Source organism: Embleya australiensis (assembly GCF_051903075.1).
Taxonomy (GTDB): Bacteria; Actinomycetota; Actinomycetes; order Streptomycetales; family Streptomycetaceae; genus Embleya.
Genome location: NZ_CP182425.1, coordinates 1 through 57671, shown reverse-complemented (window position 1 = coordinate 57671; position 57671 = coordinate 1). Strand labels below are relative to the sequence as shown.

At 69.1% G+C, this 57671-nt stretch carries 47 protein-coding genes, 1 pseudogene and 4 CRISPR repeat arrays (1 of these 52 running past the window's edge); of the genes and pseudogenes, 28 read left to right on the top strand and 20 right to left on the bottom strand.

The annotated features are described in order from the left end of the window. The 8 genes and pseudogenes from ACMXN5_RS50410 to ACMXN5_RS50375 form a co-directional block, all read right to left on the bottom strand. Nucleotides 1–54: the 5' end (the start) of an SAM-dependent methyltransferase gene (locus ACMXN5_RS50410; protein ID WP_439681850.1), read on the bottom strand. Its footprint begins 750 nt before the window's first position; 54 of the gene's 804 nt are visible here — the first part of the coding sequence; its start codon is at nucleotides 52–54; the stop codon falls past the left edge of the window. Further along, nucleotides 51–986, bottom strand: a complete 936-nt coding sequence (locus tag ACMXN5_RS50405) for an endonuclease/exonuclease/phosphatase family protein (protein ID WP_439681849.1) — start codon at nucleotides 984–986, stop codon at nucleotides 51–53. The genes ACMXN5_RS50410 and ACMXN5_RS50405 overlap by 4 nt, the downstream gene beginning before the upstream one ends. Before the next feature lie 910 nt (nucleotides 987–1896). Further along, nucleotides 1897–2862, bottom strand: a complete 966-nt coding sequence (locus tag ACMXN5_RS50400) for a hypothetical protein (protein WP_439681848.1) — start codon at nucleotides 2860–2862, stop codon at nucleotides 1897–1899. A gap of 146 nt (nucleotides 2863–3008) precedes the next feature. Beyond that, nucleotides 3009–3860: an SAM-dependent methyltransferase gene (locus ACMXN5_RS50395; protein WP_439681847.1), complete on the bottom strand. Its 852-nt coding sequence runs from the start codon at nucleotides 3858–3860 to the stop codon at nucleotides 3009–3011. 2 nt (nucleotides 3861–3862) lie between these two features. After that, nucleotides 3863–4195 (bottom strand): hypothetical protein, encoded by a 333-nt coding sequence (locus ACMXN5_RS50390; protein ID WP_439681846.1) that lies wholly within the window; start codon nucleotides 4193–4195, stop codon nucleotides 3863–3865. 56 nt (nucleotides 4196–4251) lie between these two features. Then, a complete protein-coding gene (locus ACMXN5_RS50385; RefSeq protein WP_439681845.1) occupies nucleotides 4252–4719 on the bottom strand; it encodes a hypothetical protein in 468 nt (155 codons plus the stop codon). Between the two features lie 543 nt (nucleotides 4720–5262). Continuing rightward, nucleotides 5263–5619 (bottom strand): hypothetical protein, encoded by a 357-nt coding sequence (locus ACMXN5_RS50380; RefSeq protein WP_439681887.1) that lies wholly within the window; start codon nucleotides 5617–5619, stop codon nucleotides 5263–5265. 100 nt (nucleotides 5620–5719) lie between these two features. Further along, a pseudogene (locus ACMXN5_RS50375) lies at nucleotides 5720–6010 on the bottom strand (ATP-binding protein); the annotation flags it as partial. 263 nt (nucleotides 6011–6273) lie between these two features. Between ACMXN5_RS50375 and ACMXN5_RS50370 the strand changes: the two are divergent. The 4 genes from ACMXN5_RS50370 (at nucleotide 6274) to ACMXN5_RS50355 (ending at nucleotide 9840) form a co-directional block, all read left to right on the top strand. Further along, entirely contained in the window at nucleotides 6274–7143 is an 870-nt protein-coding gene (locus ACMXN5_RS50370) for a helix-turn-helix domain-containing protein (protein ID WP_439681844.1), read from the top strand. 55 nt (nucleotides 7144–7198) lie between these two features. After that, nucleotides 7199–8068, top strand: coding sequence for a helix-turn-helix domain-containing protein (locus tag ACMXN5_RS50365; protein ID WP_439681843.1), 870 nt, complete (start codon nucleotides 7199–7201; stop codon nucleotides 8066–8068). Continuing rightward, complete coding sequence (locus tag ACMXN5_RS50360) at nucleotides 8065–8268, top strand: DUF397 domain-containing protein (RefSeq protein WP_439681842.1); 204 nt, start codon at nucleotides 8065–8067, stop codon at nucleotides 8266–8268. The genes ACMXN5_RS50365 and ACMXN5_RS50360 overlap by 4 nt, the downstream gene beginning before the upstream one ends. A gap of 960 nt (nucleotides 8269–9228) precedes the next feature. Beyond that, on the top strand, nucleotides 9229–9840 hold the full coding sequence (locus tag ACMXN5_RS50355) for an ATP/GTP-binding protein (RefSeq protein ID WP_439681841.1): 612 nt from the start codon (nucleotides 9229–9231) through the stop codon (nucleotides 9838–9840). A gap of 15 nt (nucleotides 9841–9855) precedes the next feature. Here the strand turns inward: ACMXN5_RS50355 and ACMXN5_RS50350 are convergent, their stop codons facing one another. Together ACMXN5_RS50350 and ACMXN5_RS50345 are read right to left on the bottom strand one after the other, a co-directional pair. Then, nucleotides 9856–10878, bottom strand: a complete 1023-nt coding sequence (locus ACMXN5_RS50350) for a lantibiotic dehydratase (protein ID WP_439681840.1) — start codon at nucleotides 10876–10878, stop codon at nucleotides 9856–9858. Between the two features lie 81 nt (nucleotides 10879–10959). Further along, entirely contained in the window at nucleotides 10960–11112 is a 153-nt protein-coding gene (locus tag ACMXN5_RS50345) for an FxLD family lanthipeptide (RefSeq protein WP_439681839.1), read from the bottom strand. Between the two features lie 643 nt (nucleotides 11113–11755). Between ACMXN5_RS50345 and ACMXN5_RS50340 the strand changes: the two genes are divergently transcribed. The 4 genes from ACMXN5_RS50340 to ACMXN5_RS50325 all read left to right on the top strand — a co-directional run bounded on the left by ACMXN5_RS50340 (nucleotide 11756) and on the right by ACMXN5_RS50325 (nucleotide 15946). Further along, a complete protein-coding gene (locus ACMXN5_RS50340; RefSeq protein ID WP_439681838.1) occupies nucleotides 11756–12820 on the top strand; it encodes a hypothetical protein in 1065 nt (354 codons plus the stop codon). Between the two features lie 32 nt (nucleotides 12821–12852). After that, complete coding sequence (locus ACMXN5_RS50335; protein WP_439681837.1) at nucleotides 12853–13521, top strand: YdcF family protein; 669 nt, start codon at nucleotides 12853–12855, stop codon at nucleotides 13519–13521. Between the two features lie 4 nt (nucleotides 13522–13525). After that, entirely contained in the window at nucleotides 13526–14218 is a 693-nt protein-coding gene (locus ACMXN5_RS50330; protein WP_439681836.1) for a WbqC family protein, read from the top strand. 567 nt (nucleotides 14219–14785) lie between these two features. Continuing rightward, nucleotides 14786–15946, top strand: a complete 1161-nt coding sequence (locus ACMXN5_RS50325) for a transcriptional regulator (RefSeq protein ID WP_439681835.1) — start codon at nucleotides 14786–14788, stop codon at nucleotides 15944–15946. Nucleotides 15947–16059: 113 nt separating this feature from the next. Then, a CRISPR array of direct repeats spans nucleotides 16060–17614; the repeat unit is 29 nt; unit sequence CGGCTCACCCCCACCTGCGTGGGGACTTC. 1372 nt (nucleotides 17615–18986) lie between these two features. Here the strand turns inward: ACMXN5_RS50325 and ACMXN5_RS50320 are convergent. After that, nucleotides 18987–19121 carry a hypothetical protein gene (locus ACMXN5_RS50320; protein WP_439681834.1) on the bottom strand — a complete coding sequence of 45 codons (135 nt, stop codon included), beginning with the start codon at nucleotides 19119–19121 and terminating at the stop codon, nucleotides 18987–18989. A 409-nt stretch (nucleotides 19122–19530) separates the two neighbouring features. Here ACMXN5_RS50320 and ACMXN5_RS50315 point away from each other — a divergent pair, with 409 nt between their 5' ends. Both ACMXN5_RS50315 and ACMXN5_RS50310 read left to right on the top strand, forming a co-directional pair. Continuing rightward, nucleotides 19531–20145: a pentapeptide repeat-containing protein gene (locus tag ACMXN5_RS50315; protein WP_439681833.1), complete on the top strand. Its 615-nt coding sequence runs from the start codon at nucleotides 19531–19533 to the stop codon at nucleotides 20143–20145. 450 nt (nucleotides 20146–20595) lie between these two features. Then, nucleotides 20596–21156, top strand: a complete 561-nt coding sequence (locus ACMXN5_RS50310) for a hypothetical protein (RefSeq protein WP_439681832.1) — start codon at nucleotides 20596–20598, stop codon at nucleotides 21154–21156. Nucleotides 21157–21180: 24 nt separating this feature from the next. Here the strand turns inward: ACMXN5_RS50310 and ACMXN5_RS50305 are convergent, their stop codons facing one another. Both ACMXN5_RS50305 and ACMXN5_RS50300 read right to left on the bottom strand, forming a co-directional pair. Further along, nucleotides 21181–21663, bottom strand: coding sequence for an NUDIX domain-containing protein (locus tag ACMXN5_RS50305; protein WP_439681831.1), 483 nt, complete (start codon nucleotides 21661–21663; stop codon nucleotides 21181–21183). A 44-nt stretch (nucleotides 21664–21707) separates the two neighbouring features. Further along, nucleotides 21708–23042, bottom strand: a complete 1335-nt coding sequence (locus ACMXN5_RS50300; protein WP_439681830.1) for a hypothetical protein — start codon at nucleotides 23040–23042, stop codon at nucleotides 21708–21710. Between the two features lie 233 nt (nucleotides 23043–23275). Here ACMXN5_RS50300 and ACMXN5_RS50295 point away from each other — a divergent pair, with 233 nt between their 5' ends. Then, the gene (locus ACMXN5_RS50295; protein ID WP_439681829.1) at nucleotides 23276–23710 is read left to right on the top strand and encodes a hypothetical protein; all 435 of its coding nucleotides are present in this window, start codon (nucleotides 23276–23278) and stop codon (nucleotides 23708–23710) included. Between the two features lie 184 nt (nucleotides 23711–23894). After that, on the top strand, nucleotides 23895–24578 hold the full coding sequence (locus tag ACMXN5_RS50290; RefSeq protein ID WP_439681828.1) for a class I SAM-dependent methyltransferase: 684 nt from the start codon (nucleotides 23895–23897) through the stop codon (nucleotides 24576–24578). A gap of 294 nt (nucleotides 24579–24872) precedes the next feature. After that, nucleotides 24873–26061: a CRISPR direct-repeat array (repeat unit 29 nt; unit sequence CGGCTCACCCCCACCTGCGTGGGGACTTC). A gap of 943 nt (nucleotides 26062–27004) precedes the next feature. Here ACMXN5_RS50290 and ACMXN5_RS50285 read toward each other — a convergent pair. Continuing rightward, nucleotides 27005–27343 carry a hypothetical protein gene (locus tag ACMXN5_RS50285; RefSeq protein WP_439681827.1) on the bottom strand — a complete coding sequence of 113 codons (339 nt, stop codon included), beginning with the start codon at nucleotides 27341–27343 and terminating at the stop codon, nucleotides 27005–27007. A gap of 826 nt (nucleotides 27344–28169) precedes the next feature. Continuing rightward, complete coding sequence (locus tag ACMXN5_RS50280) at nucleotides 28170–28436, bottom strand: hypothetical protein (RefSeq protein WP_439681826.1); 267 nt, start codon at nucleotides 28434–28436, stop codon at nucleotides 28170–28172. Nucleotides 28437–28938: 502 nt separating this feature from the next. On the opposite strand from ACMXN5_RS50280, the gene ACMXN5_RS50275 reads away from it, so the two are divergent. From ACMXN5_RS50275 to ACMXN5_RS50255, 5 genes are all read left to right on the top strand, one after another. After that, nucleotides 28939–30228: an IS256 family transposase gene (locus ACMXN5_RS50275; protein WP_439681825.1), complete on the top strand. Its 1290-nt coding sequence runs from the start codon at nucleotides 28939–28941 to the stop codon at nucleotides 30226–30228. A 773-nt stretch (nucleotides 30229–31001) separates the two neighbouring features. Beyond that, the gene (locus ACMXN5_RS50270) at nucleotides 31002–31835 is read left to right on the top strand and encodes a hypothetical protein (RefSeq protein ID WP_439681824.1); all 834 of its coding nucleotides are present in this window, start codon (nucleotides 31002–31004) and stop codon (nucleotides 31833–31835) included. Continuing rightward, on the top strand, nucleotides 31792–33291 hold the full coding sequence (locus ACMXN5_RS50265) for a B12-binding domain-containing radical SAM protein (protein ID WP_439681823.1): 1500 nt from the start codon (nucleotides 31792–31794) through the stop codon (nucleotides 33289–33291). The genes ACMXN5_RS50270 and ACMXN5_RS50265 overlap by 44 nt, the downstream gene beginning before the upstream one ends. Then, nucleotides 33288–33938, top strand: coding sequence for a dTMP kinase (tmk, locus tag ACMXN5_RS50260; RefSeq protein ID WP_439681822.1), 651 nt, complete (start codon nucleotides 33288–33290; stop codon nucleotides 33936–33938). Before ACMXN5_RS50265 ends, tmk begins: the two co-directional genes overlap by 4 nt. Further along, a complete protein-coding gene (locus ACMXN5_RS50255; RefSeq protein WP_439681821.1) occupies nucleotides 33935–34402 on the top strand; it encodes an NUDIX hydrolase in 468 nt (155 codons plus the stop codon). Before tmk ends, ACMXN5_RS50255 begins: the two co-directional genes overlap by 4 nt. A gap of 193 nt (nucleotides 34403–34595) precedes the next feature. Beyond that, nucleotides 34596–36579: direct repeats of the CRISPR family, unit length 29 nt; unit sequence CGGCTCACCCCCACCTGCGTGGGGACTTC. Nucleotides 36580–37286: 707 nt separating this feature from the next. Here ACMXN5_RS50255 and ACMXN5_RS50250 read toward each other — a convergent pair. Next, nucleotides 37287–38411, bottom strand: coding sequence for a tetratricopeptide repeat protein (locus ACMXN5_RS50250; protein WP_439681820.1), 1125 nt, complete (start codon nucleotides 38409–38411; stop codon nucleotides 37287–37289). A 738-nt stretch (nucleotides 38412–39149) separates the two neighbouring features. On the opposite strand from ACMXN5_RS50250, the gene ACMXN5_RS50245 reads away from it, so the two are divergent. From ACMXN5_RS50245 to ACMXN5_RS50230, 4 genes are read left to right on the top strand one after another with little or no spacing between them, the layout of a single operon-like run. After that, a complete protein-coding gene (locus ACMXN5_RS50245) occupies nucleotides 39150–40151 on the top strand; it encodes a hypothetical protein (protein ID WP_439681819.1) in 1002 nt (333 codons plus the stop codon). Nucleotides 40152–40169: 18 nt separating this feature from the next. After that, on the top strand, nucleotides 40170–41369 hold the full coding sequence (locus tag ACMXN5_RS50240; RefSeq protein WP_439681818.1) for a hypothetical protein: 1200 nt from the start codon (nucleotides 40170–40172) through the stop codon (nucleotides 41367–41369). After that, nucleotides 41366–41872 (top strand): hypothetical protein, encoded by a 507-nt coding sequence (locus tag ACMXN5_RS50235; RefSeq protein ID WP_439681817.1) that lies wholly within the window; start codon nucleotides 41366–41368, stop codon nucleotides 41870–41872. Before ACMXN5_RS50240 ends, ACMXN5_RS50235 begins: the two co-directional genes overlap by 4 nt. A 26-nt stretch (nucleotides 41873–41898) precedes the next feature. Continuing rightward, nucleotides 41899–42468, top strand: a complete 570-nt coding sequence (locus tag ACMXN5_RS50230; protein ID WP_439681816.1) for a hypothetical protein — start codon at nucleotides 41899–41901, stop codon at nucleotides 42466–42468. Between the two features lie 183 nt (nucleotides 42469–42651). Continuing rightward, nucleotides 42652–43899: a CRISPR direct-repeat array (repeat unit 29 nt; unit sequence CGGCTCACCCCCACCCGCGTGGGGACTTC). A gap of 276 nt (nucleotides 43900–44175) precedes the next feature. Here the strand turns inward: ACMXN5_RS50230 and ACMXN5_RS50225 are convergent. The 4 genes from ACMXN5_RS50225 to ACMXN5_RS50210 all read right to left on the bottom strand — a co-directional run bounded on the left by ACMXN5_RS50225 (nucleotide 44176) and on the right by ACMXN5_RS50210 (nucleotide 48527). Next, nucleotides 44176–45198 (bottom strand): hypothetical protein, encoded by a 1023-nt coding sequence (locus ACMXN5_RS50225; RefSeq protein WP_439681815.1) that lies wholly within the window; start codon nucleotides 45196–45198, stop codon nucleotides 44176–44178. Between the two features lie 385 nt (nucleotides 45199–45583). After that, nucleotides 45584–45988: a DUF6009 family protein gene (locus ACMXN5_RS50220; RefSeq protein ID WP_380030917.1), complete on the bottom strand. Its 405-nt coding sequence runs from the start codon at nucleotides 45986–45988 to the stop codon at nucleotides 45584–45586. Beyond that, entirely contained in the window at nucleotides 45985–47424 is a 1440-nt protein-coding gene (locus ACMXN5_RS50215) for a DNA primase family protein (RefSeq protein WP_439681885.1), read from the bottom strand. The genes ACMXN5_RS50220 and ACMXN5_RS50215 overlap by 4 nt, the downstream gene beginning before the upstream one ends. 71 nt (nucleotides 47425–47495) lie before the next feature. Then, nucleotides 47496–48527: a bifunctional DNA primase/polymerase gene (locus tag ACMXN5_RS50210; protein WP_439681884.1), complete on the bottom strand. Its 1032-nt coding sequence runs from the start codon at nucleotides 48525–48527 to the stop codon at nucleotides 47496–47498. Between the two features lie 1112 nt (nucleotides 48528–49639). Between ACMXN5_RS50210 and ACMXN5_RS50205 the strand changes: the two genes are divergently transcribed. The 7 genes from ACMXN5_RS50205 (at nucleotide 49640) to ACMXN5_RS50175 (ending at nucleotide 57671) form a co-directional block, all read left to right on the top strand. Continuing rightward, the gene (locus ACMXN5_RS50205; RefSeq protein ID WP_439681814.1) at nucleotides 49640–50113 is read left to right on the top strand and encodes a hypothetical protein; all 474 of its coding nucleotides are present in this window, start codon (nucleotides 49640–49642) and stop codon (nucleotides 50111–50113) included. A gap of 3 nt (nucleotides 50114–50116) precedes the next feature. Beyond that, a complete protein-coding gene (locus ACMXN5_RS50200) occupies nucleotides 50117–51361 on the top strand; it encodes a DUF6973 domain-containing protein (protein ID WP_439681813.1) in 1245 nt (414 codons plus the stop codon). After that, a complete protein-coding gene (locus ACMXN5_RS50195; protein ID WP_439681812.1) occupies nucleotides 51358–51834 on the top strand; it encodes a hypothetical protein in 477 nt (158 codons plus the stop codon). The genes ACMXN5_RS50200 and ACMXN5_RS50195 overlap by 4 nt, the downstream gene beginning before the upstream one ends. A 414-nt stretch (nucleotides 51835–52248) precedes the next feature. Further along, complete coding sequence (locus ACMXN5_RS50190) at nucleotides 52249–52542, top strand: hypothetical protein (protein WP_439681811.1); 294 nt, start codon at nucleotides 52249–52251, stop codon at nucleotides 52540–52542. Nucleotides 52543–54441: 1899 nt separating this feature from the next. Continuing rightward, entirely contained in the window at nucleotides 54442–55686 is a 1245-nt protein-coding gene (locus ACMXN5_RS50185) for an ArsR family transcriptional regulator (RefSeq protein WP_439681810.1), read from the top strand. 273 nt (nucleotides 55687–55959) lie between these two features. Continuing rightward, nucleotides 55960–56715, top strand: a complete 756-nt coding sequence (locus ACMXN5_RS50180) for a ParA family protein (RefSeq protein ID WP_380030929.1) — start codon at nucleotides 55960–55962, stop codon at nucleotides 56713–56715. Continuing rightward, the gene (locus ACMXN5_RS50175; protein WP_439681809.1) at nucleotides 56712–57671 is read left to right on the top strand and encodes a ParB/RepB/Spo0J family partition protein; all 960 of its coding nucleotides are present in this window, start codon (nucleotides 56712–56714) and stop codon (nucleotides 57669–57671) included. Before ACMXN5_RS50180 ends, ACMXN5_RS50175 begins: the two co-directional genes overlap by 4 nt.

The following is a 57671-nucleotide window of genomic DNA, read 5'->3' as shown; positions in this document are numbered from 1 at the left end:
GCGGGCGTCGGAGGCGGTGTCGATGCCGGGCGGGACCGGCTCGTCGGGGCTCACAGGGCCGCGCTCCGAATCGGGGCCGAGGCGTGCTCCCGGTCGGGGTGCGGCGCCGCGGCGCGTCGCAGGATGTCCGCGAGGGTGCCGCGGTGGAGGCGGGCGCGGACGGCGTGGTGGTCGGACAGGCCGCCCATGTCGATGACGTCGACGTCGGCGAGGGCGGGCAGGAGGATCCGCGACATCCAGAATCCGTCGACGGCCATGGCAGGGCCTTGCGATGGTTTGTCGATGACGGTGGGGGCGAGCGCGGCCATGCGTCCGTGGGTGCGTGCGATGTGGCGGGCGGCGTCCTCGGCGCCGACGGCGCGCATTTCGCGGTCGGTGTGGGTGTCGGGGACGCGGACGCCGTCGGGGCCGCGGCGGGAGCGGTGGATCCGGTGCACCGCGTCGGCGATGGCCTCGAGGTTCGGGAGCGCCGGGCCTCCCGGAATCGGGACGCGGTAGCTGTTGCGGTCGCCGCCGAGGATCGCGGGCAGCTTCACCGTGGCGCCGGATCCGGTGATGTGGTCCTTGTCGAGGAAGCGGGTCAGGTGCTCCCCCTCGATCGCTCGTGCGGTGCAGGAGGAGTGGGTGAGGTGGTGCGAGACGCAGACGATCGGCAGCGTCTCCCCGCCGGTGTCGTGCAGGCGAAGGGAGCGTGCGGTGGGCTCCAGTTGCCATCCGGAGTCGGCCCACCCGCGCGGCGATTCGAACACCCGCGGGTCCGCGTACAGGGCCGTGGCGCTGCCCCGGCCGACCCAACCGCGCATGGCGAGCACGGTCTCGGCGCGCTTGGCAAGTTCGCCGTCGTTGTCAAGGGCGTCCCACATCTCCTGCCTGAAGAGCGCGGCGGGCCGGAGCGAGGCGAGGAACGCGTGGGCCTCCCGCCACTTCCGGCGATCGCCTCCCCCGTTGTCCTCGAAATTCCAGGTGATGAAGTCGATGGTGGTCACGTCGTCGTGGGCCCTTTCGTGTCGATGAGGAAATGCATCCGCGTCCGGCCATTGCGGTGGGAGGAGCGAGGGTGCGGAAGCGGGTCGATCGGTTGTGGGCGCGTGAGCGCGCGGACGCGTGCCGCGTAAGGACGCGGGCGTCGCACCGCGGACCCACACGGGCGCCCGGTGTTCCCTTGTCCTGCTCGGCTCGGCAGTGGCGCTGCCGGTCACCGGCTACTGCCCGGTTACCGGTGCTCTTCCGCCGGCGTAAGGCTTGCGGGTGGTTCTCGGAGGCCGTCTGTGGGTCGGGGCGGTCGTGAAGTGCGGTTCGGGGCCGGGGATTTCGGCCGTCGCGCCTGGCACTCGGGGTGTACCGCGAGGACATCGCTCACGCACATGCCGCACCCGACCGCACGCCATCGCCGGGCCTCCGAGCGGTCCCCCGGCAGGAGAGACGGCCCATCAGCGTGGCTGCGAAACACCGCCTGCGGAATCCGTGCCGACGGCAGGGAAATCCACGCGTGCGTGAGATCGCCTCGCCGGGCGTCGGGCGCCGGTTTGATCGGGGCGGAGCAGCCGGGCGAGGCATGGGGGCGGGCTGCGCGACGGTACGCACAAAGGCGTGGCTCCCGTCTGTCGAACCCGACCGACGCCGAGCCCGGTGGCGGCCGTGGCGAGACGAGTCGGGTCGGGCCGGTCGGTCGGCCAAGACCCGCACGACCCCGCGCGACCATCACTCGACGGGGGCATCCGGCGCATGGCCAGGGCCGCTTCACCGAGCCGGGTGAGCGGTTCGCGCCGGGTGGACGGCTGTTCGTATAGCCGTGTGGCCTCGGTCGTGAGGTGTCGAAGGCCGTGGGACCCTGCGGCCACCTCAGGTGGGCGTAGCCGTCACGGAGGTGGAGCGCGCGGCTGTCCGGCGCGGCGTTCACCGTGGTGCCCCGCTCGGGGCGGTCGCCGACGCGTCGATGGTCGAGGTGTTGCGGCGGTGCGTGGCTCTGGCGGCGGCCCGGTGCAGGTCCGCGAGCCGGGTGTGCAGTTCCGCCGCGGTGGGTCGATCCAGCAGCGCACGGGCCAGGGCCGGGGCGAGGGTGTCGTCGAGTGCCGTCCAGGCGAGGTCGCGCGGGACGCGGGAGTGCGGTGCCCCGTCGGCGATGGCCTGGCGGCGTTGTGCCGGGGTGGGCGGTCGGCCGCCGTACGCCCGACGTACGGCGACCACCGGTTCCCCCGTCCAGCACATGCGGATCGTGGCGGCGAGGGCGTACACGTCGGCGGCCCGGGTGGCGACGGGTCGGCGCCGGCCGACGAGAGCGCCGGCAATCTCGGGGGCGGCGCAGTCGACGCGGCCCGCCGTATAGGGGTAGGCAGCGAGGAGGTCGCCGGGGATGGCGCCGTGGGGGCCGTGCGCGCACGCGTAGCTGACGAAGCGCGGCCCGACGGGGGTGTGGACGCATTGGGCGGGGTGGAGGTCTCCGTGGATCCACCCGTTCTTGTGGAGGTCGGCGACGACTCGGGCGAGTTCGACCGCCCGGCCCAGCGCCTGCAGGCGTACGATCCCGCGCTCGAGGCCCCGGGCCCGCAGGGACGCCCAGTGCTGTTCGGTCGTGGCGCCCTGGTACCACGGCGTCGCCAACCACGAGCCCGTGGCGTGGACGCCGTACCGGGGGTCTTCGACGGCCGGGTCCACGGCGTGCAGGGCCACCAGGGCTGCGGCCTCGCGGTCGACGACCCGGGTGCCCGTGCCGACCTTGACGGCCAGGGCCGTGTGCCCGCCCGACACCCGCCACACCCGCACACGCGAGGAATCGCTCACGGGTGTCGCGGTGGGCGCGGGGCCGACCAGGGGCCGGAGCGCGTCCGTGACGGCGCTCGGCAATATGGGAGTGGTGGTCATCCGAACTCCGATGAGGGGAAGGTGAAAACGGGACGGGGCAACGCATCCGCGAGATGGTCGAAGGCAAGGCCCCACGGCACGGGCCCGACGACAACGACGAGAGCGGCCCGAGGCGGCGGACACGCTGATGCGCCGCCCCCGGCCTCTCACGTACCGGTGCGCCGGGAGGGGATGAATCCCCCGAGTTCGCCGACGGCCGCGTAGCAATCCACGACCCGCTCGACGGGCGGGATGTCGAGCACCGGAATGTCGAGCACAGGAAGCCATCGCGAGGCCGGGACAAGACCCGGGTCGAGCAGAGTGCCGGGCACCAGCGAGAGGACTTCACCGCGGTCGCGAAGGCGCAGCGGGATGCCGTGGCTTCGGTACACGCGCGCCAGCGCCGCCGCGCGCGAATTTCGTCCGGTGTCGCCCACGAGGTGGGTCATGACAACGCGGCTACCCGGGGCCAACCCTGCGGTGAGGTGGTGAAGGACGCCACGCGGGCCGTATCGGAACGGCAGGTGCTGGAGCAGGTCCCCGACGACGACGGCGACCGGCCGCCCGAGGTCGAACATCGCGCGGATACACGGATGCCGCCACACGCTCTCCGGCCGCAGAGGAGACGCCCGCACGCACGCGACCCGTCCGCTGTCCGTACTCGACAGCGCGCTCTGCACGGCGTGCACGATCGGATCGTCCTCGACGTACACGACCCGACAGCCCCGATCGACCGCGTGCGCGACATCGTGGACGGCGCGGCCCTCGATCGGGATGCCCTGCGCGAAATCGACGAACTGGCGTATCCCCACGCGGGCGAGGCGATCAACCGCGCACCGCATGAACGCGCTCGCGTCCCGGGCGATCGTCGGCAGCTCCGGATGAACGGCCAGGGCGGCGTCGGCCAGAGCGCGGTCGGCGGAGAAGTGCGTGCGCCCGCCCGCAAGGTAGTCGTTCACCCGCGCCACGTGGGGCCGGTCCAAGCCGAGGTCGATGGCAAGAGAAAGCGAATGCCGCATGACTACCGTTTCGGAATCTGGACGGGAACACGGACCGGAGCGCGGTTCGGCGGCGCCCCGGGACGGGACTTGCTCTCGAACCAGCCGCGATCCGCCCGGGCCACGGGAGGGTGGGGCTGCGGAACGGGTGCCGCCCGCACGCCCGGGTCGAACGGTCGCCACGGTCCGGGACGTTCGCTGCCCTGCAGCCACAACTGATGCAGCACCCCGGCCAGACCGGGCCGCCGCGCCGCGGGCACCACGTGCAGATGCCGAGGAAACCCGAGATAGACCGCGCACAGGACCCGGACCGCCTGCCCGGCGGTGACGGTGCGCGAGCACCCGCCGAGACTCACGACGAACCGCAGTAATCGGGACCGATGACGCCCCACACACGGAACCGGCTCCCCCATCACCCGGACACCGCCGACGGCGTCCACACCGGCGCGCTGACCCGGCCCGCGGCGGGATCGGCTCCCACCAACGCCAGACGAGGCGGATCATGGGCGACCGGCGCCCCGCTGTCCCACGCCCGGCGCAAACCACGCAGCCAATCGATCGCCCGCTGCGCCGAAGGGAGTTCGCGGTCAGGCAGCAGCCACACCCCGGCACCGTTCGGCACGCTGTCGGGGCCAAGGCGGATCACAGCGAGCACGAGCGCGGTCGTGGTGGTCCGGTGAACGATGGCGACGGCCGCCTCGGCGACCGCGCGGCGACGCGACGCCGGTGTCCGGGGCAGGGTCCAGGCGTCGGTCTGGCAGTCGAGTGCCGTATCGAGGTCCGCCCACAGGGTCTGCCACAGCGTCAACGGCAGGATCCAGACCCGCCCCACCGGCGCGTCCGGCGACGCGGGCCACCACACCCGGGGCGCGTCGTCCACGGGAACAATCCCGCATCCGCCCACCACAATCGCGGCCTCGGAGGCCGGCACGCACGGCCACGCGACACGGCAGCGCCCACACCGGCCGTCGACGCACCGGTGATCGCGGGTGACGGCGTGCGCCCCGCGAGCGTGCTCGACAAACGGGTTCTCGGACCGACCCGAAACCGGTCCCCAACGCGCGAACACGTCCCCCTCACGGGAGCAACGCCTGGTCATCGAAAATCCTCCGAACGCAGTGGACGGATAGGGAGCGCGGTGGCGGGCGACTCCTCGTTGAGCCGCCCACCACCCACGCCGTCGGAGACCCGCAGATCCTCACGGGCACTCCGGACCCCGGCTCCCCGCGACCGAGGCGGGTACCGAACGCGGGGATCGGGGCGAAAGGGAAAGTCGAGGCCGGACGCGAACCGTCAGGAGACCCGCGCCCGACCGGCCGCCCCGGGGAGTGGAAGGGCGGCCCGACCCGACACGAACGAGGCGAAGCCCCGACCGTCCGTGTCGGGCAGAAGAAGGGGCATCTACATCGACGCCGCAGGGCACTCATTGACGCGTGAAACGCACGGTGCCCGTGGTGGCGTCGGCGTCACTTCGGGCGAACTGGGCATGGTCCTCACCCAGTTCCGCGCTGATCGCGGCATCAAGCGCCTTCGGACCGAACCCGGGAAGCACGGACGCCGCTTCGAAAAGAGCAAGCGCGGCGTCGTGTACCCGCGCACGTTCGCAGTAGGCGAGGGCCCGAACGACGGCGGCCGTGTCGAGTTCCAGCCGATCCCGGAGCCGCCACCGCCCATCGCACAGCCAAACCCACCGCACCACGACCACGGAGGTCGCCGCGACGCGGGGGTACGCGGTGAAGACACGTCGGGGACTCGCATCGGCGTCGAAGAACAGGTTCACGAGTGGCGACCTCGAAAGCCGTCGAAGGTGGTGTGGCGAAAGTGCGCGCGTTCTTGGCGTTCTCGCTACTGGTTGACTCGAGTTGAAAGGAGACCCGCACCCACTTCCCGCGTTCCTCGGAACCGCCCCACGTCACGCCTGCACTGATCAGCGTGGCGATATGCAGTCCGCGGCCCTCTTCGGCATCGGCCGACATCTCGAGGCCGTTGTCGGACAGGGGCAGAACGGTGAACTCGTCGTCCGAGACCTCCACCACCAACCGCCGGGCCTCCACCCACCAGCGCAGATCGATCGATCCGCCGGTGTGGAGGTAGGCATTCGTGGCGATTTCACTCACGGCCAGCACGACGTCGTCGGGCGATATGTGGATGGCGGCGCAGACCGCCTCCATGTGCCGGCGGGCCACGAGGGCGATCGTCTTGTGTCGGGGTAGTGCGATTCGTTGAGCAGGCAACATGCGCGGATCTCCCTGCTGTTCGCATGGGCATCGCGAACCCACCGACTGTTGTGATCATGAAACAGCGGTGAGTGACTGTGGCCGACAGTTAAGCAGACGTCTGGGCAAACGTCTTGGCTAATTGCCAAGAAATTTGCCCGAAGGGATGATGGCGGCCCGCGAGTTGCCCTCGCGGACACTGAGTGCGAGGAGGACCGATGCCGGACAGAGAACCCATGTCTCGCCCACGTCGCAGGATCGCGACGACGCTCACCGAACTCCGCGAGCAGTCCGGTCTCACCCTGGACGAGGTGGCCATCGAACTCGGTTGGCACCTGACCAAAGTCAGCCGGATCTCACTCGGACGACGACTGCCATCGCCCACCGACATCCGCCAACTCGCCGATTTCTACGGCGTGGACGACACGGCACGGAAGCAGCTCGACGCCTGGAGGGAGGAAGACCGAAAGCTCAGGCGCGTTCCGCCGTGGTGGCGCGCCTACGAAAAGATCATGACCCCGGCCTACCGCGAGCTGATCATCAACGAGCACGAGGCGTCACGGGCGTGGGAGTTCCAGCTCAACACCATCCCGGGCCTCTACCAAACACCCGACTACGCTCGCGCGATCATCTCAATGGGCCTCAACGCATACGGGCACGACCAGATCGAGAGACTGGTCAAGCTCCGCAGCATGCGCCAACGACTCCTCTTCCAGGAAGACCCACTGATCTCGACCGGGATCGTCACCGAAGGCGCCCTCAGGGCCTTGGTCGGGGGCGCGGACGTGATGCGCAAGCAGCTCGTTCATGTAGGCGAGCTGGCCCTACGCGAGAACATCGACTTTCGAGTCATCCCCTTCTCCGCAGGTGCCGCCGTCGCACAGAACAGCGGCGTCACGCTCTACCAGTTCCCCGACCGCCCCCAGCCCGAGATCGCGTTCGTCGAGGTCATCGGCAACACCGTGGTCGAGGAAGCGGACCCGGAGATCTCGCAGTTCACTCGCTTGATTGCACAACTCGAGACCGCAGCGGCCTCACCCACAGAATCCATCGCGCTGATCGAGCGAGTACTGAACGAGATGCCGTGAACCCCACACCGGACATGCGGCGGGACACAGGGGAGACTGGGCGCGAGGAGGACCGATGCCCGACAGGGAACCCATGTCACGCCCACGTCGCAGGATCGCCGCGATGCTCACCGAACTCCGTGAGCAGTCCGGCCTCACCCTGGACGAGATCGCCGCCGAGCTCGGTTGGCACCTGACCAAGGTCAACCGGATCTCGCTTGGCCGACGACGGCCGACACCTGCCGATATCCGCCAACTCGCCGACTTCTACGGCATGGACGACGCCCGCAGGGAACAGCTCGATGCCTGGCGAGAGGAGGACCGGAAACTCAAGCGGATGCCTCCTCCGTGGAAGATGTACGAGGAGGTCATGTCCGCCGCGTATCGCGAATTGATCATCAACGAGCACGAGGCGTCACGGGCGTGGGAGTTCCAGCTCAACACCATCCCGGGCCTCTACCAAACACCCGACTACGCTCGCGCGATCATCTCAATGGGCCTCAACGCATACGGGCACGACCAGATCGAGAAGCTGGTCAAACTCCGCAGCATGCGCCAACGACTCCTCTTCCAGGAAGACCCACTGATCTCGACCGGGATCGTCACCGAAGGCGCCCTCCGAGCCCTGGTCGGCGGCCGGGACGTAATGCGGGAACAACTCCTACACGTGCGCGAACTGGCCATGCAGGACAACATCGACTTCAGGGTCATCCCCTTTTCCGCAGGCGCTGCCGTCGCACAGAACAGCGGCGTCACGCTCTACCAGTTCCCCGACCGCCCCCAGCCCGAGATCGCGTTCGTCGAAGTCATCGGAAACACAGTCGTCGAGGAAGCAGACCCCGAGATCTCGCAGTTCACACGGCTCATCGCACAATTGGAGGCTGCGGCAGCCTCGCCGGTGGAATCGATCGCACTGATCGAGCGAGTACTGAAAGAGAAGGCATGAACCCAACCCCAGACACGCTCGGAACGCCGATACAGCCCTGGCGGAAGGCCACGGCCTCCGGCCAACAGGGATCATGCGTAGAGGTTGCACCGTTCACCGCCGTGATCGGCGTCCGCGACAGCAAGGACATCCGCGCCGGTCAACTCACAGTCACACCCAGGGCTTGGCGCGCGCTCCTCGACACGGTGAATGCTCGATAGCTGCACCAGGATGAACGCTTCCGGCCCCACCAAACAGGGGCTGGAAGCGCCCCTGTATTCGCCTTTGTCCGGCGTCGGAGGGCGGCGAATCCGCCGACCGATGTCTCATCCGCATCCGTCATCCTGTGAGCCGGTCGCCTGCCTCGCCCCAAGTCGCGAGGTTCCCGAAGCGGTCGCGCCCCGGGTACGGTGTGTGATCTCGACCGAGCGAGGGGGACGCGTGGGACGAAGTTCGGCCGTCGGAGCGATAGCCGTGGCATTGCTGGCCGTTGCCGGATGCAACAGCAACGGCGGTGACAGTACGAAGGCCTCGCGCACCAACCCACCACCAGCACCATCCGGTCAGGTTCCGACCACACCGGATGCGGAGGGCAGCGCCCGGGCGGCCGCGCTTGAGGTCTATGGACGATTTACTCAATTCCAGGATGGCGTAGAAGCAGGCGGAAGCCTGGACGGCATGGGGGCCGTCGCAAACGGGCGAGCTGCCGAACTGGTCACCCAGGTCCGAGACCAGTCGGCCCGGACCGGTCTCGTGGTCGAGGGTCCTCCAGGCACACCATCCCCTCAAGTGGAAACGGTCTCGCTCACGACGAATCCACCGCAGGTCGTACTCACGGACTGTGTGGACCTTTCCCACCAGCGTGTCGTATATCGCGACACTCGCGCGCCTTTTACCGTTCCTTCCCAATCTCCAAGGTATGTCAAGCGGTTCGTCATCACCCGGTCCTCAACAGGCTCCTGGCTGGTGACCGACATGATTTCGGAGCGGGATCGCCCATGCTGACGCAATATGTCATAGCCGGAGTGGCAGTCGTAGTCGCGACCGCAGCCGTGCCTACGACCGACCCGACACCACCACCCAAACCGCCGGTTTCGCAAGACGGCCCACGATTCATCATCGAAGTCGAGACTCCGGGTACCCCCGGCCACCAAAACCCGCCCGGCCGGAGCAATGTTCCCGTGGGGACGAATTCGGCTCCGACGCCGGTGGATCCGAGGGACCCCGACGACACCCAATGCCCAGGCGCCGCCCTGGTCCTGGACGCGACCTCATGCATGGGCACCATCGACCCCGGCGCCGGCAACGCGGGCACCGCACCCACACCACCCACCCCCGCCGAACTCGGCGCCCGCGCCTCCGCGCAAATCCTCCTCGACGCACCCACCGTCCACCTCACCCCCGGCCCCGGCAAAACCGGCCTCGTCGGACTCCCCACCTGGCTCTGGGTCGACGCCACCCCGACATCATGGGGCCCAACCTCGGCAACCGCCGCCGTACCGGGCCTGTCAGTCACCGCCACCGCCACGGTGGATCACATCACCTGGACCATGGGCGACGGCGCCACCGTCACCTGCACCACCCCGGGAACCCCCTACACCCCCAACCGCGGCGCCCAGCCCAGCCCCGACTGCGGACACACCTACACCCGCCCCGGCATCCACACCGTCACCGCCACCACCCACTGGACCATCACCTGGACCGGCGGCGGACAAACCGGCACCCTCGCAGCCACCCGCACCACCACCATCAACGACATCCGCACAGGCGAAATGCAAGCACTCGCCTCCTGAAGCTCGCGCACAGCCTCACCCAACCGAGACCGCAAGATGGCGGTGGCCGCGCATCTGCTCACGATCGGCGACGTGCTCACCGACTCCCCTAACGAGGGGCGCGATGGGTGATTGAGCCCATGTCGCCTCACCCGCCCCCATCGCTCCCCGCCATCGCTCCATTCGCGAAGAAACGGGAGCCGTACGGCTCACCCCCACCTGCGTGGGGACTTCATCCGTGCAGACTCCGTCCGACTCGATCAGAGGAACCGCCTCGGCCACGTCGTCCGCGTGTACCCGCCGGAGTTCGTCGAGGAGCCGTGCCAGGGGGTCGGTGACGGTGGTCGGGGCGCGCAGGGAACTAATCAGCAGGCCGCGCCGCACGAGATCGGTCAGCATGGCGTCGATCCGGGTGGAGTCGGCACGGGTGAAGGCCTCGGACAGGTTTTCGGCGAGCGCGCCGAACCGGATCGGCACACTCGCGGTTTCCCAGGCCGTGAAGACCGCCCGAGTCGCGCGCACGCTCACCCGGAACGGGCCGTTCGCCAACTCCAACCGGCCGCCCCGCTCGCACGCCAGGTCGCTGAACACCACGTCCAGACGCGCCAAGAGCCGGGGGCATGCCTTCAACCGGTCGATGACGTCGGTCAGCCATTCACTGTCGACCCGGGCCAGCGCCCGATGCCCCGTGCCCCACTCGACCTGGGTGTGCGACCCCAGGGTCACCGGGGCTACTCCCGCGAAAAGACCGAAAGGCGTGGGCCGTCCGGCGCTCCGCAACACGTAGCGCACGACGGCGGACGTTGCCCGACGAACGCGCCGAGAATCGGTGTCGGCGCCGCTGCCGGTCAGCTGCTCCACGCGGCGCGCCAAAGCCGGACTGGCAGCAGTAACGGCTGCGGCGAATCCCGGCCGCGCCCACGTGTGCCGCAGCCACACGACACAGTCGGACACTTCATCGAGGTTGGGCCACCACAGTGGCAACTCGCTCAGGGGTGTCACGGCCACGCGCAACAGGGTGGCGCCGGTGCTGCGGTAGAGCTGCGTTCCGTCCGACACGCGATCCTCCGACCGACATGGGGTGGGTGGGGATCCCGGGCGGCCGTGAGTTGCTTCGGCCACCCGGGACGGGGACGTCGACTACGAGCTGACGCACGACGACTTGCAGGTCGCCGCGCAGGTGTCGTTGGTGTCGCACGGCACGGGAACGCCCTCGGCGACGTCCGTGGTCACGCGGACATCCAGATCGAAGTCGTCGTCGAGTGCCGGATCGGTGTCGGAAACCATGGGCATGGCGGTAACTCCTCGTGTAGGCCGATGCCGACCACGAGCGGGTGCGCCGTCCGGGGTCGAGTGATGGTGTGGGTGGTCGAACACCACCCCTGGGGTGGATCCGTCCGGGTCGGAGGGTCTTCGAGGGCGGCGACCGCTCGTCGGCGTCCGAACGAGCAGGACCTGGGCACCCAGCTCGGTGATGCGTGCGCGTCGCTCGCGGGAGACGCTCTTGCCGCCGAGATGAGCCCGGGACGGGAAGAGCACGCCGTATCCGCCGCTCGCCCGAAGGGCGTCGAGCAGTCCGGTGAACGCCACGGATGCCGCGGGCTGAGAGGGATGTTCCACGAAGACGCCGGCCAGAAGAAGCTCATGGTGGCGGCAGTACTCATGCAGCGACTCGACCAACGACCGACGACGCGCTGCCGAGACCGAGACCAGCCGGAGATAGCCGTACACGAGCGGACCGGGCCCGGACTGCTCCTCGGTGACACCTCGCATCCCCTCGCCCTCCCTCGTCGGCAAAACCGAAACCGGCTCCCGGGAACGACCATCGCCGCGAGCGTGGTCACCCTGGGATGAGCGGGTGTGGCACTTCCGTGGCACTTTCGCCGCACCGGGTACGCCCCGGGTGATTCGATGGGGGCTCCGGAAGGGGCTGCTGGTGCCGACCGTTCGAACGTGGACCGGCCACGAGGCGAGGGCGCTTCGTCGCGCAAAGCGCATGGGTGTGCGCGGGTTCGCCGATCACCTGGGCATGGCCGCGCGGACCGTATCCCAATGGGAGAGATTGGGCGTCCGGCGTGAACCCCGGCCGGACACACAGGCCATTCTGGACACCGTCCTCGCCCGTGCCACTCCTGACGAACAGGCACGATTCGAAGCCCTGCTCGCGAAGACCGTCGACGAGGCCCCTCCCCGGCCGTTTCCCGTCCCGCGCGAATGGGACCACGAGACGTGGACCGAGGACATCGAACGCGCGCTCGTCCTCGTCAACCGACAAAGCCTTGCGCAGGCCACCAGCCTCCTCGACCGCCGGTTGACGCGATCCGTGCCGGCGGACCTGGACGACCAGGGACGCTATCTCTACGCCCGCTCCCTCGTCCTTCTCGGCGACGTACGACGCGACCAGGGTGCACTCCACGGCCCCTCGTCCGCCGATCACCACTACCGGCGTGCCCGCGAGATGTTCACCGCTTTGGACATTCCCCGGCGTGTCGCGCAGATCGACCTGTCGCTCGCCGTCGTCGCCGAGATGACCGGACGCCTGGAGGAGTCCGCCCGCATGTACGAACTCCTCGCGAGCGATCGTCGGTTGGGCGAGCGCGACCAGGCTCGCGCCCGATTGTGGATCGGCACGGCGCTGAGCAAGGCCGGGCGGCACGGACGCGCCATCGAGGAGATGGCCGAGGCCACGCGCTGCTTCGAGGACCTGGACGAGCCCGACGACTGGTCGGTGGCGCAGCAGAAGCTCGCCCTCGCCCATCGCGGCGCCGGGACCATCGGGCGGGCTCTGCACCACATCGACATCGCCCTGGCCCACCGCGTCACCGACGCACCGATGCAACAGGTTCGGCTCGACACCGCGCACGCGCACATCCTGGTCACCGACCGTGCCACGATCGACGCCGGGCTGACCTTGCTCGACCGCACCGCGCAACTGGCCGCACAACACGGGCTGTCCCATCAACTCCACAGCATCGACGCCATCCGCCGCACCTGCGAATGAACCCCGCGCCACCCCACCCCGAGGAGCACACCTTGGCAGCCGAACGCCCCGACGTCACCGACACCGACCGCGCCGACGCGGAACTCGTCTGGGACTACCACCAGATGCACCACACACTGCGTCCGTGCACGGCCGCCGTCGGCCTCGGCAGCCACGACCTCGGCGTCGCCCGCTTCACCGCCGAGCTCTACCACCATGGCCTGTTCCCGATCGTGGTCTTCAGCGGCGGCAACAGCCCCACCACCGCCGCCCGCTTCCCCCGCGGCGAGGCCGTCCACTACCGCGAACACGCCCTCGAACTCGGCGTCCCCGACGAAGCGATCCTCATCGAACCCCGCGCCGCCAACACCGGCCAGAACATCGCCTTCACCCGCGACGTCCTCACCGCACACGGCACCACCGTCGAATCCCTGCTGTTCGTCTCCAAGCCCTACATGCAACGCCGCGCCTATGCCACCTGCCGCAAGGTCTGGCCCGAGGTCGACGTCGTCTGCGCCTCCGAACCCCTCGAATTCGACGCCTACCTCAAATCCATCGGCGACGAACACCTGGTGATCGACATGCTCGTCGGCGACCTCCAACGCATCATCGCCTACCCCGGGTTGGGCTTCGCCGTCGAGCAGGACGTCCCGGACGACGTCCGCACCGCGTACGAACGGCTCCTCGACGCCGGTTTCACCAGCCGACTCATGGCGGGATGAGCACATGCCACCTCGCAAGGTCTGCGCGATCCATCAACCGAATCTTTTCCCGCGATTATCGACCCTCGCCAAGATCCACGCCGCGGACCGCTGGATCGTCTACGACGACGTCCAACACACCGCCCGCGACTATCAACACCGCTGCCTCCTTCCCGATCCGGTGGACCCCGCCCGACGGCGGTGGCTCACCCTGCCGATCCACCGACCACAAGGCAGAGCAACCCTGATCCGGGAGCTACGCCTCGTCGACCCGCCTGCGGCCCGGAAACGAGCGGAAGGCATGCTCCGACACCATTACGGCCGCAACCCGTACTGGGCGGACGTCGAACCCGCGATCGACGAGATCCTGCAACTCCTCGCGCAAACCCACCACTTGGCCGAGGTTGCGGAGGCTTCCACCCGAACCCTGCTCAGGCTCCTCGACTGGCAAGGGACCGCGCTCCGCAGTAGCGAGACGACCGCCCGAGGCGGACGATCCGAACGCCTCGCCCGTCTCACCATCGAGGCGGGTTGCGACACGTACCTCCACGGCATCGCCGGCGGCCGGTACATGGACTTCACAGTCTTCGAGACCAAGCACGTGCTGACCCGCCCGGCCAAGGCCCCGCCATGTGTGGGCTCCTGGCGCGAAAGCGCGCTGAGCACGCTCACCACGATCGGCGTGACCGAAACCTCGAAGAGGCTGAGGGCGGTGTGACGTTGTCGCTCCTTCGCCCGTCGGGCAGGTCCTGCGGCCGGATGGGCGGCGTGCCGAGGGCGGGATGGACGAGGTAGCGTCACACGGTGGCCGGCGTTTCCTTTGCCGGGAAATTCCGGAGTACGGCGGCGATGTCGCCGGGCTTGTCCGGGTCCTGCTCATGCATTTCGAACCCCTCGCCAAGGCGCACGTGGGGCAATCAGCCGCCGCATCCCCTGGGCAGCAATCTGGGCGAGAGCGTCTTGGAGTCGACGGACGGCTTCGGCGAGGACGTGACCACCACCATGCATGGATAGAGGCTGCGCGCCGAGCCGATCGCGCAGCTTCGCTGGCAACGTCGCGTGCACTGTGTGGGGATGGCGCGACTTGGAGACGCAGATGATCACATGGTGCTGGGTCTCGGAAGTCGGAGCACATGGATGAGGCCGAGCACGCGCTGTCGCGGAGGTGCTCACTCGCCGGCTGGGCCGGTTGGTCACGCCGTCGGACGCGGGTCTGGTTGAGCCGGGTGTGGTGCCCGGACCTCGGGATACGGTGGATGCTCTGGTCGAGATCGGGAGCCTGGACATGGACCCCACCCGTCGTGCCGTCGTGGTCGCCGCCGTCTTCTCCACCGCGCTGACCGTGCCCGGGTGGGCCGAGGCATCGGCCCGCGCGGACACGATCCGCACCGCCGACAATCCACGCTACGGCGCCCCGGACGTGCGGACTGTGCGCGCGATGGCCGAGGCGTTCTCCGACATGGACGACGAACACGGCGGCGGCGCCGCACGCCCACCGGCCGCTGCCTACCTGGTCAACACGGTCGTGCCGTATCTGCGGGCGGGCGCGCCGGACGCGGTGCGCCGGGACATGCTCTCGGCCGCCGCCGAACTGACCCACCTGCTCGGGTGGATGGCGATGGACGAACGCGCCGACGGCCTCGCCCAGAGCTACTACGTCAACGCCATGCACCTGGCCCGGGAAGCAGGGGACGAGATTACCTACGCAACGGCGTTACGCGGCCTCAGCGTTCAGGCCGTGCAACTCAAGCACGGCGTACAGTCGCTGCATCTCGCGGACGCCGCAGCCTCGGCGGCGACCGCCCTGGGCGCACCCCGCATGCGGGCGTTCCTCACCGGACAGCAGGCCCACGCCCTCGCCGAGGTGAAGGACCGCCGAGCCACCTTCAACCATCTCGGCCAGGCCGAACGCGCACTCGACCAGGCAACCAGCGGCCCGGAAGCCTTCGGCTCTTATCACCACGCCGCACTCGCCTTCCACACCAGCCACGTCCTGGCCGCCCTCGGCGACACCTCCGGCGCAATCGACGCCATGTTGGAGGCGAACCGGATCCGCCCCGCCCGCGAACGCCGCAGCCGCGCACGCTCGACCGCCCAACTCGCCGAACTCCAACTCGACGACGGTCGCCTCGACGAGGCATGCGCATCCTGGGACGCGTTCCTCGACGACTACCCGTACGTCCACTCGGGACGCCTCAACGCCCACCACGCCACCATGCGCACCCGACTCGCACCACACACCGGCAACGCCCGGGCCCGCGCGCTGCTCACACGCGCCGCCTCCAACCGAGACGCAGCTCGTCAACTCCCGCCGGACGCCTTGAGGATGTCGGCGATCCGGGACACGCTCACCCCGACGATGGCCGCGATCTCGGCCCTGAAGAGTCCGTCGGCACGGCTGGTGACCACGGCTTTGCGGACCGCGGCGTCGGCCGCCCGGACCTGACGGTGGGCCATCCGGCGCTGATGGCTGCCGGGCGAACTCTGGTAGTAGGTCGAGTGGGCGATTGTCGGAAGGTGCGCGGCCCGCTTGAGTCGCCGCCGCGCTACGTCCTTCGTAGGCTCACCCCCACCTGCGTGGGGACTTCCGGAGCCGGGTCGTAACTCACGAGGTAGAGCGCGGCTCACCCCCACCTGCGTGGGGACTTCTCGGCGTACAGACCCCCATCACCGTGCGCCCGCGGCTCACCCCCACCTGCGTGGGGACTTCGACGCCCACTCATACCTGACTGAGCATCAGCTAGGCTCACCCCCACCTGCGTGGGGACTTCTGATCTCTGCTTTGACACCCTGGAATCGAGTGCGGCTCACCCCCACCTGCGTGGGGACTTCTCCCGGGGTAGTAGTGGCGCAGGTCGGCCTCTACGGCTCACCCCCACCTGCGTGGGGACTTCCTGACACCACAACTCCCTTCCTGGCGGCCCGGCGGCTCACCCCCACCTGCGTGGGGACTTCGCAAAGCCCGGTTCGGCCGCCTCGGGCAGGAACGGCTCACCCCCACCTGCGTGGGGACTTCTTCGCCAGGATCGTGGCGACCGCGCTGGTGGTCGGCTCACCCCCACCTGCGTGGGGACTTCGGGACACGCTGATACAGGTGGATACCGGGGACCGGCTCACCCCCACCTGCGTGGGGACTTCCTTGAGCCAAATCGGTAGGCCCTTGTCCATGACGGCTCACCCCCACCTGCGTGGGGACTTCCGCATCATCTGCTGGTACGACGCACCCCACGACGGCTCACCCCCACCTGCGTGGGGACTTCCTCTCCAGCGAACCCAGCACGTTCCAGGCGTCCGGCTCACCCCCACCTGCGTGGGGACTTCACGGCGGCCAACTCGCGATCCGTCGTGGCCGCCGGCTCACCCCCACCTGCGTGGGGACTTCGCATCGAAGGTGGCCCGCGTCGCCGGGTTCATCGGCTCACCCCCACCTGCGTGGGGACTTCCGATGACCTGCGTCTTCGTCCTCGCGATGGTGCGGCTCACCCCCACCTGCGTGGGGACTTCGACGGCGAGGAAGCCGCGCTGCCCGCCATGTACGGCTCACCCCCACCTGCGTGGGGACTTCCGATCGTCGCTGTCGGCCGGGTCGAACATCACCGGCTCACCCCCACCTGCGTGGGGACTTCGCGGCGTGCTTGGCCGCGACCGCCCGAGCCGCCGGCTCACCCCCACCTGCGTGGGGACTTCTTCTGGACCATGGCTCAGACGTGGTGGAAATACGGCTCACCCCCACCTGCGTGGGGACTTCGCACCGCCCAGCGCACCCACGCCCACGCGTGCCGGCTCACCCCCACCTGCGTGGGGACTTCCAGGGGTGGACCAACCGCCCCGGGATGGGTGGCGGCTCACCCCCACCTGCGTGGGGACTTCACCGGAGATGATCACGCCACAAGCGTCCACACCGGCTCACCCCCACCTGCGTGGGGACTTCGTCCAGCAGGTGGTCCAGTTGCGCCGCGGTCACGGCTCACCCCCACCTGCGTGGGGACTTCTCGCCGTTCGGGAGCGAGGCGGCGGAGTGCGCCGGCTCACCCCCACCTGCGTGGGGACTTCGACGCGCTCGCACAGATTGCACGTCCACGCCTCGGCTCACCCCCACCTGCGTGGGGACTTCCCTTCCTGACCTGGGGGTTCTTAAGGGCTTTGCCGATTCGTGATGCAAACAAGGTCATTGCGGCAAGGTTCCTGCCTGTTTCCGCTTCGGCATATCGGCAATCGTTCGCGAGCTGGGCGTTGTCGCATGGTTTGGTCCTGTCTGCGTGTCGGCCGGACGGACGTGCGGTGTCGTTCGCGGCGTGTCCGTCTTGAAAGCCCACCGCCATCGACGCGTCCGGAACAAGATCGGCTTGATTCCGACGCAGCCACGAGACAAGGATACGAGCCCTGCCTCCGGTCGCTCGGGCGGCCGGACGTACCGATCAAGGCCCGACGATCCCCGCCCGCACGAGGGCCTCTCCCGCGCCGCCCGCCACGGTGAACGGTCCGGTGCAATGGCGTCGGCTCTCCACACCGTGACGTGACACCCTCCGGGTGGCAACACGTCGAGGGCGATGGACAGCACGGCACCCTCGTCAAGAATGGCGACCCGGCCACAGACTCCCGCGTGCCGGCCTGCATGACCTCCGTGATCGCGCGGCGGATTCGCGGAACTTCGCCGACGACCAGGCGCTCGGTGGCCTCTGGGACTACCACCGCTAGACGTTGCGCGAGGGCTACCGCACCGCGCGTGTAGACCTGGCGACGCCCGAACAGACCGTCCACAGCGCTGCTCGATACGGGTCGACGGCGCCTAGCGATTGCGGGTGAGTTCGAGGAAGTCCCGCACCGTCGGGGTGCGTTCGTGTGCGTCGACTTCGGCGCGGAACTGGCCGACTGATCATGGGTGGAGGACACGATCCGCCGAGGCACGCCGGCCGGCCAGGCGGATTCGATCACGCCAAGGGGATGAGGTGAACGACCCCGTCCGCACCCCGGGTCCCGTTCCTTACCGTGCGGGCGACCTCATCGCCACAAGCATAGACAGCCACGAGGGACCACTCCGGAACGCCCGGTCGCAAGTCACGGGAGAGTCCCCGGCACCGGCCGAACAACCCCACCGTATAGCGGAACGTACGTACGTTCGCCCACCAACAGGCCGAGAGCGGCTCACCCCCACCTGCGTGGGGACTTCCGTGGTAATCATCGGGGAGGGCGCAACCAGCATCTTCGGCGGGAAGGTCTACCGGGACAGCGCGTCCCAAGTGCGCGATGCCTACGGCGACATCGCAGTCGACCCGACGATCAGGCGCAGTACGAAATCCCCGAGGCGTACACCCCACAGACCCCCGCTGACGTCGTACGCCCCCAAAGAGGACGCCACGCGCGACTACATCGGGCGTATCGACGGCAGCGAGCACGGAACCTTCTGTTGTGTGTACAGCGGATTCGCGACCTGCACGGACGTGCGAGAAATGCGGGTTGACCAGCCCGAAAGCCCTTCAGGATCTTCACGGGTTTACGAGCTTTTCCGATGGCATCTGCCCGCGAACAGCGTCGATGATCAGCGTGAACGGCCGGCCCTTCGCATCGCGCGAGGAGTCGTCCGACTCGTCCGGGTCCTGCCCGATCGGCACCGGATTCATCGGCTCGCAACCGCGACCTCACTCCGGGTCGCCCACGGTGGCATGACGTCGCCTCCCACGCCTTCGCCCACTCCCCCGCCGTGGCCGCACTGCGCGGAAGGCACGACCACGACCGACCCCGTCGGATGCCGGGGCGTACGCGTCACCAACCTCACGGGTGAATACGCCTAGCCCACCTCAACCCCACCGATCGCACCAGCCACCTCGCGGCCCTGACGCCTGGATCCGACGTCGACCACCGCGGCACCACCTTCGACGGCCCTCTCCTGGCCGAACTCCTCGACGCGCTCCGCGACGTCGGCACCATCCACCCGCGCCTTGGACGAGCGCTGTTCGACGGCGCGATGTTTTCCGCCGCCGCCGGTTCGGCGGCGTGACGTTCGGCTCCGAAGCCCGGTTCAAGGGCACCGTGTTCTCCGCCGAGGCGCGGTTCGACGGCGCGAGGTTCATCGCCGAGGCCCGTTTCGATGGGTCCGCGTTTACCACCATCGCCTGGTTCGGCGGCGCGACGTTCGGCGCCGACGCCTCGTTCAGCGGTGCGACGTTCACCGCCACCGCCCGGTTCAACGGCGTGAGGTTCAGCGTCGACGCCCGATTCGAAGGCACCACGTTCAGCGCGGGCATCCGGTTCAGCGACGCGATGTTCTCCCCCCATGCGCGGTTCCGTGGCGCGACGTTCCTTGCCGAGGCCCGGTTCGGCGGCACGACGTTCACTGCCGACGCCCAGTTCGACCACGCTACATTCGGTGCAGAGGCCCGGTTTGGTGGCGCGAGGTTCATCGCCGACGCCCGGTTCGACGGTGCGACGTTCTCCGCCGCCGCCTGGTTCGGCGGCGCCATATTCGGCGCCGACGCCCGGTTCGGCGACGCGATATTCACCACCAGTGCCGACTTCGACGGAGTGGTCGTCGATGGCGATGTCTGGTTCACAGTGTGCGGTTCGAGTCGGTCGCGGTGCTGGGGCCGTTGTGGTGTTGGGGAGAGTTGGACGTATCGGGAGCGGTGTTCGGTGCTCCGGTGGTGATCGAGACTGCGGCAGCCGCGGTGCGGTGCGAGCGGACCCGGTGGGAGGCGACCGCGACGCTGCGGTTGTGGCACGCCGACCTCGACATGACCGGCGCGGTCCTCAACTTCCCCCTCGCCGTCGTCTCGGCTGCTGCGGACACCGACCCGATACGGGTGCTGAGCGTGAGCGGGGTCGACGCCGCGCACCTGGTCCTGACCGACACCGACCTCACCGCGTGCCGGTTCCTCGGCGCCTTCCACCTCGACCAGCCGCGCCTGGAGGGCGACCCGCTTCGCCCGGACACCCCCCGGGACCGACCTGCTCCGCGGCCTGCCCCTGCGCTGGACCGACCGCCTGGCCCTCGCCGAGGAACACCACTGGCGGGCCCTGTCCTTGCCCCGCCGCCGCCCCCGACTGCGCACCGGATGGACGTCCGCACCACCATCGCCCTCCGGTTCCCCGTCCCCCGTGCCCGGCCCGGCCGCGCTCGCCGCGCTGTACCGCCAGCTCCGCAAGGCCTTCGAAGACGGCAAGGACGAACCCGGCGCCGCCGACTTCTACATGGGCGAGATGGAGATGCACCGCCTCGACCGGCGCCCCGGTCGTAGCCGCGCCGAACGCGGGCTGCTCACCGCCTACTGGGCCCTGTCCGGGTACGGGCTGCGCGCCTCCCGTGCCCTGACCTGGCTGCTGCTGGCCATGACCGCCACGGTGCTCGCGATGATGCTCTGGGGACTGCGAAACACCGACCCAAAGCCGCTGACCACGGGCACTCAGGCCGCACCCGGGCAGCCGGTGCGCCTGGTCACCGACAACCCCGACCCCGTGCTGACCGGCTCACCCCACGAGCGGTTGACCGGCGAGCGCGCCGAGAAAGCCGCCCGGGTGGTCCTGAATTCCGTGGTCTTCCGCTCGTCCGACCAGAACCTCACGACCGCAGGCGCCTACATCGAGATGACGTCCCGCTTCCTCGAACCCATTCTCCTGGGCCTGGCCGCGCTCGCCATCCGAGGACGGGTCAAGCGCTGACTTCGCGGAACGTCGAGTCGCCGGTCAGCTTCGCGGCAGGTAGATCGTGTGTCGTTGCCGACGTGCGTCGAGGGCGGCCGGGATTCGGGGGGCGACGTTTCCGGGGAGGAGGGTCGCGGCCTGTTCGGGTGTGACGAACGCGTATTCGTCGAGTTCCTCGGTTTGGAGGCGGATGGCGGCGATCTGGTCGGCGGTCAGGGTGCCGGCGTCGAAGAACCAGCTGGTGATCGGGCGCGGTCGATCCCCTTGTGATTTGGCCCAGTCGATGACGAGCAGGTTGCCGACGGTGAGTTGGAGGCCGAGTTCCTCGGTGAGTTCGCGTGCGCACGCCTCGTGGGGTGGTTCGTCGTGGTCGACGAATCCGCCGGGGATGTTCCAGTGATCCCGATAGTTGGGCTTGACCAGGAGGACCCGACCCTGGGTGTCGGTGATGAGTGCGCAGGCCGCGGCGTACAGCATCGGTAGTTGGCCGTACCACTGCTCGGGGGGCAGGAACTCACGAGTCACGTCCCCGACCCTAGCCGCGGCGGACGGCGTGTGCGGGTGGGAGATCAGTTCGCGCGGGCGGTTCGGGAGGGTTCGAGGAAGTCGGTCACGGCCGGGATTCTTGCGTGCGCTGCGGCTTCGGCGCGGAACTCGGCGATTCTGTCCAGCAGTCGCTTGGAGGCGACTCCGTGGGAGGTGTCCAGCACCCGGGTGGCGATGGAGCAGGCATGGTCCGCCTCCCCGCGCCGGAGGAGCACGGACGCGAACAGGATGCTGTGCAGGGCCCGGACACCGGTCGAACCCGTGTCCGTGGAACTCTCGGCTTGCCGTGCGGCCTCGTCGAGGCGTCCGAGGTCGCGCAGGACGTGCATGCGGGAACCGGCGTGGTGGGCCGGTGTGTACGAGGTGAGCCAGTCGGGTGTGGTCGGCCCGGTGCCGATGCGTTCGAGGTGGTCCGCGCTGCGGGCAAGTGCGTGGCGGCTCCCGCGTTCGTCGCCCAAAAGGGCGTGTCCGCGCGCCTCGGTGTCGGCGAGGCGCCCCATGAGAGCAGCGGGAGCGTTGGTGCCGGCCGCAGTTTGGGCGGCGCGGGCGAGTTGAACGGCGTCGGCGGCGCGGCCCAGGAAGCATGCCTGAACGGACATGTTCGACATGACGTGTGCGGACAAGGCGCGGTCTCCGGCGGCCTTGGCCAGGCGTAGTGCCTGGACGAAGTAGCGTTGTGCGGCGCCGTGGGCGCCGGAGTCGTAGTACATGTAGCCGCACTGTTCGGTGATCTGTGCGGCGGCGCCGAGGAGGTCTCGGCCCACGTGGTCGTCGTATCGACCGCGCAGGAGCGGTGCGACCTGGCGGACCAGGTAGTCCGTCACCCACTGCCGGGCACTCCCGCCGCCCTGTTCGCGGTCGATGTCGAGGAAGCGCATGCGTGCCCGGTGCAGGGCTTCCACGTGCCCGGGGCCGACCCGCGTGCCGTCGAGGGGGCGGGCGGCGGTGTGGTCGTCGGGGGTGAAGTGCCACGCGAGCGCCGCGGCCGGGGTGGCGCCGGCCACGTACGCCGAACCGGTGAGGAACGAGCGCCGGTCCATGCCAACCGTCCACAGTGCGGTCGCGGTCTCGATGCCGTCGGTGATCGAGGGTGCGAAGTCGAGTACCCGGTCCAGTACGGGGCCGGTGGTGCCGAAGCCGAGTTCCGCCGGGTCCACGCGTCGCCCGAGGGCGCGGGTGAGGACGGCGGCGAGTGCGCGATGCGTCTCGGGGCCCGGATTGCGCCCGCGCAGCCAGTAGTAGACCGTCGCCTTGTCGTATGCGGTGCCGCCCCGCATGGCCACGTTGACGTGCCGCGCCACCGCTCCGTGGCTGTATCCGCTGGCGATGATGAGCTGTTCCAGAGTGCGGTTGCTCACGGGTCTGACCATGGCGTGCCTCCTGCACTCGTCGAGCGGGACACGAAGCGATGTGTCCGCACTGTACGCCGCGAGGTGACTCGTACGGCAGGGTCCGCAACCCTGCGCAACCCCACGCACCGGACGCACCCCGGCTGCCCCCGCCGCGCCCCGATGACCGCGTCACCGAGCCGGGCGGTGCACTGGGGACCAAGGCCCCGGATCGGGGCTCCGTACGAGGAAGGGAAACGGTCATGACCACCGCAACCGCCGTCCGAGATCCCCGGGCCTTCGTCACCCCGGAGGTGTGGGACCGCGAGGTCGCGCTCCTCGTCCGCGACCACCCCTTCGACACCGTCACGGCCGCCCGCATCCTCGGGCAGGCCATCGCCTACCTGATCACCGCGATGGAGACCCCGGCCGACGTCGAGGTGCTGGGTGTGGGGCAACTCGTCGACCACGGCGTGCACGCCCTCATCCTGGACACCGCGATCTACGCGGACTTCTGCGCCCGGCACAACAACGGCGAGTTCCTGCACCACTCGCCCGCGATCGAACGCAAGAGGGACGGCACCGTCGGCCGCACCGCCGACGCCATCGAGGCCGCCGGCTTCGAGGTCGACCGGCCGTTGTGGGAGGCCGACCTCGCGGATTGCTCCCCGTGCGCACCGGGTACCAAGCACCACTGATTCACCACGCGGAACATGGAAGCCGGTGGCACCGCGAGTCGGTGTCTCCGGCTTCGCCGTTCCCGCGTTTGGGGGGAACGCGAACGATCGGGCGGCGATCATGATTTCGGACGAGTAGCGTGACGCCGTCCGAGTCGGCAGGGGCGGACACCGCCCCCGCACCCCGCGAGGATCGTCGCCGCACATGAGCCTTGAAAGCTACTGGGATCGGTTCGCCGACGTCCTCGAAGAACCCCCGAACGATCCCACCGACAGAGGATTCTTCTGGACCCAGTGGGACCGTCACGGCCCCGGCGCCGAACTCCTCGGCGCCCACCCGCGCACCGTCCTGGAACTGGGCAGCGGCGACGGAACCGAGATCGCCTACCTCGCCCACCGGGGCATCCTCGCCACCGGTGTGGACCTGTCACCCGCCATGTGCGAGCGGGCGACCCGGCATTGGGCCCACGTCTCCGGGGCGACCTTCGTACACGCCGAGGTCTGCGCCTTCCTCGAAGCCACGGACACGGTCTTCGACGCGATCTACTCCCGCTGGGGCGCGGTGTGGTTCTCCGACCCCGGCAAACTCCTCCCCCTCGTCCACGACCACCTCACTCCCGACGGTGTCCTGGCCTTCTCCCAGGCCCCGGCGATCGAGGGCTGCTACGGACCCCAGGGCATGTACGGCAACGGCTACAAGGGCAAGGAACTCCACGTCCAACGCTGGGCCTACACCCCCACCATGTGGACCGACATCCTCACCGACCAAGGCTTCGACGGGATCGACGCCCACGTCCTGCCCGCACCCGACCCGGAAAACCTCGGCACCCTGATCGTCCGAGCCCGAAAGCCAAAGCGGGGGCACCTCAGCGCGCGCCGGACACCTTGAGGATGTCGGCGATCCGGGACACGCTCACCCCGACGATGGTCGCCATCTCGGCCCGGAAGAGGCCGTCGGCACGGCTGGTAACCACGGCTTGCGAACCCCGGTGTCGGCCGCTTGGACCTGGCGGCGGGCCATCCGGCGCTGATGGCTGCCGGGCGAACTCTGGTAGTAGGTCGAGTGGGCGATTGTCCGAAGGCGCGCGGCCCGCTTGAGTCGCCGCCGCGCTACGTCCTTCGTAGGCTCACCCCCACCTGCTGGGGACTTCGTCGGAGGAGCCCCGGAGGTGAGAGTCCGGGGCGGCTCACCCCCACCTGCGTGGGGACTTCCTCCGGGTAGCTGGTCTCGTCCGCCTGCTCGGCGGCTCACCCCCACCTGCGTGGGGACTTCCTCGCGGGACAGCGTCTCCTCCACCGGCTCGGTCGGCTCACCCCCACCTGCGTGGGGACTTCCCGCCGCGTCGATCGCCCTGTGGCACGCCTACCGGCTCACCCCCACCTGCGTGGGGACTTCCCAGGTCCACGGCCATCTCGTCGGCGGTGCGCCGGCTCACCCCCACCTGCGTGGGGACTTCTCCGGGCGGCAGTGGATGTGCAGGGCGCCGCGCGGCTCACCCCCACCTGCGTGGGGACTTCCAGGCCCATGTGGCGCAGCCACCAGGCGTCGACGGCTCACCCCCACCTGCGTGGGGACTTCGGAACCGTCGCGCCGTTCGAACTCCTGGAATACGGCTCACCCCCACCTGCGTGGGGACTTCTCGCCGTCGGGGTATTGGATGTAGCCGGAGCCCGGCTCACCCCCACCTGCGTGGGGACTTCGGACTCGTGGCGCATCGCGGTGAGTTCGCCGGAGGCTTACCCCCACCTGCGTGGGGACTTCACAGTTCCGGGATGTCGGTGGGTGTCAAGTCACGGCTCACCCCCACCTGCGTGGGGACTTCTTGACGGCGCATGGTCGGGCGACTCTACGGCGCGGCTCACCCCCACCTGCGTGGGGACTTCGTCCGGGATCAATCGGACTGCGGCACCGGGCACGGCTCACCCCCACCTGCGTGGGGACTTCGTAGGGGCGTCGCGTCGGGGCACGGCATCGGCCGGCTCACCCCCACCTGCGTGGGGACTTCGCACGGTCGCGGCCGAAACCCATCGCCTCAGCCGGCTCACCCCCACCTGCGTGGGGACTTCACCCGGGCCCGGTCGCCGTTGAGTTCGTCGACCGGCTCACCCCCACCTGCGTGGGGACTTCGCCCGGCGGGCACTCGCCCGACGCGCCTTCGCCGGCTCACCCCCACCTGCGTGGGGACTTCCCCATGTCCACCCGGGGCCCGGGCAGGCCCTTCGGCTCACCCCCACCTGCGTGGGGACTTCGACCGGCCGATCGGTCAGGCCATGGCCTACGTCGGCTCACCCCCACCTGCGTGGGGACTTCGTCTCGATCGCCTCGCGCGCCTCCTCCGTGCCCGGCTCACCCCCACCTGCGTGGGGACTTCCCTTCCTGACCTGCGGATTCTTGAGGACTTTGCCGATTCGTGATGCAAACAGGGTCATTGCGGCAAGCTTCCTGCCTGTTTTCGCTTCGGCATATCGGCAATCGTTCGCGAGCTGGGCGTTGTCACATGGTTTGGTCCTGTCTGCGCGTCGGCCGGACGGACGTGCGGTGTCATTCGCGGCGTGTCCGCCTTGAAGCTCCCGCCGTCATCGACAGGTCCGGAACGAGATCGGCTTGAATCCGACGCAGCCACGAGACAAGGATACGAGCCCTGCCTCCGGTCGCTCGGGCCGCCGGACATACCGATCAAGACCCGACGATCCCCACCCGCACGAGGGCCTCTCCCCGCGCCGGCCGCCACGGTGGACGGTCCGGTGCAATGGCGTCGGCTCTCCACACCGTGACGTCGCACACTCCGGATAGCAACACGTCGAGGGCGGTGGACAACACGGCGCCCTCGTCAAGATGGCGACCCGGCCACAGGCTCCCGCGTGCCGGCCTGCATGACCTCCGTGATCGCCCGGCGGATTCGCGGAACTTCGCCGACGAGCAGACGCTCACGGCCACGTACGAGCACGACGGCAGCCGATCGACGAAGTCGCGCGTGAAGACCGCCGGATGTCGCAGGCGGTTCACAACCGCCGTTGCCGGTACGGCAATCGGGCCTTCACCGAGAAAATCGGCCACATCGAGCACATGCACCGCAGCACACAACCCGCAGGAAGTCACACCCACGAAAGTGCGAGTGGAAGGCGTTCAGCAAACGCTGCCCAGCCGATCCCGCCGAGTACGAGGCATGGGAGCAGGCGCGCCGCTCGCACAGGGACGTCCGGTACGGCGGCCCTGTCTTCGACGGCACGCCCGACCCTCCCCCACTCGCGTAGGCGGCCTCTCTCGGATTGCCGCCCATGAGAAGGCCACCGGCGGCTCAGTCAAACGACTCCCTACCGGAGACCGACGCACTCCGCGAGGAACGCCGGCATGGCGTGCCGCTCCACGAGGCGTCCACGCGCATGCGTCGCGGTGTCGTCCGCGGGCAGGAACACCCCGTCGCACCGGCGACAACACAACAACCGGGCCCACACCGCACGTTGCTCCTGCCACTGGGGATGGGCCACGCGATACCGCCGCCGGTAGACGACCAGGAACCAGACCGCCAGCAACAAGGCCACCCCCGACGCCGCGGACCCGAGGATCGCGTTGATCACCGCCGCCGTCACGAACATGCCCACGAACGCCGCCACCAACGCCTGCCGCCATCCCCGCGCCGTCCACGGACGCACCGGCGGCCTCAACGAACGCGACAATGACGTCTGCGCCCTGCCCTTACCATGCACGGACCCGACCGCACTTTCCAGGCCACGTGGGCCCTCCAGACGCACGGATACCCGCCCACGGGTCCGGGACACCGCCACCCCGCTCTCGTACAGGGCCCGGACCCTGACGACCTGATCAACCTGCCGGCACCGCGGGCAACGCATCACTGCTGCTCCTCCTGGGGACACACCTCGAAAGACGACACCACCGCGCCGCACCAGACGCGGGCGGCAACAGCGGACAAGCAATGGCTCACTCTTCGTCGGAAGGCGGGGCACTCACGATCGGACACATCCGTAAGAGCCCATTCAGGGCGCACGCGACGTCGAGTGCCGAGACGCCCGCGCGGGCCGACGCGCGTAACCCCGAGCCCCCGGGCCCTCCGCCCATCGAGCCGTCACCAACCCTCTCCGCCAGTCAACCATCCAAGTAGCCAAATCAGCATGCGAGTTCGAGAATCAAAAACACCATGACCAGGCCTGTGACGCGTCGCGCAGCCCGATCGGGTTGAGGCCGATCGGGCCCACACAGCACGTTGCGCTCAAGATCGTCGCCGCATCGGCGGCCTGCGTATCGTCGGAGGCCCTCGGATCGGATCGACGGGGCCAGGAGCGACCCGGACCTGCCGCTTGCGGCCGAGGCGGCACCGTCGACGGTCGTCCCGCCGCTCGGACGGGTATTGCCCGCCCTCATACCGGTCTCCGATACGTCCAAGACGACCGTGCTGCGGTCGACGTCCAGGTCGACAACGCCGTCGGCATGGGCAACGGTCGGCAGCCACCGCCGCGTACCTCAGCACGACCTGTCCCGTTGGGCATCCATGGCGGCCACGCGCCAGATCCCGGCCACGTCACGGGCGAGGGTGTACGCGCGGATGTAACGGGACACCCGGGTGGCGATCAGCGCCAGGGTGCCGTCCCGATGCACGGGCCGCCGCCCGGTGATGTCGACGCAGGCGGCGAGCGTGACGGTCGGTGTCGTGCTCGACAGCGACACCACCACGTCGCGCGGCGCCGGAGGCGCGGGCGCCCCCGGCAGGGCGATCCCGGTGGTGCTCACGGTGCCGACGATCCCCTGAATGAGGCTGACAGCGCGACCGATCGCCGTCTTTTCGAGCGCGGGCTTGGTCCAACGCCAACCCCGCCTCAACCGACCCCTGCATCCGGTCGTACCGCCCGTAGACCTCAACCGCCTTGGCCCCGGCAACGTCCTCCGCGCTCGACACCACCAGAACCTGGCCAAACGGAGGTGCCAGTAACGGAGTGATGCGCTCCGCAGTTGTGTCGCCGTCACCGCCATCGCACCCGACAACCACCAGCAGCACCACCGCTACCGCGACCGTGCCTGTACTCCGCCCCATGAGCCCCTCGATCGGCCGTGATCACACCTGGCACTCAGGAAGTGCCACGACAACCACACCAGTGACCACCGAACCGAAAATCGCGAATACACGAACCACCCCGCCCCGTCCTCAAGAGGACTTCCCGACTACCGGGGGCATTGTTGAGACGGGGACTGTAAAACTAACGGTGGAACTTGATCATGAAAGTGACGCCGAGAGATGACTGACGTGATGTCAGAGCCTGTGCAGGACAGCCCGGTTGGAGGTGTCGTCGATGACGCTGTGGACGGCCGGTTGATCGACGAGCTGGTGGGCCGGGCCCGTGCCCAAGGTCTGGATCTGGTGGGTGAGGGTGGGCTGCTTCAGCAGCTGACCAAGCGGATCCTCGAGTCCGCTCTCGAGGGTGAGATCACCGACCACCTCGGGTATGAGAAGCACGATCCGGCCGGGGACAACAGCGGGAACTCGCGCAACGGCACCCGCGCGAAGACGGTGTTGACCGATGTGGGCCCGGTGGAGATATCGGTGCCGCGAGACCGCGAGGGGTCGTTCGAGCCGAGGATCGTCCGTAAACGGCAGCGGCGTCTGTCGGGGGTGGACGAGATGGTGATCTCGTTGTCCGCGAAAGGTCTGACCACCGGCGAGGTCCGGGCCCACCTGGCCGAGGTCTACGGGGCCGACGTGTCGCGGCAGACGATCTCCACGATCACCGACAAGGTCCTCGACGGGATGGCCGAGTGGCAGAACCGGCCGCTCGACCGCGTCTACCCGGTCGTGTTCGTGGACTGCATCAACGTGAAGGTCCGCGACGGCAAGGTCGCCAACCGGCCGATCTACGTCGCGTTGGCGGTCACCGCCGAGGGCCACCGCGACATCCTCGGCCTGTGGGCCGGCGACGGCGCGGAAGGGGCCAAGTTCTGGCTCCACGTGCTGACCGAGATCAGGAACCGCGGCGTCGAGGACGTGCTCATGCTCGTCTGCGACGGGCTCAGAGGTCTGCCCGACAGCGTCGAGGCCGTCTGGCCGCGGACCGTGGTCCAGACCTGCGTCGTCCATCTCCTGCGGAACAGTTTTCGCTATGCCGGACGGCAGGACTGGGACAAGATCGCCAAGGCCCTGCGGCCGGTCTATCAGGCTCCGACCGAGGAGGCCGCACTCGAACGCTTCGTGGAGTTCACCGACGCCTGGGGGAAGAAGTACCCGGCGATCGTACGGCTGTGGGAGAACGCCTGGTCGGAGTTTGTACCGTTCCTGAGCTTCGACACGGAGATCCGCACGGTGATCTGCTCGACCAACGCGATCGAGTCGGTCAACGCGCGGATCCGGCGGGCGGTCAAGGCGCGCGGACACTTCCCCAACGAGCAGGCCGCCCTCAAGTGCGTCTATATGGCGATCATGTCGCTCGACCCTACCGGTCAGGGCCGCAAACGCTGGACCATGCGCTGGAAAGCAGCCCTGAACGCCTTCGACATCGCCTTCGACGGACGCCTGTCCGCCGGACGCAACTGACCACTACATCAACCCCGTTACACCGTTCGATTTACAGACCCTTGAGACGGCCTGAGTTGAACTGACGAATCCCGTTTCGCCCCCAGAGGTCGGGCAGGATTTCGGCTTTCCGAGTACATTCGCCCTGGTACGCGAAGTCGGGCGGTGGCCGGTGGGGTTCACGGTGCGCGACCTGGCGGGGTGGGCAGGCCGAAGCGCCCGGTGGCCTGGGGTGGTTGGGGCGCCCGGTCCGTGATGTGGGGTTCGTCGTTCGGCCGACCACTCGCGGGCGTCGGGCGGGGGCTCGGGCAGTATGGCCGGGATTGCGGCTCGTTGTGTCGGGCGTCTCGACCGGGCTCCGGTCCGTATCGTCGGTATCGGGCAGGCAGGGCTTCGCCGGTGTCCGCAGAAGTTCCGCCGCGGACGCGTTCGGGGCAGTGGCACCGGAGCACAGCGTGGCGTCAGGGCCCCGGATCGACCGCGCCGGTGCTGCCGGTTCCGACCGGGTGGCGCCGTCGCCGGTCATCCCGCCGGCCGGGCGGGTAATGCCCGCCCTCTTCCCGGTCTCCGACGCGTCCAGGACGACCATGGCCACCGACGGCGTCCACGTCGACGGTGCCGTCGGCGCGGGCCAAGGTCAGCCACAGCAGCGCAACGAGCACCTCGGCCGCCGCCCGAGGGAAAGCCCCGGCTCGAGAACGGGTCCTGGGGTGACATCACGTCGAAACGCATCGCCGGAGGCCCGAGCCGGGACATGCTGTCCGCATGCCCCACCACCTCGCCGAGGAGCACTCGTGACGGTCACCCCGACCACCGACCATCCGGCCTGGACCACCGACCCGACCGGTGCCCGCGTACGCCTCCTGGACACCGGATCCGGCCTGTGGCTGGCCACATTCGACCCGGGCGAGGGACTGCGGCTGGACGTCGTCACCGGCGAGGACGACCCCAAACCCGCCGTCACCGTCACCGAACCCGACGAACTACCCGCAGTACCGAAGCCCTTGAACACGGCGCTGAAAAACCTGGGCACGGTAGTACGAATCCCGAACCCCTCCCTGTGGGAGGCCATCAGCACCGCGATCCTGCGCCAGGTCGTCCGGGCCGCTCAGGCCCGCAGGATCCACCATGCCTGGTGTACGACCCACGGTCCCGCCGTGGAGACCACCGCGGGCCGCTTGTCCACCGCACCCGGTCCCGAGACGGTCCTCGCACTCTCGGAGGACGCGTTCAAAAACGTCGGCGCCCTGTTCCACCGCACCGCGCTCCAAGCCGCCGCGCACGCCTATCTCCAACACGGCGATCGATGGCGCGCCCTGCCCGCAGGCGCGCTCGTCGAGGCGTTGGACGAGGTCCCGCGCATCGGCCCGTGGACCGCCGCCGCGGCCGCGGCGGACTTCACCGGCGACTTCTCGATCTACCCGCACCACGACCTGGCCGTCCGCACCTGGGCCCGCCGCATCGCCCCGGACCACCCCTGGCCCGCCACCGAAAAGGAGTTCGGCACCCACTGGCGCCGATGGGCCCGCAACGACCGGCAGTTGCACGCCCTGACACTGTTCACACTCACCTGGGGGACATCACATGCCGACCAACGGCAGTACGGAGGCACCACGGCACAGCACTGACCTCATCGCCGGAGTCGACCCGACACGGACCCTGGACGCCGTGTTCGTCAACGCTCCCCTGCGCGACTACACCGTGCGCCCGCGCGTCAACGACTACACCCTTCCCGTGCTGGGCATGGCCTACATCGCCACCTACGCCCGACACGCCGGCCACAACGTCGGCCTCCTGGACGCCGAGGCACACGGCCTGGGCATCGACGAGACCGCCGCCCTCGTGAACCGGGCCCGACCTCGCTGGGCGGGATTCAACCTCCTCGCCCCCACCTACGCCCTCTCCGCCCGCATCGCCCACACCTTGGACCCGGACATCAAGATCATGGTCGGGGGCCACCACGCCAAGGCCATGCCGCACACGGTGCTGCGCGATCCGCGGTTCGAACGACTGACCGCCCTGATCCTGGGCGAGGGCGAAACCCGCGTCGCCGCACTGCTGGACGACCACACCCGCCGCGCCACACTCCCGCAGGTGATGTGGCGCGACCCGCACCCGGACACCATCGCCGTCGGACTCCACTGCGGCGACCCGAACCCCTGGCTGTCCCCCGACGTCGACCAACTGCCCCTCGTGGACCGCACGTTCCTGCCGCAGGACCCCTACCGGGCCGCCGACGGACGGGTGGAGGCGAACATCGTCGGCTCGCGCGGCTGCCCCTACGACTGCGGCTTCTGCGGCGCCGCGGTCTCCATGAACCGCGACCTCACGATCCGCACCCGCACCCCGACCGGCATCCTCGCCGAACTCGACCACCTCAACGCCCGCCACGGCGCGACCGCGTTCCGGTTCGTCGACGACCTGTTCCTCGGCGCCGAACGGATCATCCGCACCGCCATGGACGCCTTCACCGCCGACCGCACCGGCGACCGCTACGTCTGGGACGCCACCGGCCGCATCAACGTCCTGCACCGCCTCGACGACGCCATGCTCGACACCCTCGCCGCCAACGGTCTGCGCGAGGTCGCACTCGGCATCGAATCCGGCTCGGATCGGGTCCTGGCGATGATGGACAAACGCATCACCACCGCCATGACCCTCACGGTGGCCCGTCGCCTGATGGAACGCGGAATCGACGTCAAGGGCTACTTCATCCTCGGCTACCCCGACGAACACACCGCAGACCTCACCGCGACCGTCGCACACATTGAACACCTGTGGTCCCTGTCCGACCGCCTGCCCGGCACCTTCCGCGCCTCGGTGTTCGAGTTCCGCCCCTACCCCGGCTCCCCCGTGTGGGGCCGGCTCGTCCAGGCCGGCCACGACCCCCACCGCATGCAGGCGTACGAAGACGTGGACCTGACCGACGACGGCGCGGACGAAGGCATGCGGCAGCGCGACGAGTTCAACTTCTCCGTCGGCATCGCGTTCTCCCAAACCCCCCTGCCCACCCTCCGCCGCCGGCTCGCCGACCTCACCCGCCGCCAACACGCCCGCACCCACCCCCCGACGGACGCCCGATGAACGCCCCCGGATACTTCCTGACCGTGGACGGCCCCGGCGGAGTCGGGAAATCCACCACCGTCACCGCGATCACCCACCGACTGCGCGAAGCCGGGCACACCGTCCACCCCACCACCGAACCCTCCGGCAGCGCCCTGGGCATCGCCACCCGACGCCTGGCCCAAGAGGTACGCGGCACCGCCCTCGCCCTGCTCGTGGCCGCCGACCGACACCACCACCTCGACACCGAGATACGCCCCCACCTGGCCGCCGGCCACACCGTGGTCTGCGACCGCTACCTCGCCTCCAGCCTCGTCCTGCAACGCCTGGACGGCGTCCCCGCACAGTTCATCCGGACCATCAACACCGGCATCACCCTGCCCGACCTCGCCGTCGTACTCACCGCCCGCGCCACCACCGTCACCCGACGCCTGCACACACGCGGATCCCACCACCGCTTCGAGGACGACCCCGACAACGTCACCCGCGAACTCGACCTGTACGAACAGGCGATCGTCACCCTGCGGGACATGGCCGTGCCCGTCCTGCGCCTGGACGCCGACGCCCTCACCCCCACGAGTGTCGCCGCCGCGATCGTGCACGCGACCGGAATCACCTCGGCTAGGGTCGCCCCCGACCGCGTCCCCCCACCCGAACAGAGAACATGAACCCCACCACCCCCGTCATCGACGTACATCTCATCCTCCGCGACGGAGACAAGATCCTCCTGTCCCAACGCGGCGGCCCCTACGGCCACGGCCGATGGCACGCCCCCTCCGGCAAACTCGACCCCGACGAAACACTGACCACCGCCACCGCCCGCGAGGCATACGAGGAAACCGGCGTCGTCGTCGACCCCCACCACCTCCGCCTCGTCCACACCGTCCACCACCACCAAGGCGACGACGCACCCGACCGCATCGGATTCTTCTTCGAAGCCACCACATGGGAGAACGAACCCGTCAACCGCGAACCCGACAAATGCCTGCGCCTCGCCTGGTTCACCATCCACGACCTGCCCGACGACCTCATCCCCTACCCCGAAGCCGGACTACGCGCATACCTGAACGGCAAACCCGGCCTCACCACACACGGCTGGCCACACACCGGCAAAGACCGACCCGGGAGCTGAACCACCCACAGCCCTCCGTCATCACCAACGCTTCAAGGCAAACAGGCGCACCGCCGGCCAGCCACAACACCGGTTCACAACCAAGTCGCGAACCGCACGTCGCGAAACCCACCACCCACGCTGACCAGGCCCCCGCTTCGGTCGCATCAGAAGAACCCCCACGGCTCACCGGCGGGGCGGACATCGGTCCGGCTGGCTCACCCCCACCTGCGTGGGGACTTCTCACGGCGCTCGGCGGTGAAGGCTCTCAGGCCCGGCTCACCCCCACCTGCGTGGGGGCTTCCGTCCGACGCGTTGCGCCGTGCTGCGGGCGAGCAGCTCACCCCCATCTGCGTGGGGACTTGAGGCATGGGGGAGCGCCTGACGGCCCGTACGGCGGCTCACCCCCACCTGCGTGGGGACTTCACATCCCCATCCGGGTAAGCCTGAGCAAGCCGCGGCTCACCCCCACCTGCGTGGGGACTTCCGCGGTGGTTCGTCGTGTCTGTCACGACGCTCCGGCTCACCCCCACCTGCGTGGGGACTTCGACGTTCCCGCGTCGTCCGAGCCGCCGCGCGACGGCTCACCCCTACCTGCGTGGGGACTTCGACGTTCCCGCGTCGTCCGAGCCGCCGCGCGACGGCTCACCCCCACCTGCGTGCGGACTTCGACACCGAACACCGCGGGGGTCGTCTGTGGACGCGGCTCACCCCCACCTACGTGGGGACTTCCCGCCACACGAACCCGGTGGTGCCCGTCGCCGCGGCTCACCCCCACCTACGTGGGGACTTCATGGAGCAGGACATGTTGGATGCCCTCCTCACCGACTCACCCCCACCTACGTGGGGACTTCGAGTGCGGGGTCTGCGACGCGATGACCGCCCGCGGCTCACCCCCACCTACGTGGGGACTTCGCACCCGCCGACAAGACCCGTTCGAGACTGGCCGGCTCACCCCCACCTACGTGGGGACTTCCAAATGGCCGATCCGACAGCCGACTCTCACTATGGCTCACCCCCACCTACGTGGGGACTTCTTGACCTCGTCGTAGCGGTCATCCCAGACGGCCGGCTCACCCCCACCTACGTGGGGACTTCCCGGTCCTGGTCCCAGGCGTCGTAGATCGCGCCAGCTCACCCCCACCTACGTGGGGACTTCAGCGTCACGAACGAGCGGGAAAAACCTCACCTCGGCTCACCCCCACCTACGTGGGGACTTCTGGATCGAGGAGCACGACACGGCCGGCATGGTCGGCTCACCCCCACCTACGTGGGGACTTCGCGGGCCGTTGTCGTTGTTACGCCTCCCAGCGCGGCTCACCCCCACCTACGTGGGGACTTCGCCGCGACCAGCAGGAACGCGAGGAACGCGCCCGGCTCACCCCCACCTACGTGGGGACTTCATCGAACGGACGTCTTCGGGGGTCAACTGCTGCGGCTCACCCCCACCTACGTGGGGACTTCTACGTTCGGTACGTTCGCAATCGGCGTGGGAGCGGCTCACCCCCACCTACGTGGGGACTTCACGAGCGCCCGGACCGTGCGCGACACGGTCCCCGGCTCACCCCCACCTACGTGGGGACTTCGCAGTCATCTTCTCGGCGTCGAGGCCCAGCGACGGCTCACCCCCACCTACGTGGGGACTTCCCCGCGCGTACTGCGGTCATCACCTCCCCGGTCGGCTCACCCCCACCTACGTGGGGACTTCGGGACGGAGAAGGGCAAGGGACGGGGGCGTCTCGGCTCACCCCCACCTACGTGGGGACTTCCCGATAGGCGCGCGACAGCAACTCCCCGCTCTCGGCTCACCCCCACCTACGTGGGGACTTCGAGTACCCGGCATGCTCGTGAGCGGCTCGGCGACGGCTCACCCCCACCTACGTGGGGACTTCCTCCGGCGTCCGGAGGGCGGTCCGCCTGTCCTCGGCTCACCCCCACCTACGTGGGGACTTCCAAGTTGTACCGCGACACTGTGATTTCCAGCGACGGCTCACCCCCACCTACGTGGGGACTTCTGAGGGAGTTGACCCCCTCAACCACCCCTGACCGGCTCACCCCCACCTACGTGGGGACTTCTCCTCCATCCAGCCCTTTCCGCTGATCAGGGCCGGCTCACCCCCACCTACGTGGGGACTTCTTCGCGCACGCGGGCATCCAGGTGACGCGGATCGGCTCACCCCCACCTACGTGGGGACTTCCCTTGCTGACCTGCGGGTTCTTGAGGGCTTTGCCAATTCGTGATGCAAACAGGGTCATTCCGGCAAGCCTCTTGCCTGTTTTCACTTCAGTGATTTGCTGATCATTCGCAGGTCGAGCGTTGTCGCATAATTTGATCCTGTTTGCGCTTCGGCCGGACAGGCGTGCGGTGTCGTTCGAGGCGTGTCCGTCCATCAAGTTCCCGCCGTCATCGTCACGTCCGGAACGAGATCGGATTCCGTCGCGGTAGCGATGCAAGGATACGCACCCTGCCCCCGGTCGCTCGGCGGCCGAACCTACCGATCAAGGCCCTACGATCCCCACGCGCACAAGGCCTCTCCCGACGGAACGCCGCTCGTAGTCCCCCGCACGCGTGCCACTCCCGTACATGTGAAACCGCGAGCCGCCTCGGTGGACGGTCCGGCGCGATGTCGTCGTCTCTCCACACCCTGACGTCCACACTCCAAACAGTGGGCGCACAAGGCCTGGAGGACGCGAGTGATATCCAACGACACACGGCTCACCCCGGCAAGCGCCGACTCACCCCTCGACCCGGTGGTACCACGGAGCCGAGGCGACGGCGATGCCCAGTCCGCACGTCGAGGCGTCCACCGACCTCCACCTCCACCGAATCGCCATGGGCAGGGCAGCCCATTGCCCCACCGCCTCCCACACCGACACAAGGCCGGGGCCATCCCGACCCCGCACGTCATCCGCCGGCCTCCGCCAACCATCGCCGCACGCGTGCACGCATCGCCTCGGCCCGCGGATCGGTGTACTCGGTCAGATAGGTCAGCGCCTCCGCCCAGAGCGCGCGAGCAGTCTCGGGGCTCTCCGACCGAACGGCGGCCGCCAAGTCGTCAAGGTCCACAGCCGTTTCCCACCCGTCACCGAGGTCACGGTGAACGGCTGCGGCCCGGCGGTGGAACGCGGCTGCCTCGGCGTGGCGCTCCATCGCCGCGTACGTCCGCCCCGTGCCACGCCAGGCCAACGCCTCACGGCCACGATCACCGAGACGCCGGTGCAACATGGCCGATCGACCGCAGGAGGCCAGTGCCTCACCGAATTGCCCGGCGTCACGCTGAATATCGCCGAGGGTCAGAAGCCAGAACCCCTCCAGCCCACGATTGCGCAGGCTCACGGCGATCTCGAGAGCCTCGTCGACGGCCCGGCGGGCGGCCTCGATCTCGCCCCGCTCGTGGCGAAGCCGCGCGATGATCCACAGTGCGTTGCCCACACTCTGCCGGTTGCCCAGCGCCCGATGGGCGGCGAGCGCGTCGCGGACGGCGTCGTCCGCCTCTCGAAGACGTCCCGCGTGCAACCGGGCTCCGGCCAGATTGGACAGGGCAGAGGCGGCCCAACGATCGCCGTCCACCATACGGAAGACGTCTATGGCCCGCCGGAAGTCCTCGGCAGCCGCGTCGAGTCGCCGAGCCCGCAGGTGGATCAGCCCCAGAAGGTTGAGGGCGTGTGCCTCCTCCATGCGATTGCCAACGGCGCGGGCGAGGGCCAGGACCCGGGCGAAGTAGTCCGCCGCCGGGTCGAGTCGGTAAACGGCCCGATGGGACATGCCGAGCTGGTTGAGCAGCATGAGTCGCCCGTTCGGGTTGTCCGCGTGTTCGGCGGACGACAGACCGACGTGTCCGAAGTCGAGCCATTCCGCGAAGGACGCGGAAGCCGACAACACGTTCCACGAGGTCGCGGCCAACTGCCAGGCATGCCGATGCAGACCGGCACCCGCAGCGGCCCGCACGAGGTGCGCGAACGTGGCGCGTTCACGCTCCCCCAGTCGGCAGCGGCATCGTAGTCGGCGAAGCACAACGGTGCCGGGCACGTGGTCGTCTCGGATAGCGGCACATGCCCCTCGCCGGGTTGGAGCCACGTCTGTGCCGCGTCGGCCGTACGCAGATACCACTCCAGTACCCGACGCAACGCAACCTCCCGCTGTGCGGCGGATTCCTCGTCGTGGGCCTGATCGAGGGCGAACGCGCGCAGGAGGTCGTGAAAACGGAAGCGGTCGGGGCCGACCTGCTCCACGAGATGGGCGCCCACAAGGTCGTCGAGGAGTTGCCGGGCCCGTCCCAACGCGAGGTCGCCCAGCGCGGCCGCCGCGTGCAAGCCGAACTCCGGTCCCGGATGCAGGCCCAAGAGCCGGAAAAGCCGCCCGGAGTCCGGCGGCAAGGCGCGGTACGACCAGGCGAAGACCGTACGGACAGCCTCGGCCTCCTCCTCGATCCCCGTGCTCAGCGCATCCCAGAGTGCCGACTCGTCGCGCAGATCCGCAAGCAGGTCGTCGAGATGCAAGTGCGGATGACCCGCAGCACGCTCGGCGGCGATCCGCAGGGCCAGTGGAAGACACGCGCACAGACGTGCCGGCTCCGCGAGCTTCTCGTCGTCGTCACCCGAGCGGTAGTCCCGCGTGACCACCCGCAGGAGCGTCACGGCCTCGGGTTCGGGGAGCATGCCCAGAGTGATCCTGCGAGCACCGATTCCACACTCACCCAGCCGTCGGCCCTTCACACATCCCACACCCGTGACTACGCTTCGGGTACTTCACGACCGGGGGGCCAACGTGAAAACGATCGATACGGACAACTTTTCCGCACACTTACGGACGAAATCCATTCGTCCCCACACGGGCGAGCTCCTGATTGCCCGGATCGACGATTCCGATCAGGCAACCGACCTGTCCGAACCGCCCAACTGTGCAGGCTTCGGGCGCATTCGACACTTCAGGGTGGACACCCCCGATCCATGGCCCGGCAACCCTCTGCCGATCCTCCCGGCAGCCCACAGCCTCGGGGTGATCGAGAGCGCCACCCGCAACGCACAGGTGTTTCAGAACGCTTCCTGCAATTGGCGATGCTGGTACTGCTTCGTACCCTTCGACCACCTCGCCGCGAACGAGTCGAAATCCGCATGGCTCACCGCCGATCAGATGATTTCCCTCTATCGCGCGGAGACCTCGCCACCGATCGTGATCGACTGTTCCGGGGGACAACCCGACCTCATTCCGGAATGGATTCCGTGGATGATGGACTCCCTCGTCCGCACCGGACTGCACACCACCACATACCTGTGGTCGGACGACAATCTCAGCAACGATTACTTCTGGCGTCACCTCGACTCCGACCAACGACGCACCGTCACCACATACCGAAACTACGGTCGAGTCGGCTGCTTCAAGGGCTTCGACGCCCGCTCGTTCGCCTTCAACACCCGAGCCGACCCGACACTCTTCACACGACAGTTCGAACTCTTCGCACGACTGCTCGCCACAGGCATCGATCTCTACGCCTACGCGACCTTCACCGCGCCGGACGACACGAACCCCGACCGTGACATGGCGGACTTCGTCGACCGCCTCCAGGAGATCCACCCCACCCTCCCTCTGCGCACGGTCCCCCTGCGCATCGAGACGTTCGGGGTCGTACAGCCACGACTGCGCCCGGCGCACCGACGAGCCCTCGAGATCCAGGACGCGGCGATACGAGCCTGGAACCACGAGATCGAACGACGATTCGACGCGCCCACGCGCGCCCTGGCCATGCCGGACGTGCCGCCGAAAGCGTGATCGGCCGTGGAATTCGATGTGTCCGACACCGAGTTCACCGACCGCCTCGTCAGCTGGCTACGCGGCCTCGACGACTCCACCCTGGGCGACCCCCGGGCCGTCGTACGCAAGTCCCCCGGCTTCTACCCCACCACCATCCTCGCGTTCTGGCCCGAGGAAATGGCACGCCGCGGGCTGCGCCCCGCCCCCACCACCCCCATCGCGCCCGCGCACCTTCCCGTCTGCCATCCGGGCGACTTCGAATGGCGCTTCACCACCGACACCGCCCGTCGACTCGTACGACGAGCCACCCACCACCTCAACCGCGACGGCACCGTGCTCCACCTCGGCACGCCGACCACGTTCCTCGCGGCCGCAGACGCCGCGTCACACCACCACCACGTCCTGCTCGAGCGAAACGCCTCCGTCGTCGACTCGTTGAACAGTCGCGTCCACGACGGCCACACCGTCGTCCGTCTCGACATCGCCACTGACCCGCTCCCCGCCCTGGAAGGCGCAGCAGCCATCGTCGACCCGCCCTGGTACCCGGCCGACACCGCACACTTCCTGACCGCCGCGGCCACCATGTGCGTGCCCGGCGCCCGAACTCTGCTGTGCCAACCCACCGCGACCACCCGGCCCGGAACCCCCGAGGAACGCGCCCAACTGACCCGCACACTGCCGAACCTCGGCTTCCGACTCGTCGACGTCGAACCGTCCTCCGTGCGCTACCGCATGCCCCACTTCGAGGCCGTCTCCCTCGCCCGCACGGCCCCCTCGGTGGCCGTACCCGTCGACTGGCGCACCGGCGACCTGCTCGTCCTCGAACGCCGCGACACACCCCCGCCGCACCGCCCCACCCCCACCCCCACCACCACCGACGTCGCCTTCGACGAAATCGCCTTCGGACCGGTCCGCATCAAACTCCGCGCCGCAGGCGGGCCCGACCTCGGCGAACTGATCCCCGGCAACATCCTGCACAACGTCAGCCGCCGCGACCCGCGCCGCAGACGCATCGGCCTGTGGACGAGCGGAAACCGCGCGTTCACCCTCTCCTCCCCCCAACGCATCGCCCGACTGATCCACGCCTGCCACACCGACTACCTCAACGCGCGGTTCGGCCGAACGTCGACCCTGGCCCACGCCCGCAAGGCCCACGTACACCCCACCGTGGCCATGCGCCTCTTCGACGTCCTGCTGACCGAACTCCTCGAACATCTCAAGGACGAGAACACGTGATCGAGACCCGCATCCTCGCCGAGATCCTCCAAGCCACCGAAGCTTGGGACGACTGGGACTCCCTCGGCCTCATAGACGGCGACGACCTCTGCGGCGTCCACATCGCCGTCATGGTCGAACCGTTCCTCGGCTACATCCTCGACGGCCAGAAGACCATCGAATCCCGCTTCAGCAAGCCACTGATCGCTCCCTACCAACGCATCACCGAAGGAGACGTCGTACTGCTCAAAGCAGGCCCCGTCCGCGCCTCCTTCCGCGCATCGAGCGTGGAGTTCCTCGAACTCGACGACACCGAACGCGCACGCCTGGCCCGTGACTGCAGCGACGCCATCTGCGCCGACGAAGCCTTCTGGCAAGCTCGTGAGGACAAGCAGTACGCCACCCTGATCGGCATCTCCGAAGTACGCCGCCTGACCCCGATCAGAATCTCCAAGAACGACCGCCGCGGCTGGCTCGTCCTTCGTGAAGCCGCACACCACAGCCAACAACTGAGCCTGCTGTGAGACACATACTCTGCCTCTCCGGCCCCATGACCAGCGGAAAAACCACCGTAGGCCGGCAACTACAGGCCGGCGGACCCGACATCGCCTACCGATCCTTCGGCGACGTGGTCCGCCGCCACACCCCCGACCGCGGCAGACCCGCCACGCGCGACGAACTCCAACACACCGGCATGCGCCTCGTCGCCGGCGGCTGGCCCGCATTCGTCGACGCCCTCGTAAAGGACCTCGACCCGTCGACCACGCACACCCTCGTGCTCGACGGGATACGACACCTCGCCGCCATCCACGCGATACAGGCCCGCTTCCCCGAAGCACACGTACACTCCGCGTTCCTGCGCGTCGACCAAGACGTCGCACACACCAGAACGTTGTCGCGCGGAGAAGCACCCTCCACACGGGAACACCCCGTCGAAAAGGAGCTCGACGACGTGAAGGCCCACGCCCACGTTGTCCTGTCCGGCGACCTGGACATCCCCACCATCGTCCGCCTACTGCGCGCCCTGCTCAACGACGAGCGCGCTCTACCTCAACCCCAGCACCTGGAGCGCCGGTTGGATCAGCAATCTCCTCGAAACACTCGCCCCACGAAACAGTAATCACCGCTGCCGACAAGCCTGGCGAAACGAACACAATGGCGAAGCCGCCGGGGCGAAGTACCCCCACGCCCAAGCCGAACCCCCGGACAACCTCTTCTGCATCCCGAAAACACCTGCAACACCACTAGGATCACCGACCACGCACCAAACAACCGTGGCTCCAGCCCGCAAACGCGCCAGTCACGACTCACCCGCACCCGCGTGGGGACTTCCGCAGTGCGTTCACGGGCCGATCGACAACCGTCAGCCCACCCCCACCCGCGTGGGGACTTCGGCCCTACGTCCAACAGGCCAGGAAGGCAGGGGGCTCACCCCCACCCGCGTGGGGACTTCGTGTCGCCTGCCCCGTCGCCTGGGGTGTCGTCCGGCTCACCCCCACCCGCGTGGGGACTTCGGCGGGTCGGACACGGCCGACAACGTGCAGACCGGCTCACCCCCACCCGCGTGGGGACTTCGCGCCGCCTGTGAGGGAACGGACCGTGATCGCCGGCTCACCCCCACCCGCGTGGGGACTTCGGGCAGTCCATGCCCTCCCAATTCTTACCCGTCGGCTCACCCCCACCCGCGTGGGGACTTCCGGGGCTCTCGGGCTGTTTCCGGGCATGCCGGAGGCTCACCCCCACCCGCGTGGGGACTTCGGTGGATAGGCTGGATGGGCATCGCCGGGTCCCGGCTCACCCCCACCCGCGTGGGGACTTCCTGACGGCCATCCAAAAGGCGTTCGCATCGTTGCGGCTCACCCCCACCCGCGTGGGGACTTCCCGGTTGCGCGAGGGAGCGGTAACCGCGGCGGCGGCTCACCCCCACCCGCGTGGGGACTTCTCGCCGAGCTGCCCGTCGAACCGGTCGTGAATCGGCTCACCCCCACCCGCGTGGGGACTTCGGGTCCTCGGCGTGTGCGGCTGCACACCGGTTCGGCTCACCCCCACCCGCGTGGGGACTTCGAGGTGCGCCACCGGGCGGTGATGGTCGGTCGCGGCTCACCCCCACCCGCGTGGGGACTTCCGCGAGATTCCGGGGTGGACGCCGGGCGAGCACGGCTCACCCCCACCCGCGTGGGGACTTCTCCGGATCCTCATCGCGGCAGGCCGCCGACCGCGGCTCACCCCCACCCGCGTGGGGACTTCAGGTTCTCGCGTGAAATCATGTCGCTCACAGGCGGCTCACCCCCACCCGCGTGGGGACTTCGTCACGACAAGCGTCTAGCGCGAGATTCGTACCGGCTCACCCCCACCCGCGTGGGGACTTCGCTGTATGCGTGCAGCGGAATGTGAGCGGGCCGGCTCACCCCCACCCGCGTGGGGACTTCGACCTTTGCCGCCGCGGCGGCCTCCCGCGCGGCGGCTCACCCCCACCCGCGTGGGGACTTCCTCCGGCTCGCACCCACCCATCTCGCGTGGGTCGGCTCACCCCCACCCGCGTGGGGACTTCCCTTGCTGACCTGCGCGTTCTCTGCGGCTTTACCATTCCGTGATGAGAATCGGAGCATTGAGGCAAGAAACGTTCCTGAATATGACTTGACCAGCAAGTTCTCACCCGCCGCCCGCGCTCGCACGACGCCGAAACCGTTCATTTTCTGGCAACATCCCCAAGTTGAAATCGGAGCATCAACCGCCCGTCCGCAACGTCGACAACCTGTACCCGCACAACCATCGTCGCCTCCACACCCGGGCAGGCGATGGGCAACCCTGGCCCCGGCGATCGAACTCACTCGACCGGTGCCGCCCGATACGTGTGCCCGCGATGCCACGCGAAGTACGGCTCACGCTCCTCGTTCCACCACGTGACGGTGCGATCCACGAAGTGGTCGGTCACATGTCGAGCGACCTCGGTGACGGCGGCGGCCTGAGGACTGACCAGAATCTCGCCGCCCGGACCCACCGCGATGTACCCGTGCTCATAGAGACTGTCGCAACCCAGCACGCAGGCCAACATGCCGACGTTCTTGAGATCGCGGCGTTCCGTGTCGTCGCAACGGGCGCGCTTCTTGATGTGCGCCGCGACCAGGAAGCCCGGGGGAAGGATCCGACCACACAGAGCGCACGCGTTGGAACGCTGCAACAGAAGGCGTTTGAGCCGACGCTGCTCCTTGCGCTGCAGACGCGTGACCTTCCCTTCGAGTTCGCCGTCGTAGGGAGCCGTACCGACCTCCTTCTCGTTCTCCTCGCCGTGCACCACGTACTCGAGCGCGGTGTCGACGGGGAGGGGGACAAGTGGCGGGACGTCGTCCAGGTCGAGAAGTTCGTGCAGGAGGTTGGTTTCGACCTCGCTGAGATGTGTCAGGTTCTGGACGTTGCGGGCGGGGTTCCAGCCCAGGAGTTCGCGGATCTCGTCCATCGGCACCTGATGGCCGCGGACGCCGTCTATGGCGTACATGTACTCCCAGGTGAGTCCGTTCTCGTCGACCCCCCACAACCGCTCGGCCAGCGCAGGGTTGTGGAAGGTGGCCATCACCAGCGCGCTCAAATAGGCGTGTTTGTCGCCCGAGAAGAAGGCGTGGTCCCCGGGCGTGATCTTCAACGCCTTCGAGACGTTGGCATTGCTTCTGCCGGGCGTCACGCCCCACATGCGCGCGCTGCCCTCGGGGAAGCGCTCGTGCAACAGCGCCAACTGCTTGGGTTCCAGCACGTCGACGTGATCGGCGAAGACCACCGGACGGGTGATGGTGTCCTCGTAGTGCCTTCGCACTGAGGGCGTCGACAGGGCTGCGGGCTGGAAGAAGGCGTGCATCCGATTCCTTCGCGCTGGAGTGAGAAGAGTCGAGGGCGACGCGACACTACAGGGCGCGTCCGACGTCGCCGGAACGCGCCCGCGAAGGTCGAACGAAGAGAACGACCGTGTATGACAACGGGATTCGGTTGCGAGCGGCCGACGCGCCGCGTCCGGACGTCGTCCCGCAGGTCGCCCCGCGCTCCAGTACAGCAATTGCGTCGTCGTCGGGACGCGCGGCCCCGGCGGCGTCACCTCGGATCGGCCGGGCGAGCTCCCCGCAGCACCCGGGCCGGGAACGGTCCGTCGCCGAAGGCACTCGCTGACCCCGCGACGAATGGGTTCGGCGCAGCCTGGCTGCGGCCGCATGCCGTCGGCACTTCCGCCCACCGCCCCCGGACCCCGCCTACCCCTTCGGCAGCGTTATCCCCAACTCGCGCATCGCCTCCGACGGCGGCCCGCCCTCCGACCGCTCCGTCTTGTAACCCGGCACCCGCGGCTCCAGCGTGCGCGGATCCACCGCCTCCGACGGCGCCCCCGACACGTACGCCCCGTCCGGCACCCGGTCACGATCGTGCGGCGCCAACCAGAACACCCGCCGCCGATACGTCCCCGACGCCGGCGAACTCCGCGCGCCCGGCCCCAGCAACGCGTACCCCACCATCCGCCCGTCCCGATGGAACGCCGGCACCCCGGTACGCCGCGGCAGCCGATCCAGCACCTGGCGCACGTAGTCCAGCCCGGCCGGATCCTCCAACCACACGATGTCGATCTCGTGGGCGATCTGCTTGGCCGTGATCAGGGCACTCACGACGTCTCCTCGTGCTCGCCGAGCAACCCGATGCCCGGGTAATACTTGCGCTGGTTGGACGTCATCATCTGCCGCGGCGAGGAAAGACCGACCGCTTCCCGGATCCTCACCGCGAACGCCCGCGCGGAAACCGGCGTCGCGTCCTCGAAGCCGCACCACGTCTTGTACGCCGCGTACAACCCCGTCTGCTCCGCCCGCATCGTCGAGCCCATCCGACACCGCTCCGCGACGAACCGACCGATGTGGTCCTCCGTCTCGGCGTACGCGTGCGTGGCCACCCGCACCCGCGGCGGCCCGGTCAGGTCCCGATCGCCCCCCAGATACCGGCGGGCACCGTCCACCAACCAGGCCAGGATCCCCGGCCCCTCCTCCGACACCAGCACCTGCGCCAGGTTGTCGACCCGCTGCTCGTCCGCGACCACCCGCTCGAACGGGATCAGCCGCATCCGCCGCCAGAACGCGAACCCGCCCGTGCCGACCTCCGGCCGGTGGTTGCCCAACAACCAGAGCTTGTGCGTGGGTTCGAAACTGAAGAAATCCTGCCGCATCCGACGCGCCTTCAACCGGTCCCCACCGGTCAGCAGCTTGAATCGCGCCTCGTCGAAACGATCCCCCGGCTTGAGCTCGGAACACACGATCACCCGCCGCCCGTGCAACTCGGCCAGGTCCGTGGGATGCCCCTCGAACGGTTTCGCCATCAAAAACCCCGGCGGCGCCGCGTCCGCGTAGTCCCCCAACAACGTGACCAGCACGTCGAGCAGCACGCTCTTGCCGTTCTTCCCCAGCCCGTACAGGAACGGCATGATCTGCCCGCCGACGTCGCCGGTGACCGAATACCCCAGCAACAGATGCAGGAAGTCGATCATCTCCGCGCCCTCGGCGTCGTCGCCGAAGGTGTCGGTCAAAAACCGCATCCACCGCGGCGTGGCCATCGCGCGCGGCGCGACCGTACACGAGCGCGAATGCCGGTGCTTCTCCGGATCCGGCGCCACCACCGCCCCGGTGTGCAGATCCACGATGCCGCCCGGCGTGCACAACGCGTACGGGTCCGAGTCCAGGTGCTCGGCCTTGAGCACCATGCCCGGGGCCGCCTGCGCCTGCATCAGCATCGCCTTGAGCCCGGACGTGGACAACGACCGCCGCCGATGCCGCCGCAGATCCGAGTCCGAGTGCCGCCCGTCGGCGTCCGTGACGGCCAACGCCTCGGCCATGTCACCGGCCGCCCACAACACCCCGTCGTCCTCGTCGAGTTGCCACCGGTGGCCCTCCCACCGATACCAGCCCAGCCCCGGCACATGCCGAAAATCCCGCCCGTACAACGCGACGAACGACTTCGCGTTCCCACGATCGCTCAACGAGTCGGGCACCAGACCGCGCGCCGTCACCGTCCCCGGCAACACCCCCTGCGTCGCGTTGCCCTGGGCGGGCACGGACATGGGCTGCTGGGCCAGGATCTGAGCGGCGACCGCCGCCGCGTCGAAGTCGAAGCCCTCCTGCGGAAGACCGTTCACGAACGCCCTCCCGGATCCAGCGGCCGCGCCGCACCGGCCGCCAAACCACCCAGGATCGTCGCCCGGGACCGCCGAACGTTGCCCGGACGCGCGTACTCGGCCGCGTCCAACAACAAACGCTCACCCGCGCCCATGTCCAGATGACCCGCGGCGACCAACCCCCCGACGATGAACGCGGCCCGATTCAGCTTGGCGTTGAACCCCGCGCCGAACGGGCTCGCCGCACAATCCGCCACCTCCCGCACCGCGTTCGCCAACACCCGCCCCGCGGCATCGCGACCACCCCCAGCGGCCACCACCGCCGCCCGGGCCCGCGCGGGCACACCCGGGGACACCGGCGACGCGGGGCGATCCGCGTGACCGGTCCGCTCCAACTCCCGCGCCAGCCACGTCGGCAACACCGCCGGCTCACGACACGACCCCACCGGCGCGTAGACCCCAGCCCGCGTCACCGTCCCGGGCGCGATGATGTACCCGCCCACACCCCGCACGTCCACCTGCCACGCCAACGCCCGCCCCGGACCCGACCCGGTCGAACACAGCCACCGCCGCGACGGCGGCGTGCGATACCAGATGTGCAAACCCCCGGACGGCGTACGCACCCGCAACGTCGCCTCGTCGGCGGCCGGGTCCGGCGCGCCACGCAGGGCCGCGAGCAACGCCAGGGTGTGGAAGCCCGTGGACAGGCCCGTCAGATCCACGTCCGCGCCGATCGGGATCCCCGGCAACAAACGATCCCGCTCGGGCAACGACGGCCCGTGGGCGTCCACATCGAGCACCACCAGCCCCGCCGGCCCGCACGCCACGCCCACACCGAACCGTGAACCCCGCCCCCACCACGCACGAATGCGCTCCGGGTCGAGCGTGGCCGCGTGGAATCCGTGACACCACCGACCGGCCGGGATGCACCCGCAACCCGTGTGCGAGTGCCCCTGGACGTGACACGCCTCGCAGTTCGCGGGCGGCGTCTTACGACCGGGGGCCAGCGGATGGACCGGCCACCCCGACCGCGCGCACCACCGCGCCACCGCCAACGCGTCCGGCACGGCGGCAACCGCACCGTCCCGCCCACCGGCCACGTCCCCTCCACCCTCCCCGGACACCGACACAGCGACCGAAGCCCGCGCGCCCCGACCTCGACGCGCGGAACCGCGCGAGGACACGCGTGTCCTCCCCGACATCCGGCCCAGGGGCCGCGGACATCCACCCGGCCCCCGCAGCGGACTACGCCTGTCGATCGAGATCCATCCTTCAGTCGCTGAACGAAAGTGCAGGTCAAAGCAATGAACGGCATCGAAAGCGACTGAAGCGACTCACGTCCCGATATTGCTGCGACACGACAGGCTAGCGGACCACCCCCCTCACGACCCCGAGACGGCTCCCCCGCGTGTCAGCGACGCAGCGACCGAAGGGCAGCGACCGAGTCGCTTCGGTCGCTGCTTCGGTCGCTCAGGAAAAACCGCAGGTCAGGGCCCCTGAATCAACCGAAACAGCGACTGAAGCGACTGAAGGTCCGTATCTATGACGCGCACACGCACACGCGCCAATGTCGTCATAATGCAAAAGTTCAGTCGCTTCAGTCGCTACAGCCCTACCAAAGCCTCCTGACCTGGCCTTTTACCGAGCGACCGAAGCAGCGACCGAAGCGACTCGGTCGCTGCCCACCCCCGATCCACCCACCCCACACCCGAAAACCCCGGCCCACACCCACCGGAACAGCGACCGAAGACAGCGACCCAAGAAACCCCGCCCGGCACCCGTCATGCCCACAACACTTCGGAAGTCCGGTCGCTTCAGTCGCTTCGGTCGCTGGAATCGGAACCCCACAACACACCGAGATTCGAAAGCGCCTACGGCAACCGGCAGGCCCCGGCCCCACCCCTGCGTCAAGTCGGGCCTCGACGCAGGCGAGGCGGCGCACAAGCCAAGAAGCGGGCGCCGCCCTCGGCGAGAACCCACCCAACCCCCGCCGAACGCCCGGTCAGCCGCCCAACCACCCGGCCCCCGATTCCCGGCCCCCGATTCCCGGCTCCCGCCGACCGCAACCCCCGGCCCGCCACCCCAAACCCCTCCCCACACCCACCGAACCCCGGTAACCTCGCGCCCAGCGCCGCCGCCGCATCAACCCCCGGGGGAGGGTATGAGCAAGATCGAACGCGCACTTCACCCAACCGTCCACACCCAGGCCGACGACGACCGCCCCAAACCCGGCCCCACCGGCCCGCCACCCACCGGCGGCGGCAACCAACCGGACCCGGCGTTACCCAAGCCCCAACCCGGGCCGCCCCCCGTGCCACCACCAACGAATCCCGGCACCGCAAAGCCGGACTTCCGCGTGGCCTCGCAACACCTCCGCGACGCCGGCGCCGCCCAGGACCGCGTCCTCGGCGAACTCACCGCCGCCGCCCGCACCGTCGCCCCCGCCACCCAGGCCGCCGCCGCGGGTCTCCCCGGCTGGCGCACCGCCGGACGCCTCACCGACCTCGTCACCACCTGGGACCACCAGGTCGCGGCCCTCGAACGCAAACTCGGCGAATCCGCCACCGGACTGCGCCTGACCGCCGACGAATACGCCCGCACCGAAACCAACGTCACCCAGTCGATGGGCGGTTGAGCCGTGCTCACCCTCACCCAGGTCCGAGACGCGAACGTCGACCTCCTCACCGAGACGACCACCGCCTGGGAAGCCGTCCGCGCCAAACTCCAGGCCCTGTCCGAACGCCACCAGGCCGAAGTCCTCAACTCCCCCGGCCTCACCGGGTGGAGCGGCACCGTCGCCGACACCGCCCGCGCCCGTCTCGCCGAGACGCAGCGCCAGATCGGCCTCGCCGCCGCCGAGGCGGCCGCCCTGTCCCGCGCCGTCTCCGACGCCCACAACGCCTTCAAGGCCGCCCAAACCACCCTGCGCGCCGTCCTGGACGAGATCTCCCGCTCACCCGAGTTCACCGTCCGCGAGGACGGCGGTGTCGACTGGCGCATCCCCGACGAGGTAGCCCAAGCCCTGTCCGCCGCCGGCGACGGCTGGGCCGCCGCCCAGATCAACGTCGACTACACCAAACGCGCCCAGGACTTCGCCTGGCGCGTCGGCCAGGCCCTCGCCCAGGCCACCCAGGCCGACAACGACGCCCAATGGGACATCTACCAGGACGTCAGCGTCCGCGAGGACTCCTTCAACCCCCACGCCACCCTCGGACGCGACGGCAACGGCGCCGACATCCTCACCACCTTCCAGACCATGGACGACCCCCGCGGCACCACGAAATGGCCCGGCGGCCTCGTCGGCTTCTTCACCGGCCAACAACAGGTCACCCGCACCGAGGCCGACCTCCTCGACCGCCTCGGCTGGCTCGCCCAGAAGGACTTCGCCGACATCAGGGCGGAAGCCTTCTCCGAAGCCGAGAAACGCTTCACCTCCGACGACAAGAACGACGACCACCAGGACGCCTTCCGCCACACCTACTGGAACGCCCTGCTCACTCAGAGATTCGGCGTCGACTGGGCCGCCAAGTACACCACCGCGCACGAAGGACTCACCGGCAACCCGGGCCACCGGGAGGCCATGGACCTGTACAACAACGACCTCGGCCGCCGCATCGCCCAGGAACACCCCAACGCCTCCCCCGCCGAACTCGCCGACCACATCGACCGCGCGATCCGCGAAGGACGCGCCGTCGTCGTGGACCGCAACCACGAACTCGTCTACAGCGACCAGGAGGAGATCGGCCGCAACACGACCATCCCCAAGAACGACCCACCGCTGCCCGCCCACGGCGCCCCACCCACCGGTCCCCCACGCGACCAGCCCCAAAAAAACGGCTACGACCCCGGCAGCGGGGTCGACAACGGATCGACGGTCAGTTGACACACCGGCACACCCCCACCACTCTCGCCCTCCTGACCGCCCTCCTCCTCACCCTCGCCACCGCCTGCGGCGGCCACTCCGACCGGGTCGGCGTCGAAGTCGACGGCAAGGCCCACGACCGACTCGCCGCCGGCATCAAGGACTTGGGCGAACACGGCCGCGACGGCACCCTCCGCGACCTGACCCCCTTCGCCTGGGACAACGCCTGGGTCTTCTTCGAAGGCGCCTCGAAGAAGGACATCGAATCCGCCACCGGAGATCGCGTCGAGCTCCCCACCGGCACCATCAGCGGCGGCGGCGACCGCTACTACGGCACCGGCCCCCTGTTCGTCTTCACCCACGCCAAACACCCCACCCGCGCCATCGCCGTCCCCTACGGCGGCATCACCGAAGCCGGCGGCCCCTGGCCCCCCACCACCCGCCTGATCCCCGGCACCCCAGGAACCGCCGGGCCCCTCAGCCTCCAGCGCTGACCCCGTCAACCCTCCTCCGTCCGAGTCCTGTTGACGAGGCCCAGGCCCGGTGGTCGGGAGGCCGCGCGGCTGGCCGCAGCGCCCCTCGCCCGATCGTGTCGTCGTCGCATCATCCGCTGCCCCGCCCGGGCCGGCAGCCCGCGTGTCCGAACCGTGAGGTCTACTCGTGGCGTGGACAGCGCTGCTCTTCTCATCGCGATCGAAGACCTCTTGGCCCTTCCGTTGCCGGCGAGACCCATCACTCGGACACCTGACAGGACCGCCACTGGCCGACATCCTCGTCGACCGAGCCGTCGACGTGTACGGATGGACCGTCGGACAGAGCCGGCTCGGCGTCGGCCTGCTCGAGAGCACCACCACCGACGAGACCTCACCGTCCCCGCCGCCGTGAATCCCGTGGCCGTCCGTGCCCCCTTGGACCCTGTACGACCCGCAGGATCGTCCTGGGCCGAGGACCTGGCCCTGTTGACCGGCTGGAACGAAAAACCCCGGATCATCGACTGGGCGTTCGTGGAGCGAAGGCTCGGCCGTCGTCTTCCCCGCGACTACAAGCAGTTGGCCGAGACCTTCGGCGCGGGCACGTTCGATGACAACTTCGGCCTCTGTGTGCCGGGCTCACGCCATGCGGACCTCGACCTGATCGTCGCGGACCACGACGAGTTCGCCGACCCCGCGCCCCCACATCGCCCCACGGCACGGCTCCTGTAATGGGCCACAACCTCGGCCGAACACGCTTTCTGCCGGCTCGCGGAGGATCCGGCCCCGGAACGGTGGCCGATCTTCGCGCGCGGCGACGCCTGGGACCCCCGGGGGCGATTCGACTGCTCCTCGGCGGAGTTCGTCCACCGGATGCTGACCGACCCGCACCACCCCCACTCACCCGCGAAGCACTTCACGAGGCACCGGTTCACCTCCGACGAATCCGTCGAACGAGCCCGGGAGGTCTTCCGGGACGAATACCACCCGAGCCCGTGACACAGCCGTCGGCTCGTCGTCCGGCGCCCGACCGCGTCGACGTCCGGGCCGCCGAGGGCCAGCCGCCCGGACGCGACACCGCGAACCCGCCTATGACCGAACGTCCTCGCGGCGGACGAGGTCGGCCACCGGACGACGAGCCGACAGTTGTCCGGTCACGGTGTCCGACAGCCGGCGTTGTCCGACGCCGGTGTCCGGCGGCCGGCTCCCCGACGGTGTCGCACGCCGACCTCCCGAGAACGGATGCGACGGCCGTCGGACACCAACACCGGACAACGCCATGCTCGGGCGCCCATCACATCCGGCGTGACCGGACGCCACCGGACACGCCCTGACCCGTGGCCGGACATCGGACACGACGCACGGGACACGGGCCCAGGCCACCCAGTACATGGACATACGCGCGAAGTACCCCGACGTCGTGTCGCGCCGTCGACACCGGCGCGGGTCGGACAACTCGCGGGTCGGACACGCGTGTCGCCCCGCCGTCCAACCGGCTATGTCCGCTTCGGACCCCGACTCGACGAGTGTCGCCCGCCACGACACCGGCATCGGACACGTGTGTCGTCCACCGTGTCCGATGCCGGTGTCGTGTCCGGACACCGTCCGAGACGCTGCCGGACGGACACGGGACACACACCTCGCCGGACATGTCTGCGGACACGGCGTCGGTGTCGCGATCGTGTCCGGACACACCGGCCACGGCCGAGGTCGTGTCCGCGGACATGTCCGGCGAGGGCGCGATCGCAACGTAGGCCGGACAGGCGGAACTTCGCCGCACCATCCCGGAAAAAGATTCATCCGCGAGACGTCACAACCGGCATACCCCGGTCACCTTCCCCGGACATGCACCTACGAGAGCCCCCGACAACCTCCCACCGAACGGCGGAAGTTCACACCGTCACGGCCTTGACACCCGCCCACTCGAACGCAACGACACGCCGACCGGCGAGTTTCCCGTGTTCTCGCACCAGGCCCCCGAAGGGACTAGGGTTCCCCTGAAACGTCGGTGAGTAACCGAAGTCTCACCGGACATGAAGAAGCCCCCTGCCGGGAGGTGCAACTCCCCGGGGGCGCGGCCGACTAACCGTAGAAAGAAACCGTCGACATGAACGAGAGTACCGGCAGACACCCCCCGACGCACAAGAGCCCGCCAATGACACGCCGCGCTTTCTCGGCGCTTGATGTCCGGCGGGCCCTGCTGTTGCGGATCCGTGTCCGCCTCCTCTCCACAGAGGAGGCGATCGTGATCTAACTTCCTCAAGCGGAGTCTCCTGAGCACCGGAGACAGTCCGCTTTTTGTGCTATCCGCAACCTGCCAGGGTCGCGGGTCGCTTTCGTACGGCCTCCCAGCACCACCCGGGAGGGCCGACGTCCGTCGCTGTCCGGTTACCAGGCCGGGCCAGGCGTCGTACGTAAACCCAATTACTTCCAGCTTTTGCTCGAAGTCCCGCTCTCCACAGAGCACATACGGGGCTTCTGCATGCCCTCACGAGGAGGTCCTGCGTGCCAGAGTCTATGCACACTCGCGGCGCCACGCACGCCCTGGTGCGACTTCGTTCGCGTGTCGCGCACTATAAAAAGCCGCATACCCCACAATTCCGGGCTTGTTCGGGGGGTGCGCGGGGATGGATGCCCGTCGTCGAATGGGCCATTCGTGTGCGCCTGCATCCCCGACTGAACGGCACGACGCTGACGTTGGCCCGTGCGCTGTGCGCGTACGCGGATCACGACGACGGTCGCGACATCCGCCCCGGACACGCCCGCCTGATGGCCGTCACCGGCCTGTCCCTCCCCAGCGTGCGGCGGCACCTGCGGTGGTTGCGCGAGGCGGGACTGCTCGAACACGTCGCCCGCGGCACCCGCTGCCCCGGCGGCGTCCGCCTGGCGGCCGAGTACGCCGCCACGATCCCCGCTGCCTGGGACGAGCGGGAACTGGCCCGCCTGGAGGCCCTGTACGCCCTCGAAGCCGACCCCTCCCCCGCCACCCGAACGACTCCCCCACCCTCGTCCGCGGACGGCGTCCCGGTCCCCTCGGCGACGATCGATGAGCCGCACACGGATACCCCACCAAACCCCGTTCCCCACCTTGCTCTCGATACCTACGTTGACGATGGGCTCAACCGCGCGGGCACGCACGGGCGTACGCGCGAGCGCGGCGCAACGGCGGCCCCCGGCAAGGCCGGACGGCGGCGTCTCGACCCACGACCCGGCACCAGGCGGTGGAGACGTTGGGAACTGGCGCGCAACGTCCGCTCCCGGGTTCTGCTCGTCGCACGGGAACGCGTCGGACGACTCGCCTCGGCACTGCGCGGGGTCGCCGACAGGGGATGGACCGTAGGGGACGTCGTGGCCTGGCTGACGGTCTCGCCATTGCCGCTGCTGGTGCTCTTTCCCATCGCCTGGCTCCGGGCCCGCCTCGAGGGCGCGACCACGGTGTGGCCCGAACCACCCTCCATCGCACAGGCCAGAATCCGGCGGCACGAGAACGACCTTCGGCTCAGGCGACAACGCGAGTTCCGCGAACGCCTGGCCGCCGACCGGGAGGCCGCCGTGGCCACCGAGGACAGACGCGAGGATTTCGCACCGGTCCGCGCCACCATCCGCGCACATGCGTCGGCCTGGCTGGCAGCCATGCGCTCCGGCGCCACACGCCGCAATCCGCCCGCCAACACGACGAATCGGGGGAGTGGACGCGTCGAATACACCGTTGCCGAACCCCGATGGCGGGAGCCCGAAGGGGAGTTCCACGCCCTCCTGCCCGTCGAATCGGCGGCACCGGGCCGGACTCGAAGCGACGCCGTCCACGCGGCGGCGGTCGCCCGCGCCCGTGCGGCCCGGGCCGCACGGCGAGCACCGGCGTTCATTACGGCGTAATAAGCGGCCGTCCCCGGCGAGTCGGGCCCGCACTGCCCACCCCGTCCCCCAACTCGCCGCCGAGCCGCGTCATTACGCCGTAATGAACCACTCCTTCGGCCGTGCCGGAACGCGACCGTTCGGGCGATTCATTACGGCGTAATGACGCGGCTCGGACAAAAGAGCGAGGTCCTCCGCGATCGTGAGTCGCTGACATGGCATAGTTCGTCCCGCTCACGCGCCCGCACCAAGGCGTGCAGGGCACCGGGGAATCAGACCGAAAGGGCAGTACCCGTGGCAAAAGTTCATGTTCTGCTGAACCAGAAGGGCGGGGTCGGCAAGTCCACCCTGACCGTCAACCTCGCGGCCGTCACCGCCGACGTCCTGAGCCGGCCCAATATGGAGACACCGCCGGTCCTCGCCGTCAGCATCGACCCACAGGGATCCACCACCTGGTGGGCCGAACGCGTCGGCGATGAGCTGCCGTTCGACTTCGTCCAGGCCCACCGCGAACCGCACCAGCTCGCGCGCCTCAAGGAAATCGGCGGCTACCAGCACATCTTCGTCGACACCCCCGGCTGGCTGGGGCCCGACTCCACCGACTACGAACCCGGCCCGGACGGCGATCCGCTCGGTGACGGACGCGCCGGCGCCGCGTTGCGCGCGGTCCTGTCGGCCGCCGACGACGTGATCGTGCCGATCGAACCGGAAGGCATGTCCTTCCTCCCGACGGCCAACACGATCGAGAACATCGTCAAACCGCGCGGACTCCCCTACACCGTCGTCGTCAACAACTGGGACCCCCGCGACGGCCTCGCCGACCTCGAGGACACCCGCACCTTCGTCGACAGCCAGGGCTGGTGGCGTACCCAGACCGTGGTCCGCCACTACAAGATCCACGCCAAGGCGGCGGCCGAGAGCCGAGTCGTCACCCAGTACCCCCGCAACAGGATCTCCCTCGAGGCCCGCGAGGACTTCTACCGCCTCGCCCTCGAACTCGGCCTGGGCGGCGCCACCCGACGCCTCGACGAGATCGCCGCCAGCGCATGACGGCGTCCAAACGCCAGCGCTCGCTGGCCACCCTGCTGCCGCCGAAAACGGGGGAGGGCGCCACACCGCGCCCACCCACACCGGCGACCACCGCGGCCGAGACCCTCGCCGCACCACCGATCCCGAACCCCACACCCCCCGCTGCGGAGGGTGCCCCGTTCGCGATCCCGCTGACCCAGCTCGCATACAACCCGGCCAACCCCCGCGAGACCCTCGGTGACGTGGCTGACCTGGCCGACAGCATCCTGGAGAAGGGCCAACTCCAGGCCGCCGCGGTGGTCACCATCGGCGCCTACCGCGAAGCCAACCCCGACCTGGAGCACACCTTCGACACCGGTGTGCGCTACGTCGTCGTCGACGGCAACCGGCGCCTGCTCGCTGCGGAACGGGCCGGACTCGCCAGCCTCAACAGCGTCGTCGACGACAGCCTCGCGACCAGCGCGACCGGGATCCTCGAATCCGCGCTCGTCGCGAACATCCACCGCAAGGCCTTCGCCCCCCTCGAGGAGGCCAAGGCCGTCCAGGAGCTCTTGGATATCCACGGCTCACAGGACAAGGTCGCCAAACGGCTGTCCAAGTCCCAGGGATGGGTCTCCCAGCGCATCGCGCTCCTCGGCCTCCTCCCCGAGCTGCAGAACCTGCTCCGCAACGGCGAACTCAAGGTCGAGGACGCCCGCAGGATCGGACGGATGGCACCGGAGAAGCAGACCGCCGCCGCCCGGACCGCCCAGGATCATTACGGCGTAATGAAACCGAAGGCGGTCCCGACACCGGCATCCGCGGAACGACACGAGGTTGCGCCTGGGCCTCCAGCCGCACCGCAGCCCCGGACCGACCACTCCCGGGTGATCCGACTCGGACCGCCCGCCGACCTGGCGGCGTCCCTGCAGCAGTACCTGTCTGCGGAAGACCTGGAGAAGCTCGTGGAACTCCTCCTCACTCGCGTCGCCCGCTGA

Coding starts and splice junctions, on each gene's coding strand:
- ACMXN5_RS50400 (WP_439681848.1), bottom strand. CDS start 2,862: ATGACCACCACTCCCATATTGCCGAGCGCCGTCACGGACGCGCTCCGG.
- ACMXN5_RS50395 (WP_439681847.1), bottom strand. CDS start 3,860: ATGCGGCATTCGCTTTCTCTTGCCATCGACCTCGGCTTGGACCGGCCC.
- ACMXN5_RS50370 (WP_439681844.1), top strand. CDS start 6,274: ATGCCGGACAGAGAACCCATGTCTCGCCCACGTCGCAGGATCGCGACG.
- ACMXN5_RS50365 (WP_439681843.1), top strand. CDS start 7,199: ATGCCCGACAGGGAACCCATGTCACGCCCACGTCGCAGGATCGCCGCG.
- ACMXN5_RS50360 (WP_439681842.1), top strand. CDS start 8,065: ATGAACCCAACCCCAGACACGCTCGGAACGCCGATACAGCCCTGGCGG.
- ACMXN5_RS50345 (WP_439681839.1), bottom strand. CDS start 11,112: ATGCCCATGGTTTCCGACACCGATCCGGCACTCGACGACGACTTCGAT.
- ACMXN5_RS50330 (WP_439681836.1), top strand. CDS start 13,526: ATGCCACCTCGCAAGGTCTGCGCGATCCATCAACCGAATCTTTTCCCG.
- ACMXN5_RS50325 (WP_439681835.1), top strand. CDS start 14,786: ATGGACCCCACCCGTCGTGCCGTCGTGGTCGCCGCCGTCTTCTCCACC.
- ACMXN5_RS50320 (WP_439681834.1), bottom strand. CDS start 19,121: ATGAATCCGGTGCCGATCGGGCAGGACCCGGACGAGTCGGACGACTCC.
- ACMXN5_RS50295 (WP_439681829.1), top strand. CDS start 23,276: ATGACCACCGCAACCGCCGTCCGAGATCCCCGGGCCTTCGTCACCCCG.
- ACMXN5_RS50290 (WP_439681828.1), top strand. CDS start 23,895: ATGAGCCTTGAAAGCTACTGGGATCGGTTCGCCGACGTCCTCGAAGAA.
- ACMXN5_RS50275 (WP_439681825.1), top strand. CDS start 28,939: ATGACTGACGTGATGTCAGAGCCTGTGCAGGACAGCCCGGTTGGAGGT.
- ACMXN5_RS50265 (WP_439681823.1), top strand. CDS start 31,792: ATGCCGACCAACGGCAGTACGGAGGCACCACGGCACAGCACTGACCTC.
- tmk (WP_439681822.1), top strand. CDS start 33,288: ATGAACGCCCCCGGATACTTCCTGACCGTGGACGGCCCCGGCGGAGTC.
- ACMXN5_RS50255 (WP_439681821.1), top strand. CDS start 33,935: ATGAACCCCACCACCCCCGTCATCGACGTACATCTCATCCTCCGCGAC.
- ACMXN5_RS50230 (WP_439681816.1), top strand. CDS start 41,899: ATGACCAGCGGAAAAACCACCGTAGGCCGGCAACTACAGGCCGGCGGA.
- ACMXN5_RS50225 (WP_439681815.1), bottom strand. CDS start 45,198: ATGCACGCCTTCTTCCAGCCCGCAGCCCTGTCGACGCCCTCAGTGCGA.
- ACMXN5_RS50215 (WP_439681885.1), bottom strand. CDS start 47,424: ATGTCCGTGCCCGCCCAGGGCAACGCGACGCAGGGGGTGTTGCCGGGG.
- ACMXN5_RS50205 (WP_439681814.1), top strand. CDS start 49,640: ATGAGCAAGATCGAACGCGCACTTCACCCAACCGTCCACACCCAGGCC.
- ACMXN5_RS50185 (WP_439681810.1), top strand. CDS start 54,442: ATGCCCGTCGTCGAATGGGCCATTCGTGTGCGCCTGCATCCCCGACTG.
- ACMXN5_RS50175 (WP_439681809.1), top strand. CDS start 56,712: ATGACGGCGTCCAAACGCCAGCGCTCGCTGGCCACCCTGCTGCCGCCG.